Below are 53230 nucleotides of genomic sequence, written 5' to 3' on the forward strand. Positions count from 1 at the left end.
GTTGCTAAAGCTAGAAAATTACTTTTTTAAGGATTTTTTTGTTTTATGAGCTGCCTTTGTTCCCATTTTTAACACCTTTAACTTCTTTACCAAACTTACCCCAACTTTCAAAACCTTGAATGTTGAGAAAATTGGAATTAAAACCAACATTATAATATCAATCCAATATTTTTTTACAAATTTTTTTGGGTCATTGACTTTTCTGTATTTTATTACCAAATCAGATACTAGTAGTACAATTAATGGCCATATCAGAATATCAAAAAATGGCTTCCATTCTTTTGGTAAATCGATTAGTGGTTCTACAAGACTTATTACTTTGTATTCAAATGAAATTATACCAATAAAGAACAACAATACAACTATCATTGTTGCAATGTCTAAGATCTTTAAGACATTCAAGTTAGTTTCATGTTTAGGTTATCGTAACAGTTCCCTGCATCCAAGGATGTAAGGTACAGAAATAATCCAATTCTCCTGGTTTTTCAAACTGATATGACCATGTTTTTCCTGCTTGGATAAACCCTGAATCAAATGAATTTTCCTTGTCAGTTACAGTATGTATAACAAAGTCTTCGTTTGTCCATGTAACAGTTGTTCCTGATTCAATTTCTATTGCAAGAGGATCATAGGATTCTACAATATCTGGATTCCATGAATCCTTGACAATGTCTACTTTGTCTGTCTTTATTTTAGGAATATCACTAACTTTGGCTTCTCCCAAGTTATCATATGTGATTAGTTTTGGTTGCTCCAATGATCTTATCAAATCTTCTTGCCACTCTATCATGGAATAACTTCCTTTGTTATTACTTGGAGTTTGAATATCAGATAATGATGATGCATCTTCTAACACTTCAATTATTGCCATAGAGCCACGTTCTTCCTGTATTCCATGAACATGAAATAGATATTTTCCTGGAGTGTCCCATGTTGCCTCTATAATTGCAGTATCGCCGTTTCCAATTAGATGAGTTTGTGCAAAGTATGGTTCATTCCATAAAATCCCTGAAGGGTATACTTTCATTATTGTACTATGTACATGGAAGGGAGATTGCAATACCCCGCCAACTCCCATTACATAGAATCGGGTTAATTCTCCTGAAACCACTTGAATTGGATTATCCATGTACTGGTTTGCATATCCATTTACTGGATAAAATTCTGTAAAATATTCTAGTGCATTGTTAGGATCAAACTCACTTAGAGTGAAAAAGTATTCTCGTGCAGGCTCCATTGGACGTATTGCAGGATCAATTATCATTGCACCAAACATTCCCATCCTCACATGTTCAGATGTTGGAAATGCATGGCAATGATACATGAACATGCCAGCTTCATGTGCAACAAAATGATACGTGTATTCTTCACCAGGCATTATCTGTGGAAAAACACCATCATTTGTAGAATCATGAGTTCCATGAAAATGGATTGTGTGTGCATAAGGAGTTTCATTTACAAATTTTACAGTAACGTCATCACCTTCTGAAAATCTCAAAGTTGGTGCAGGAACTGTTCCATTGTACGTCCAGACTTTAGCTTGGACACCAGGAGACACTTCAATTTCAGCATCTTGAGCAATTAACGTATAAGACAATGTCTTAGGATTAGGATTTGTAAATTTTGGATAAATCTCAGATGATTCGGCTGTGGTTGTTTGAATTTCTGGAGATTGGATAAATGCTACAAATGCAATACTGAATCCAATTAGTACTCCCACCACTACAAACATTGTTGTATTTTGTTTCATCCTATTTTTCTCCTATAACACCAAAGATAATACCACTATAGAAACAGCTGCAATGACATAGAATCCATAAAATGCCTTTTTGTGGCGAGGCATGGTAAGTTTTACTTTTTGTTTTAGTTCGAAATTCATTATATTGTCTCCATTAGTGTAAAGCGAGAACATTGTGAAAAAAATTCACAATTACTTTCGTGTCTAGGGAAATGTTGTTCTCGCATAAGATAGACATGATACTCTAGATGATTAATCATAGTAAGCTAAAGAGCTTACCATAATCTATATTCACCTATTGATAACCACAATCATGAAATCACAGAAAAACTCAACTTGGGATAAAATGGTTCATGCCCCTTTCAAAAAGGTTGTAAAATTCGATCTTCTCTGTATCGGAATAGGTATAGTAATAGGAATGGGTGCAGGTGCATATCTTGTTGCTAGCGGATTACTAGGCTAACAATAGTTTTTTTATTTTTAATTAATTCCAAAGATACTTTATATTTGGTAGACCTTAATTTTTACTGTTTGGCAAGTTACAAAGGAGCATATTCAAATGAACAATCATTGAATTTTGTCATCCCCATAATCATAATTCTGTTTTTAGGTATAATCTATATCATGACACAAAGAGCAGATTCGGGTTTTGTTAGTTTTATTCTAATTGGCGCAGCAGCCCTTACAATGTTTTATTGGGCTAGAGTTCTAAAAAGAATGGCAAAGGATCAAAAACCAACATACACACAATCCAGAGAACAAGAAACAAAGAATTGGGTTTATGATTTGATTAAGGGAGAAAATGAATTTGTTTTTGTTGCCGAAGTCCCAGGTCCAGAAGATAAGATTGCAGTTAGATTAGTAGATGGCATATTATACATTAGAGGAACTGCAGGATTTTCAAAAGAAGTTCCCATAGAAGGAGTAAACGAAATGCAAATTTTTGATTTTAAATACAGAAATGGTGTATTAACACTAAGAATAAAGTAACTATAGACTTTTTGCTAGTTCTAATTTTTGTGGTAGATATTTGTCGGTAATATTTGTCAGACCATATTTTGAGAAAGCCTCCAGTTCTGCTTTTCGTTTTAATCTAAGAAATACATCTAATTCTTTTTTCCAAATTCCATCCTGATATCTAGGATCTTTTTGAAGATCATAACATCTCTTAATGTCAGATTCAGTCATAGGAATAGTTGGCAACTTGTATTTTTCAATATCAGTAGCCCATACGCCTACCCATTTTGCATCAGGTACTGTTAGTTCTCTAAGATGAGCAGCATTTGCAGAACCAGATTTGATAACCATTGCAATGTGTTCTCCATACACATCTCCGTCAGTTAAAACAATTACAGGCAACCCCATTTCATCATGTAATCGCTTTAACAGAGTTCGAGTTGAACGTGGTGCTTGTCCACCAGTATTGATGATAATTGATTTGAATTTTTTATCTATTTGTTCTTCAACAAATCTTGTAAAGAGACCACCTTTTTCAATTGCAATAACAATTTCTGCACTTGTATCTACTAATTCAGCAGTAGTCAAACTAGGACCTATTGAATAACCATCAGGATGATTTGACAAATTCATAGTTTTTCCCTCATAGCCAGGAATTGTATATTCTATATTCAAATCACCAAAAATTGAGCTTCTCTCCTCAGGGAATATATGAAAATCTTCTCGTGGTTTAGATGTTACAGCTTCTAAATCCACAATAATATTATCAGATTCGGATTGATCTTCAAATTCAATAGCGAAAGCCTGAGATGAATAATATACATCTCTTAATGTGGATGATTTTTTTTCATGAGTTAGTCTATTTGCAAAAAATGCTAACCACATTAATTGCGTAAAAGATCTTAATTGTGCAGAATTTCTTGAGCTTCTAACAGCTGCATTATTTCCCAGAATATACTGTCGGAGTTTTTTATCATAAACTATGTTACTTACGGATCTACTTGGGATTGAAAATTTAGGAAATTGTCCATTATCCAAGTCATCATATATTTTTGCACCGTGACTTTTGAGCATCTCAAGGATGTTTTTTTGTTTTTCATCAGCTTTTTTGCTTCGTGCATTTATTTTGTTTTGTTGTTTTTTAGTTGTTTTCAATTTCTTTTTCCTCCTCTATTTTTTTAGATTCAACTGCATTTTCTTCTAATAGTTTCTGGTAATTAGGTGCTTTTTTCTTACCAGAAAGTTCTGTACAAAATTCTGCAATAAGCGGAATATATTTTGCATAAAGATTTGCTCTCTTTTTCGCCATATCAGCTTGGCCTCTTTTAGACATGTATGCTGCTAATTTTCTGGATAGGAATTGCAATGCCAATCTTAATTCTCTTTCTATTTCCGGTCGATCAGCAACATTTTCTTTTCCTGCTGTTTTATACGGGATTCTAGTTGAGCATATATGAGATACAATAATGAATGGAGGATCACCTTTTACTTTGTATCGACCCCAATCGGTATCATTAACGACTTTTAAAACTACATCGCTTCCTTCATCATAAAGTAATGGAATTCTGTTGGCATATCGATACACATGTGGTCCTCCAGATTTAATATCTCCACCATATGCAATTCCCATCTCAATAATGAATGGGAAACCAGAATATGCTGATGGTGGACGTTGAACCACTGCAGTAAAATCAGGATTAAAGAACTTTTTAATTCCTTTTTCCAAAGGCTCCTCTCCTAAGGGAGCCAAGCATGTTGAATCAGGAGCCATAAAATCTTCAAATTTTTGAAGTGAATCACTAAGATGCACTAATTCTTGATTGGATAAAGTACCCATTCGTTTTTCGGGTTTGAAACCTGCAAATTCTGCAAATTTCACAGCAGTTGTTGGACCTATCCTTTGAAATCGTTTTGTAAGAAATGTGGTAAGAGGTTCACCTTGAACTGTATTAGTTAGTTGTTTGTAATACTGACTTTCAGGATCCATGTCGATTGATTTTGATTGTGAATCACCAAAATCCCAATAAAATAATTTTTTATTTGGCATGTCAATATCTTCGATTCGTATTTTGTTTAGTTTATCAAAATCCATTTTTAAAAACGACATCAAAGCAATTACAACTCTTACCTGTCGTGGAAGCGTTTTCCATTTTTTCTTTGCTTTATCCATAATTCCTGTGAAACTAAGATTTTTTGCGGATAATCCTAAATCCTTTCTTACTTTTTCAATCATGGCATCATCAATTGTAGGAATTTCAAATTGGGATTCTACAATCATTCTTCTAATTCTTTCTACATCAATTCCATGTGGATGAGGGCGAATTATTGTAGGTGGAGGTGGAATTTCTTTTACAAATCTAGGATGGCTAAATTTTTGCCCTTTTGGATCATCGAAAGTAATAGAGGCATACGGAGTAATCAAAGAAGTTTCATAAACATAATCTCTAATTTTGTTTCCTGCTTTAGAATAATCACCTTCTAAACAAATACTGACGGAAAGTCCTTTTTTTGAAACTTCTTTAGTTATATGTTGTACAATTACGGGTTTATTTTTTTGAATATCAAGTAGCAATTCAAAGATATGTTGAGTTTCACCATCAACAGAACTTTTTACAGTAACAGGTTTGTTAGTTGTAATTTGCCCATAAAGAATTGCCATAGTTGCTCCAAGTCCAAACATACCCCTTGCTTGTTTGAGTCCAAATTTTGAACCATAAAGTACAGTTCCAAAAGCAAGCGGAATGTGTTCTGCATCGATTCCAGGTCCATTATCCTTTACAGTCAAAATGTAGGGTTTAGGATCTGGTTTTTCAGGCTCAACTGCCTTGATTGTTAGATGAACATCAGGAAGAATCCCTTTTTGATCACATGCATCCAATGCATTTTCAACGAATTCCCGAACGGCAGTATAAAGAGATCTTGTAGGATTACTAAATCCAGCTAAATCACGATTACTGTAAAAGAATTCACTCGGAGAAATTTGATTAAACTTTTCCTTAATAGAAGACATCTTGATCTTCCCATAATTGCATTTTTTCTTGTTTGACTTTTCTGTTAGCAGCTTCTAATTTGGTATAAACAGCACCATGCATACTTCCACTAGAGATAGAGGATATTGCATCAACTGCTAAACGTAGTTTACTTGCATCACCAATAATTGAAACAGTTTTTCCATAAACTGAGATATGAGTACCACTAAGATTTTCCATATTTCGTCTTGCTCTACCACCTTCTCCAATAATCCTCCCTTTTATCCTTTCAACATTAGCATTAGATTTTCCTGCAAACTCTCTAAGATCTATTACATGCAATGCATTTTCACCTTTTAACAAAGTCATTGCATTTTCAGGGGAGAACCCTCTACCAATAGCCGTAACAATTTCCATTGCTTTGAACGGTTGGATTTTTTCAACATCTCCTTGAGTTTTTATTAAAACCTCACCTGTTTCACCATCTATGTCTAAAGATACATGGCAAGCTGTTTCAATTTTTGATTTAACATTTCCAGATTTTCCAATTAAAACTGCAATTCGATCATTTGGAATACGGATTAATTTTTCAAAGCTCATTTTACAATATCCTCAAATATTTTTTCTGAATCTTCAACAGCAATTCCTCTTTTTTTAAAGAATCTTCCAATATTATTAATATCTCGTTTAAGGAACTCATGTGCATTTGGATGTCTAAGGTCTACCCCAGAGCCAAGATCAAAAACTACCAAGCCATTTTCGGTTTTAAAAATATTGTATTCTGAAAAATCACCATGAACTAATTTTGCCTTTTTATAAAGATCACTCAAAATTGAAATAGCCTGGGCATAATCATTTTCATCTACTTGTGAAGTTAACAAGGACTTTGCAGGTGTGCCATTATTTCCTATGAATTCCATAGCAAGAACATTATTTGTAACATATAGAGGTCGCGGGACGGGAATTCCAGCCTCATAACATTGAGATAAATTCCGATATTCTTTTTTTGCCCAAAGATAAACTAGGTTTTTTGTTCCTTTTTTTAGATGAGAAAATCTAGGATCACCTGTTATGTATGGCTCACGTTTTTTAAAATTGGAAGTAGTAACCAAGTAAATTTTTAATGCAACACTAACATCATTATCATCAACACCCCAAAAGAGAACAGACTCCTTTCCAGCACTTACAGAGCCATTGACATATGCAATAATATGATCAGTGATCATTTTGTAAAGAGTCATTACAGTAGGTTTATCTAAAACTTCATTGACGACTTTTCCTTTTTTGAAACCATCTTCTAACTGAGTTCTTTTTCGTTTAGAAATTAATTTATTATCTAATTTAGATTCCAATTTTTTGCTAATGGTGTCAGTCATTGTAGAAAGATACTCCTACTAGATAAAAGGGATTACTATTGCAAACAAAAAAACTTTGTAAATTAAAAACCAATTCAAGCAACTTTACATGTTAAAAATGATTAGGAAAGGAACGTCAGAAATAATTTTTACAGCTTTTTCGGAGCCAATACCAAGTTTTAAAGATAATGTAACTGTTTTTTTACCAGCCATGTTTATGATTGAAGAAGTTTTCAATAAAGATTCAGCTTCATCTTTCTCAACAAATCTTTCTCCATAATAATTTTCACTAATGTGCATTGTTAATTCACCTTCGATAATTTTTTTTCCCAAAATATCAGCATCACAAATATTCAACATGGATTGGTTTTGATAATTAGTAGTTCGTACTGAAAATTGCATTACGCGTATTTACCTTTCAAAGTAGATTTTGCTCCACACGCCTCACAAATTAAAAAGGAAATTCTGTTTTCTTTGAGGATCTTTGTATCAGGACTTTTACATGTTGGGCATTCAAGATAGTCCTTAACGTAAATTTGGAATAATCTTGTAAAATCATCAGGAGCTCTTCTACCTACAAACATGGCCTTATCTCCCAATCTCTCTGCTGGAACTGCAAATTCTTTTGAAAGGTATTGAAGAACTTTGTCTGGGTCTCTTCGTAAAACCTTTGGAAATTCTGAAAAGTTTCGTAAGAAAGTCTTTTGGCCTTCCCACATCACATCTACCACAGGAAGCTCAAATCGAGTTTGGGATTCTTTATCAGTATCGCCAAGCTTATCCTGAATACGTTTTAGTAGATTTTCGTAATCTGTTTTAGTCACTAAAAAATAATGCAAGGTAGACCCTATATGGGTTTTGAAAAAGAGAATCGTGTGGACCTTTTGAGGTTATTCCATCTTTCCTATTCGGAAGACGTTTGTACCACATGTTGGACATGTACCTTTTACGGCAGGACGTCCGTTCTTTAGTGTAGTTTCTTTGGGATCTTTAATGTCCCTTTTTGCTCTGCATTTTACGCAATATGCTTGAACCATTATGAAATTTCTCGAACTTGGTGGTATTTAGGCAGAGGCTGTGAAAATTATTTCACTATAGACTAGATGTGCGTAAATTTTTTTAGGCATCAAAAAATCAATTTTGCTTATAATTTCGAAGATTGAAAGAGTTTTTTAAAAAAATATTAACAAGATGCAGAAAAACGATGTTTTTTCAAATATTTGTTTAGAAAATTAGAATTTTATCGATTATTATCAATTATAAACTCCTTATTAGTGAAATAACAAAATGGCATCAAAAAAAGGCATAGCAGTAACAGCTATAATTTTAGCAGTAATTACTGGTGCGAGTTTTTTGCTATACATCATTCCTCAAAATGATCCTACAACCTTCATTGTGTCAGACTATGAAAATTACTTAGACGGTGTAAAAAATATTCATGAAGTTTTACAAGAATCAATTGATCTTGAATATCAAAATATGCAGAATGGAAAAATATCTCCACAAGAGTATATTGCAGTAACTGAAGTAACATCATCTCAAGTAACTGCACAAATTAGTGAATTTGTAACATCAAAACCATCAGAGGAATGGCAAGCAAGTTATATCAACTACATGGATGCTTTGAAATCATTTAACTCATACATTATAGAAACTAAGGTTTTAGCCAACATGATTGAAAATGAGAGCAGTGAAGAAGAAATGAGTGAAATTTTAGAAAAAATAGAATCACTGAAAGCCGAATCTAAAGAATTTGTCAAAATGTCTGATCAAACCAGACCAGGCTAGCCTCAATACCGAATTTTACTATTCATATTGGTTGGAAATCGTTAAAAAGCAATTATGTAATTAAAATTAGAATGTCTCATCAGACGGGAAAAGTTGAAAAAGACGTCAATGCATCTACCGCAAACAAATTGCTAGTAATTTGTATTGATAGAGATAATGATGTAGGCGAAAAAGCAGGGATTATCACACCAGTAATTGGTAGAGATGCATGTATTGAGGCAGCTCAAAGATTAGCTTTAGAAGATCCAGAAGATGCAGATTCAAATTCTATTTTTGCCGCAATTAAAACATATGAAGATTTAATCAGTAAAGGTTACCAAGTGGAAGTAGTAACTGTTGCAGGAGTTAAAGATAGAGGGGTTCAAGCAGATGAAAAAATCCTTGTTGAAACAAGAAAAGTTTTAGAAAAATTTTCTGCGAATGGTGCAGTAATTGTATCAGATGGAGAAGATGATGAAAGTGTTATTCCAGTAATTCAAAATGTACTCCCAGTAGTATCAGTACAAAGAGTGGTGATGAAAGTAAGTAGAAGTGTAGAATATTCTTATGCAGTTTTTGGAAAATATCTGAAAATGCTTGCATATGATTCAAAATATTCAAAATTCTTTTTAGGAGTTCCAGGAATTCTTTTGTTGATTGGGGGAGTAGCCACTGTATTTGGATATACTGCAGAGATCTTTGCAGTACTTGTAAGTATTCTAGGAGGAGCATTTTTGATTAGAGCATTTGACATCGATAGAGCATGGTCAAGTTGGTCAAAACCAACACCCATGGGTTTTATCAGAATGTTTACTATGGTAGCAGGAGTTTTACTGATTCTTTCATCAATACCATCTGGAGTTAGTGCTATTGATACAGAATTAGTTGAAGCAGACACAGAATTCATTGCTAAAATTACAAACAAATTGATTGTCGGACAATTTGTATCTGGAGCATTACCAATTTTATGGATAGGTATGGGAGCAATATTTGCTGGAACATTACTAAGTAACTGGATTGGTGGAATTCCAAGACAAATTACTGACATCTTAAGAATTATTGTTCTTGGTGCTCTTTATCCAACCATATTTCAATTCACAAATATTATGATTAACGATGAGCCTGCACTAACTTTGATTCCGCCACTATTAGGAGGCTTGGCAGCAACATTAATTTCAGCCACAATTCTCTTTAAAAAATACAGAAAACATAAAGATCAAGAGATGATTTCAGACTAATTTTATTCTAGGATAAATCAATTAATCTAATTATTGAAAAACACTGATATCTTCAATCATGTATGAATCATCAAGTGGTGATAAGACATTAGCAAGATCAAAGATTTAGTTTTTCAGCTATCAGGACTCTATAAGATTTATGGAAAAAGATTGGAGAGTGAAATTCGTACTGGAGATATTCCAAATCATGTTGCCCTAATTTTAGACGGTAACAGAAGATGGGCAAAAAGACATCTATCGATGCCAAAAAGTGGGCATTGGAAAGGCGCTGATGCCGTAGAAAACCTTCTTGACTGGTGTGAAGAATTAGATATCAAAATTGTCACACTATATGCACTTTCAGCAGAAAATCTAGATAGAGATGATGAAGAATTAGAATATCTCTATGAGTTAATTCGTATGAGATTAGAGAAATTACTCAAAGATCCTAGAATTCATAGAAGTAAGATGAGAGTGAAGGGAATTGGAAGAATAGAATTACTTCCAGAATCCATCAAAAAAGTTCTAAAACAATTAGATGATGCGACCAAAAACTATGATAATCATTTTCTAAACATTGCACTTGCATATGGTGGACAAAATGAATTAGAAGACGCTGTGAAAAAGATTGGAGAAAAAATCAAAGACGGGTCATTGGATGTAAAAGATATCAACAAAAAAGAAATCGAAGCAAACCTATACACATCACATTTACCACAATCATCTCCAGATATGATCTTAAGAACGTCAGGAGAAAAAAGACTAAGTGGATTTCTCATGTGGCAAAGTGCATATAGTGAATTAGTTTTTATGGATATTTTTTGGCCTGAATTTAGAAAAATAGATTTAATGAGGGCAATTAGGACTTATCAAGAGAGGAAAAGAAGATTAGGGAAATGATTGAAGAGACATCTGCAGGAATTGTATTATTTAGAAAAGAAGGAACGGGGAATTTATTTTTGCTTTTACATTATCCTTCAGGGCATTGGGATTTTGTAAAAGGCAAAATGGAGAATGGGGAATCAATTAAAGAAACAGCAATAAGAGAAACACAAGAAGAGACAGGAATTACAGATATTACATTTTTAGAAAACTTTGAAGAATGGATTGAATATAATTTTCAATATCAAGGAGAACTGGTTCATAAAAAAGTGGTATTTTTCTTAGCTGAAACAAAGGAAACAGATGTCAAAATTTCACATGAGCATCTTGATTACACATGGATGGATTATAACACAGCAATGGAAAAAACTACGTTTGATAATGCAAAGACAGTTTTAACAAAAGCACAGATGTTACTTTCCAAAACTCTGTAACTGCAATTCTTTTGCAGCATCTACAGGGTTTTTAGAGTTCAAAATTGTTCTGCCAACAATCAAGTAATTAGTTCCAGATGAAATTACTTCATTAGCACTACCGCCTTGAGTACCAACACCAGGTGAGAAAATACTCAAATTTTTTCCTGCTTTTTTAGAACAAAATTGAATGATTTTTGGAAATGTAGCCCCTACAACTATTCCATCAACATTTGCAGTAAGTGCCCAATTCAAAAATAGTTGGTACAATTGTTGTTTTTTACCCATTTTGATTTCCATATCATACGATAGCTTAGCCTCAGGCGCACTCATATGACATAATGTGATTACCCCTTTCTCATTTTTGTGAGCAGACTTTACAAGATTTTTTAGACTATCAAGGCCCATTATCGGATTTGCAATTACTGCATCAAACCCCAAATTCCACAAATGCTCTGTGGTTACTCTATTGGTATTTCCAATATCATTTAGTTTGATATCTGCAATTGTTTGTAATCCATACTTATGGGCTGTTTTGTTTATTTTTAGAATTTCCTTTCCACTTAATGGTAAAAGTAAATGAAAGTTTAGTTTAATTCCACATAGGAATGGATGTAATTGTTTGATATTTTGAATTGTTTTTGATTCTAGATTTTTAACAGATAGATCATAATCGTTGGCAAGAATGACTTTGCCATTAGTTTTTGAAATCTGCGAGAGTCTAGTTTTGAAGGTGGCCATAATCTACGAGTGGATGTGTGTCTTTTAATTTTATTATTTTGATATAAGAAAATCCATGTTCATCGGTATTTTCTACAAATGCAGGTTGAGAAGTATTTGAAGTTGTAAATTTCAAAAAGGGTTTTTGCGGATCTGAATCCAAGACAACGTGACAGAAATAAGATGTTCCTTCATCATTGAAATTCATGAAGACACCAATTAGCCATTTATCATTATGTGGGAACAAGAATAGTGGAAATGGAACTTCCTCAATACCCCAAGTAAGTTTTGCAAGACTAGACATATCTTCAAGTTGGATTGGCTGATATCTATCCAAAGTACCATTACCTGGTTGTAGTGTTTTAGGAAGAGATTTTATTCTTACAATAGGGGAATATAGTTTACTTGCATCAGAAGTTGTATCGACGATTTCGGATTTTTCTTTTCCTCCTTTAAAGTCATAGCAAAGATAATGACCGTTATTTTCTAGATGAGTATAGTATACAATAGGTTTTTCTTTTAATACATCCATTTGCACAGATAGAATTTTTTTTCCATCATAATCATGTAAAAATGAAACACGTGGAGCACGTTCTAATGCACAGACGAGCCTAGTAAATTCTAAAGTTGAATGAACTTGAATGTAACGTGGTAATTTATCAACAGTTGGTAACTTGTCCACAGGAATTACCTGTAGATTAACAAATTAAACTTATCCAAAACAAAGGAGCCTAGTTTCTTCTGTCAACAACATCATTGACAGCTGGACCAGTACCAATTATTGTAACAGGCGTGTTTAACTTTTTTTCAATATTTGTAATGAATGCTTTTGCGTCATCAGATAGTTCATCGTAAGAAGTTTTTCCTGCACAGTCTTTGAAAAGTACATCTAATTTAGTAATAGAGATTTGTGTTGCGCCATTAAGCATAATTGCACGCCTAGCTAAATCAAAATCAAAGTCGGCAGCCCTTCTTTGACGACCAGTGACAGTACCAAATTCAGACCAACCTTTTTTTTCTGCATCCTCAAGGGAAAGTTCTTTGTCGAGAGGTCCAGTTCCAACACGTGTGACATATGATTTGAATACAACAATTACTTCATCAACTTTAGTAGGACCAAGACCAATATCAGCACAAATTCCTGAGGCAGTAACATCTTTTGAAGTAACAAATGGATAGGTTCCATGCCATAATGAAAGGAATGTTCCTTGAGTTCCCTCTACTAAGACATTTTCATTTGCATCAAGTGCAGAATTTACTTCTAAAGGAACGTCAATAATTAATGAAGATAAAGAATCAAAATCTTTTGCCATCTTTAAAATTCTCATTGCACGGTCAGCATTTGCAGGACCTGTGCCTGAACCGGTACTTCCAATTTTTTCTTTTAATTCCCCTTTTGAATCTCTATTTAGATGGGTTTCTTCAATAACTCCACATTGTTTATCAATAAATGCACGACCCACAACATCAAAATCTTGAATTTCCTTGTTAAGAACATCAGGATTAATTACGACACCAGGTCCAATCATTACTTTGGCATTTTTATTTAGAAATCCACTTGGGAGCATTCTTACTTTATACACTTTATCTCCATCTCTAATTGTATGACCAGCATTTGGACCAGCGCCACCACGTACAATTATTTTTGGATTATCTTTAATTGCTAAATATGAAATGATCTTTCCTTTACCCTCATCTCCAAAAAATCCGCCAACAACAACAGTGGATGTCATGTTGTTCAGCGTCTATTTCGTTTATTTAAGCTAAAGTGTTTCACATGATTTTATATTCAACAAGGATTCGTTTAGATCGATGGTCGGTGAAAACTTTGCAGGAAATATAATTATTAACTTGGCTAATTTGCCTGATTTTCTAAGAAATCCAATTTTAAAAAAAAGAATGATAGAATTCTTTTCATTATCAGAACCTGAAAAAATGGAAGTTATCAACAATGCATTAGAAGCAGGTCCTACAATTCCTTTTCCTAACTTTTCAAAACTTTTCAAAACATGGCTTAAAATTTTAACAACATTGACTGAAGAACAACGAGAAGGACTTTTTTCAGCTTATATCACAGAGGTTGCACGATCACCACAAAAACTAATCGCTTTCAACATTGATGGAATATTAGAGATATTTTTAACATTAGAAGAAAATGACAGAGAAATTCTTGCAAACACAATTAAAAAAATAATTAATAATTTGGATGAAAATTCAAAAAGACGAATTATGATAGTTGTGCCAGAAAATGCTAAAAAACATTTGAAGTTTTAGGCATTTGTAGGTTCATCAGGTTTTCGGTTATCTTCATTGGTGTAATCAATTACTTCGCCTTCAGGAGACAAAACACCTACAAAGATTTTCTCATGTTTTTTCAATAATTTTCTATGATCTAGCATAGACATGTCTAATTTCATCTCATTCATTACCATAATTTGGTATTCTTTCCATTCAGCCCAACATTTGTTACACGTAGGGTATTTTGCAGCGACAACTCCTAGTTCTTCGCTATCAGGAATAGAATTCTTACATTTGGTACAAATGCGACTCATATAGAAATTATGAATAATGAACTCCTTTTATCTTTTTTTGAATCTAAAACAATAATAATTATCAATGAACTATGGGAGTATGAAGATAAAATGCCCAAAATGTAAAGAAGATGCAGATTTAGCAATGGACTATTCAGTTGTAAAATGTGGCTCTTGCGATTTGGATATGAGTTATGGGGAATACGTAAAATTTGTGGCTCATAATGAATCAAAATATTCAGACATTTTAGGAGATTATGCAAGTAGTACAGAAGGCCATACTTCAGGATCATTAGATGAATGGGATTAACAAAATAGTGTAATCATTCATCAGATTAAAATAATTAGTTGAACAGATTTCTATTCATCATTGGAATTTTTATTAGAAAATATTCTTAATTTGGTAGGGTTTTTGGTTGGACTTGCAATAGGAATAATGTCATATATTGGATTTAGAAACACCGGAAGTCCAACATTATTTCGACTAACCATCGCATTTTTTTCAATCAGTTTAGGATTTTTTGTCATATGGACTGGTTACATGGTAGAGGATTTCTTCATGAAATCAGGAAATGTTGAAAGATGGATTCTGACTTTAGGAATTGCAATACAAACTGTAGGGTATTTTTTTATTGCATTTTCACATAGCATAAAATCATTTTTTCCAAAATCCAGTTATTTTAGATCAGTGGGGATATTTCCTTTATTCTTAGTATCTTCTGTTCAGTTAGAACACATTTTCAGATCTGTTTCGTTTATCTTGTTAGCATACGGTGCTATTGAAACAATGCTGTCATACTTAGAAAATAAGAACAAGGGGGCAATTTCAGTTTCTATAGGTTTGGGTCTTTTAGCATTGGGAGAATTTTTGGGATGGTATTCATTTGTATTCCCAGAATCAATCCTTTATTCGGCATCAATGATTATCAAAATAGGTGGATTGATAGCACTATTCATTCCAGTTAGCAAAGTGCCTTTGACCAAGATAAAATTTGATGAGGATTTCGGAGAGTAAGGCATCAGGCTCAAAATTTAGAGAATTTGAAAATTTGTCAAATTCTTTTGTCTTTTTAGTATATTGGAAAATATCAGCCCCCTCTCATAGAAATTAAAATAATAATTCATAGAGAAAATGGCAGAATATAGAACACATATGAAAATAATTGGAGATATCTTGGCAACAACAAGAGATGATTTGCAAGATGAGGATGGAGCATCAGTCACATATCTAATTAGAAAAGCAAACATTTCACATTCTAGAATTTCAACAATATTGAAGACTTTGGTATCACAGGGCCTATTAGAAAAAGTAGATAATCAAGGATCAAATAAATACAAAATAAGCGAAAATGGAAGAGAGTTCTTACAAGCATATTATGCATTTACAAATTTTGCAGACAATTTTGGATTAAGTATCTGATCAGTTACTTCATCAGGTTCATCTAAATTATCATCAAAATCATCTTCAAAATCAGTATCCTCATAATCAGTTGACGACATATCTCTCAAATTAAATCATGAACTGTTAAAAACGTATTCAAAAGTAAATGATAATTAAAGAAAAAATTCCATAGAATGTATTGAAAGTAAATTGTGATAAAGAAGGAATAAGAACAGCTTCTCAAATAATCACCAAAGGAGGAATTGCAGTATTTCCTACAGATACGGTTTATGGAATAGGCTGTGATCCGTATAATAAAACATCAGTAGAAAAAATCTATGAAATTAAATCTAGAGATATTACAAAATCTCTTCCAGTTTTAACACATTCAAAAGAAACAGCTAAAAAGATTGCTCAGTTTAATACGATTACAGAAAAAATTGCTGATAAATTTTGGCCAGGACCACTAACAATGATTTTAAAAGTTACAGATGATAAAATTAAGGAATCATTAAACTTGAAAGATAAAATTGCAATTAGAGTTCCTAATCAAAAATGTACGTTAGAATTATTACAAAAATGTAATTTTCTTGTTGGAACTAGTGCAAATGTTTCAGGGAATTCATCACATACAAACCCAAAAGACTGCTTGCAGAGTTTAGAAGGATATGATGTGTTTGTTGATGGAGGGATAATTTCAGGGAAAGGTGAATCAACAATAATAGAAATTGAAAATAGCAAGATCAAAATTATCCGGGAAGGTTCTTTAAACAAAGAAGAAATTTTACAGGTATGAATCTAATAGTTACATGCCCTAGGCACCTAGAGCCAGAAACTGAGGAGGAATTAATGAGTATTTTAGGAGAATTTGGAGATTCAGACGTTAAGGTTTCAATCACAAATATGTCAGGAATTTTAACAGCAGAAACACAACTTGATCCTATAGAGGTTGTAAAAAAAATCAAAGATATGCTTCTTGATGAACCATGGAGTGTCAGATACTGTAAAAGAATCATACCAATACAGAAAGTCATCGAATCAAACATTGATGAAATAGAAAAAAGTGTAGTAGAATTATCTAGTCAAATTTTGGAAGACGAAACATACAGAATATCAATTGAGAAAAGAAATTCAGATTTGTCAAGTAAAGAAATAATCACAAAAATTGCAGATAAAATCAAAAATAAAGTATCTCTGGAATTTCCAGATAAAATTTTATTAGTAGAAATTTTGGGGAATGAGACAGGAGTTTCTGTACTGAAAAAATCAGATATCCTAAGTACTGAAAAAACTAAACGAAGTATGTCAGAATAATACTGCAGCTTTCTCGACTAAAATATCAGCTAATGGATTTTTTGAATAAATTGAATCAATGTGTTTTTTTGTTATTTTGAAGTGTTTTTTGAGATGGCCTTCATTGTTTTTTGAGAATAAATTTACAGAAATTGGGGTTAATTCACGATATAAATAATTTAGAGTTTTTTTATTTCCTATAGATATTAAAATGAAATTAGATTTTGGTCTAATTCCAACATTTTTTATTGCATCAGAGATTTGAGTAGTTAAAGCAAATCTCATTAGAATATCAGTTTCAATTTTATTTGAAAGCAAAACATTATTTTTTTTAGATTCAATAGACAATGAAATAATTTTTTTTAAATGATATGAATCCAAAATGAAATCACAAGATACAGCTTGAAGTAAAAGTTTAGGGTATTTTTCTCTAAGATGATCAATAAATTTTACATCGATTGATTTTTGGCCTTTAATTTCTATGATCTGTATTTGTTTTTTAGAGTATTCAAAAGTAAATTTTTTTAATGTACCACCATGTATGATTGGAATTATGCTAATAACATCATTGTCTTTAATTTTTGTTGATTTTCCATCCATTGCAGAAGAGTCAGCACCATTGATTGCGATTAATACATTGTCTGTATCAAGTTCAGGTGCATCTTTAGGTTTTAGTTCTGGTAGTAAATTGATTAATTCTTGAATAGTGATACCAGATTTGTCAATTTTCAAATATTCTGCAGGAAAAGATTTTTTTGCTCCACCTACAAATTTTACAGTAAACATATCTATCTAATTTAGAACGTAGAAATAATATTTAATTTATTATTCAGTTGATTCTTCTACAATCTCTGAAGGTGTTTCTTCAGAAGTTGCTTCAACATTCTCAGGAGTATCAACAACTTCGGTTGTTTCTTCAATTACAGCATCTTCAGTAGTTTCTATTTCAGATGGTTCTGCGACTTGTTGTTCAGCTTTTGAAGCTGCAATACGTGCTTGCTTAGATTTTTCTTCACGAACCTCTTTTTTGATAAATTTTGTAATATATCCTGCAATCTCATTTTTCAATCCTTTAGAACGAACTATGGAAATTTGATCTAATACTTTTTTGTTTCCAGCAAAATCTTCACCAAATTTGGATTTGTGTCCATCTAGAACTTCATATGAAAGTCGCTTTATTCTATCCACTAAATGTCAAAATGCAGGGGGGTATTTTATACCTATATTCCAAGAAATGAATTTGAATTCTTTTCAAGCAATAAAGTCATCTCATCGAAGGATTTGCCTAAAATTTTTGAAGCACAGAAAATCACACTTGGAATGAAGCTAATTTGCCCGGATTTCATTTCAAAGCACCTTGAAAACCTTACAGGTCCATCAGTTTCAACAAGGATTTGAGATTCATCAGTTTTAGACAATAATGTTTGCTTATCATTTGCATAAATCATCACAGGCCCATATGATACAAAAAAACCCATATCCATGGCTCTTTGAAGTTGTTTTTTGCTTCCATCAAACCAATGAAGCAACGCATGTTTTGTATTGTATGATGTCATAATTTGGAAGACATCATCTAGGCTTTTTCTAGAGTGAATTGAAACAGGTTTGTGGAATTTTTCAGCAAGTGACAGCAGTGTTTCAAATACTTGATTCTGTTTTTTTGTATCATCACTTTGATTAGCATATGTTGGGTCTAATCCAATTTCACCTATTCCTGATATATGATTATAATTATCCTCAATCAATTTTGAAATATTTTCAATTCCTTCATTTGCACATTCTGGATGAATTCCAATGAAAGGCAATACCAAGTCACTTTTTTTTGCAAGTTCTAGAGTTTGTAATGAATTATCATAATCCATGGACACACAACATGCTTTGATTTTCAAACATTCCATTTGTTTTAATGTAAATTCCATATCAGAAACATATGCATGATCAGATAAATGGATGTGAGAATCAAAATACCAAGTCATTTCTTTACCAATTGTTAAAAGAGTCTGTATAAATCGATTCCTTAGTGATATTTTTTCACTCATTATCTTTTTTCGGAAAAAACTAAAACAAAGTTCATGAAATCATCTGAATTAGGATTATCTGCAATGTATAGAATTCTCAAGAAAGCAGGGGCAGAAAGAGTCAGCGATGAATCAGCAGACGAGTTAAGAAGAATTATTGAACAGATAGCAGATAGTATTGCTAAAAGTGCAGTAGATATGGCCACTCATGCTAGCAGAAAGACTGTGAAAGGTGAGGATGTAAAGTTGGCTTCAAAGCCATTTAACAAATTCTAATCTAAAGAGTTTAATTATTCACTTTATGTTTTTTAAAACGGTACTCTGGCAGAACGGTTATGCGTGAGCCTGCAAAGCTTATACAAGGGGGTTCGACTCCCTCGGGTACCTTATTCTACTATAACCTGACCTTTCATCCAAGGATGAAGAGTACAAAAATAATCATATGTGCCAATTTCATCAAAATTAAGAGTGTAAGATTCAAACGGATCTAAATGCCCACTATCGAATAATTCTGTTGGCTCACCGTAAAAACCTGAAGTGACACTATGAAATGCTGAATCTTGATTTACCCATGTAACTTGTTTTCCAGAATCAATTACAATAACAGATGGAATGTAACATCTATCAATTTCTTCGCAACCAGGACGAGAGACTTTTGTAGGCATAATGACATCACCTTCTACAATCAATTCTGGCTCTTGGGAGGTTGTTTCAACAGATTGGTTAGAAAAGATCAATCCAATCATTACCAGAAATATAACAGTAATAGTTCCAATAGTTGTTAATTTTTTTATCAAATCACATTACATCCTTAACAGAGTTATTACATAATTACCAAATTCTCTAAATATATAACATATTAGAAGACGCAAATGTCTCAAAATGGAAATGGGTTACTAGAATACATACCAGGTTCACATACATTATTAGTTCAAAAAAATTCCAGTCAGCCCTTAGAAGGGTTTACAGAAAATATTCGAGAAAGTATTCAAGAATATGCTGAAAATTCAAAAAGTGAAGTAGAAAAAGGCAATAATTTTCTTCAGTGGATTTTAACAAGAGTTTTTGAGGCTACAGAAGATGATGCAGCAGATGCAATTGTTGATGGAGCAAATGATCTAGGGATTGATGCATATCTCCCAGTAGATTTTTCAGACAATACGATTAGACTATTTCAATCAAAATATGGAACATCCCATTCATTAGAAGCAATAGCGAAATTCAAAGAAGATGCCAAGAGGTTGCTTGCAAAAGATGTTGTAAAAATGAGACCCGAGCTTGCACAGCTTGTTACAAAAATTAAAGAAAAAAATCTCAAAATAAAATGTTGTTATGTAACAGATCAAGAAGTAGACTACCATGATGATATAGTAGAAATCATAGATCAAAAAGTAATAATTCAAAAATTATGGGATAGAATAAAAAAACCTGCAGAAGGGAAAAAATCATCAATAAAATTAGAGCGAATGTTAAGACACGAGAATACAATTTTAGGGATTTTAAAGTTACGTGAGCTAACTGAATTTGTAAGTAAGAATAGAGATTATGTTTTTGAATCAAATATCAGACAATGGATGCAATTTAAGACTACAGTTAACAAGGGGTTAAGAGAAACATTACAGAGCAACCCAGGTAAATTTTTCTTTTACAATAACGGGATAACTATTGTTGTTAGTGATTTTTCCGAATTGGGAGAAAACATAATTGAACTTCATGCACCACAAATTGTTAATGGTGCACAAACATCAAACTCTATTCTTGATCATTCAAAGAGAACAAAGAACATGGATGGTTCAATGACCGTAACAATAATCAAAGCAGATGATGAACAAGAACAAAACAATATTACAAAATATAGAAATTCTCAAAATTCGGTTAGAGGAAAAGATTTAGTTTCATTAATGGATTTTCATAAATCGATTAAATCTCAATTGAAAAGTTGTGGTTATTTTTATGAGATTCAAGCAGGTTCTTTTGATACAAAAACTAAATCAAAACAATCTGAATATGATGGAGATTCAATATACAATAATTATCTTCCAGACAATCACAAGAAAGTTATTGTTGCTAAAGATGCAATACAATCACTAGTTGCAGGAATTGAACAAAGACCAACTGAAGCATATAGTTCACCAGCACAATTTCTTCCAAGAGGAAGCAAGTATGACGATGTATTCAATGACAATCTAAAGGATGATTACAGAATTTTACTATACCCATATCTTGTAAAAGAATTTGCAAAAAAATCATTGAAATATGGGAAACAAGGAGGTCATAAAACAAAAAGATACGCCACATTGTTTTTTGTTGCAGTTTATTTTAGAATTCTTCATAAAAAAATTCTTGAATCAAAGGGAGACTTTAAAGGAGACGTGAGAAAATTAGAGCCCATATTTCGCAGTTTCAAACTAAATTCTAGAATTTTAAAGATAACAGATGTGGTTGTGACTAAATTTCTTGAAGACACCGTTGTTGATGATGAAATAGAATTAGCAAATACCAAACACAATTTCTTCTCTCAGCATGTTTGGAATGATTCAATGCTTAGAGTAATTGATAAGAAAATTAGACAGGAAGAGGATGAGATTTTAGCATTGAAAAAACTTGTAACCAGTTTATTTTAATTTCAAAGGTAGTAGTCCAACCAAGTAAAAATCTTGCAGGAGGTTTACATTGGTCAGACTGCCTACCTAAATTCAGTATAAACCAGTAATATTTAACATAATTTTTCTAAGCATGATCTATTCTAGAATGTTTTTTATATCGATTAAAAAGAGCTAAAGCACTTTGGGTAAGAAAGAGAAATGTGTCATTTGTAGTGAAATTGTAGGATTTCGTTTTAAGGCAATGGAAGAATGGGGAATAGAGGGCACATTATGTGGTAAATGTTATTCGAAAAAAATTGATGAACATTATCCTGGTGATCATGTTAGAGTAAACAAACATTTAGATTAATTTTGTTTTGTTTTTGAAAATTTATTTGCATTAATACAATTCCAGACAAGGGGATCAGTTTTCATATCTTTTTCTTCTAAAAATTTAATGTCAGTTATTGTTTTTTTCTTTTTTAGTAGATTTACCTGAAAACTAGAGAATTTTTTGCAAGAACATTTGTTAAAGAGACAAACATCTCCATCGCCCTCATCATGATCTTGAGCTTCATGACTGCATTGACATACTGCATCTTTCTTTACATCGCCAAGGGCTTTTTTTGCATATACTCCTAATCTAAGATATGCTTCTCCACCATGACCTTTTTTGAATCGTTCATAGTTTTCAGACTTGGGCAGTTCTTTGAAAAAAGATAGATTCGTATCAGGTTTCTGTGAGTCTGCGCCCATGATGAACCAATATTTGTCATCGATCTCAAAAAAGCGTATTTTGATAGATGGATCCACCCAGGGATGAATAGTATCATGCCAAAGTGAGGCTGCCTCTTTTCGTTCAGTAAATAATGGAACAACATTCATTCTTAGATCATAATATCGGTAAGCGACACCTACAAAGTCATCAAACCATGGAATAGATGATTGTGAAGACATTGCACGAAAATCAGGTTAGAGCTTATTTATCTGATCTGAATTAATGGTAATACCCTTATATCATGGTTGCACGATTAGTTACGTATGGCTTCCTATAGAACCAGTATGCAAATTGTCGCAGACTTACTAACTGCCACTCAACAGTCTGGCCAAGAAGGCATCAAAACAACATCACTTCTTACAAAGGCAAATTTATCACATTCAAGATTATCAAAATTCTTGGAAAATTTGACGGGTGCTGGTCTCATCAACAAAATAGAATTTGATGGTAAGAATACTTTTGTAATCACTTCAAAAGGTAGACAATACTTGGACTCTTACGTAAACTTTTCAAGTATTGCAGAATCATTTGGATTAGAACTCTAAATTTATTTTCTAGATCTTCGTTTTGCATTAGCTGCTTGTCGTTCTTTTCTTTCTTTGTAAGAGCTATAAAGAACAATGATAATTATTCCTGCTATTGCAGCCCACATTAACGGAAATAGGGGAGGATCTCGAAGATCTCCAGTAGAAGGTTCAAAAAATGCTATTGGGATTGTTACAACCATAAAAATCAAAATCACTAGCAAATATTTGTCCATGAATAGATTGTTTTACAAAACCATATATCTTTTTGATTTAAGAAGATGAGCAGATAGAAAAATGGCTAAAATGTTGGAAATACTTGGATTAGTTCTCATAGCAATAATGTCATTGGGGTTTATGGGATTATTACAACCAACTATTGAAGCTGGATTATCACCATTATTCTGGGGTTGTGCGGGAGCAACACTTATGATAATCATTTATAGAAAAATGAAAAACAAGAAAGAAGCAAAAGAGAGTTAGAATTTTTAGAATTTGTCAGTGTTTGATCAATTATCAATCAACCGACAGATCTATAAAGGACAATTTCAGGTAAAGTATGAGGGGAGTATATGACAGATCAAACAAAACAATGGTGGGAAGGTTTAGGAAAAGAACTAGAAACAGACATTGAAACCTTCGATGAATCAAACTAACAATTATCTAAAAATTTTTAAAAATTTAACAGAGCCTTGAACGGGGTACGAACCCGCGACCTAACGCTTACGAGTGGCTCTTTTCATTTCATGAAAATGGCAGTGGCTCCTCTTCGAGGGACACTCGCGTGTTCTATACCCTAATGGCTGAGGCTGTCAAGGATTTGAATTGGGAGGATTATAGGGAATGGCTATTCAACAACAAAAGCCAACTTAATGCAAAATACACATTCAAGGATTCAAAAAAATATCATCACCTTGCATTCAGTGATGAACTAGTATCAATGAAACCCTCAAGAAAGAGGCAGGACATTCTAAAAGGAATTTCAAACATTACAAGGTATCTGGATATCAAAAAAGACACTGACTTTCACGAGTTGTGGCTCAAGTGGCTAAAGAAAAAAGAAATCAGATGGAGAATGAATCCAAAGACCGACACGTATCTTTTGGCTAATCAGATTAGAATGGAGGATGTTTTGAAAAATATTAGAGGCCTCCCAGAAAAATACAAGATATTTGCCACATTTGTTTTGGTTTCAGGATTAAGAACTAGTGAAGCAATTGAGGCATTCAACAATCATGATAAAATTTGTCGTGAAGGAGTAATGGAATTATTCTGGGACAGAGGAACAAAGAAGGCAAATGCAGTATATTGTCATCCTATCTTACATGATAAAATGAAATACAAAACTAGTGCCTCAAGAGTAACTAAAAACCTCCATTCCAAGTATTTGGGATGTGAGGTAAGATATCTCAGAAAATTAAACTATACTTTTAATGCTACTAAGATAGACCCTCTCCTAGCAGAATTTATGCAAGGTAGAAGAGGTAATGTTTCCCAAAGACATTATTTTCTACCTATGATGAGCAATCATAGAAGAAAATGGAAATCAGTGTGGTTAAAGGTTCTAAAAGACCTTGTTTAGATTTGAAGTAATTTTCTGGACAATCGTTCAATAGGGGTTATAGACATGACACAAAACATCTGTTTAGAAATTTTAAAAAAATTACATAACTGAATAAATGCATACATTCATATTAGGTATTCACGTATATTATTAGTAATTTTGAATACTATTTCTACAGAGCAAAAATATATTTGTAAAAAATGTCCTTCTAACAATTGTGATGATTGTGGGCCTTGGGAAGATACGAATTCTGAAACTTTTAAAAGAATAAAACAAATACACAAAGATCATCCAGGTTGGCAACAAGGAGATTTAGAATCTGATTCTTTTGATTCTGCAATTGATTATGTATCAAAAAGCGTAACTGATGCAGAAAAAATTGCAAATAAAAAAAATATTCAACGAGAAAAAGAAATCGGTTCTCCAATAAAGCAAATTGAACACTATCTTAATTCAATTGTAAAAGATGATAAAAAATTGGTAAAAAAATTGTTGCGGGTTAGTCTTTCAGCATATACCAGAGATCCATTAAATCTAGGAATCATGGCACCAACATCAGAAGGGAAAACATATGCTACAGTACAAGTAACAAATCTCTTTCCTAAAGATGATGTAATATTTGTTGGAAGAATGTCACCTACTGCTTTGATTCATCAAAAAGGAATTCTTGTAGATAAGAATGGAGTACAGGTTGACTATAGAATTAGAAAGATTGATGAAGAAATTAAAAATAATCCAGTAAAAAAAGGGGAATTAAAAAAGGAAAAAGATGAAATTCTCAAAGGAGCTAAAAACCTAGTTGATCTTACAGGAAAAATCCTAGTTTTTGTAGAGCCCCCAGACATCAAATTATGGGATATTATCAAACCAATCTTATCTCATGACAAAAATGAATTAGAGTTTAGAACCACACAATCTGATGGTTCTCTGATAGTCAAAGAAACTATAATCAGGGGGTTTCCAGCCGTGATTTTCTGTTCTGCCAAGAATGAGAAAAAGGATAGAATTTGGGATGAAATTGAGACTAGATTTGATATTAGTAGCCCCAACACATCAGTTGAAAAATACAAACAGGCAAATCGGTTTACTGCATTAAAAATGGGCACACCATCACTTGCCAAAGGAATGATTTCAAATGTAGAAGATGAAAAGTTTGCCAGATATCATATTCGTAGAATTAAGGATAGTATGATAAAATTAACTAAAAATAACAAAAATCCTGTTTGGAATTCATTTAATGGAATTATTGGGGAAATTTTTCCAAGTAATGATGGCATATCAATGAGAAATTTGCAGAGACTCATGTCATACGCAAATGTTGAATCGTTGATTAATTCAGATAGAAATCCCAAAATTCAGTTTAAGAGTGGAGACGAATATGAGCAGATTGTTGTAACTACAATTGATGATATTGATTCTGTTGTAGACATTATTGGTGATGTTAGTGAAATCCCCCCAGATAAAATCAATTTTTTTAATGATGTATTTGTTCCAGCTTTGAAAGAAACAGTAGATGAATGGGTGACAACCGATGTTTTATCCGAAAAATACATGCAAGTATATCACAAAGATACAACTCCAAAAAAGATTCTAGAGACATATGTGAAGCCATTGGATGAGGATTATGGAATTCTAGAATCAAAAATCAATCCAGATAATAAAAAACAGTATTTGTACAGGGTTTCGATCAAGCCAAATGTAAATTCGTATAGCTATATTCCAGAGGCAATAATCGAAGAATCGAAGAATCATCCCTCATTCGTAAAAGAAGGAATAGAAGAATTAGAAGAATTTTCGAATGAAGAGTTAGAATTTGATAGTGTGCTTGATAAAGAAGGGGGTCCTCTATCAAAAGATAAACTACAAGAAATTATAACAGAAAGAGAAATTCAATCGAAAGTTTTTGAAAAAACAGAAGAATAACCTCATTCCTGACTAGACATATTCGATTAGTCGATAAGACATTTTCGAATCCATTATTGTCACAGATTAGTATACTTTGTTCCTTAATTGAACATGAAAAACTAAGGATTTACACAAAAAATGAATGGCAGAAATATAATGCGTATGGCCAGATTTGAGATTTATAATTCTCTGATTTTACAGGTTTCCTTTAGAAATACCCACAACAGTGTAACTAGGCACATTTTGTTCTATTTTTAGGCATAAAATTCCCAATTCAGACATTCTTCGCAATGTTGCAGCAATTTGCATATCTGATGATTTTTTTGCAAGCCATGGAACAATTTTTGTTTCTTCATCATCTTCCATTTCATCTTTGTATTTAATTTCAAAATTTTCTAATGAATCTTTGTCGTATAGATTAGCCAAGTAGATTCTTTTTTGCTCTTCAAGAATATCTTGAGCTTCTCCTGCAGTCAACACAGTTCCAGATTCAAGAGAAAGTATAGATTGTACAATTTTTTCTTCTAAAGGGAAAAGAGGTAAAACATTTTCTAAAATGAAATCAACCTCCTCTTTAGAAAAAATATTTTCTACAGTTTTTTGAATTGTATCAGATTGTATGTTATCAATAACAGGATTTTGTAATGAAGCAAATTTTCTTCCATTACTACTCAATGTAATTTTTTTAGAATCTTCTGAAACTAAAAGTAATCCCATTTCAAAACAAGCTCCGGTAAACACTTTTTTGTTATCTTTTTTACCGAATTTTCCTAAGAATTGATCAGCAAATCTTTTTCTGCCAGAATTATATCTAGCAATCAACCAATCTTCTTTATCTTGTTTACGTTTTATTTTTTTCAATGAACGTTTGCCATGTCTTTGAAGAAGTTTTTCTTTTGATACTGGGAATCCGACTGCCAGATTTAGTTCATTATTTTTTACATGAACATGTTGAAGTGTTTCACCAATTGGAATTGCAAAGTCTGAAATATCATCTTTAAACTGTTCCAAATCAATCCATTTCGAATCTCCTTGGGAAATTTGTCGTAATAATTCAAAAACGATAACTTTTACAGGAAAAAATCTATTTTGAAAAACCCATATCAAACCTGCAGAAGATGGCCCATATAGAACTCCCGGTGGAGATATAGGTAATTTACCATCAATGCTGACATCTATTTGTTCAAAAATTCTGTTGAGTTTTTTTGAAACTTGTTCGAAATCAATTTTTTCTAATTTTTTTGTAACTGATTCATCAAGATTAATCTCAGAATCTATGAGCTCGGTTGAACGTCTGTTCCCCTGAGACAAATATTCTTCCAGTTCATTGTTGATTGCCATTCTAATAAAATCATGTTCGTTTTCAAAATGGCCATCCTCAATGAGTTTTTTGATTTTTTGATGAACGTTTGATTCAAGGTTCAATCTGACAAGCATTTACAATCATTCTGTATTTGATATAACTAATAAACTGTAATAAAGCGATCAGAATAAGTGGTTTATTCAATAAAACGGTGGGTATAAATAATAGTATGTATATCACTTTATTGAATAAAGTGTTACAAATGAACAAACAAACTGATAAAAACATAGGATTGATTCCAGATACAAATTGGATCATCAATATTGTTGAGAATCAGGGTCCACTAAGCAGAACTATCAACAAATTCCGTAAATCAAAATTAAAAATCATTATTCCAAAATTTGTCTTACATGAAACAAAAAAGATCAGAGGATATTCAGAGTTAGAGACAATTAACAAATTACAGAGTTGCCTACCTGGAAAGATCAATGTTGTAACAATCAATCAGGACGTTATGGAATCTGCAAAAGAATTAGAAGAGAAATACGCTAGACTCCATTTTCCAGATTCAATCATTCTTGCTTATGGACGAATGTGTGCATATACTATTTTGAGTTATGATCATGGATTGTTAGATTCAGCAATTAAAGAAGGGGTCCAAACTTTTACTCCAAAAAAAGGAGGGTTGGGATAATGCCTCCATATTATTTTGACATTGAAACAACCGGATTGGATACTCAAAATGATCAAATAATCACAATTCAGTATCAAAAAATCGGTTTGGCATCTGGAAGAGTAGAAGGACCATTAATCATTTTAAAATCCTGGAAAGATCCTAAAGGAGAGAAGGGAATAATTGAAAAGATCATTCCGTTAATCATGTCATCAAACCCTTTTGCATTTGTTCCAATTGGAAATAATCTAAATTTTGAATTCAATTTTCTATCAAATAAAATCAATCAGTATAAAGATTTAGAAATTAATCCAGTCTATTTTCATAATCGACCTCATATCGACCTAAAGCCAATAATGGTATTACTCAATGGTGGAAGATTCAAAGGGTATCATCAAATTCTCAACAAGGCCAATTCAGGTGCAATGGTACCAGAATGGTACAGAAACAATGAATTTGAAAAGATCATAGAATATATTTTAGATGAAACATTATGTTTTACATCATTTTACACAAAACTAAATCATTTGATGTTCAATGAGGAACTAAAACAAATTACTTTCAAACCAAACAAGAGGATTGATGATTTTGTCTAAACAGGACTATAGTTACATCAAAAAGAAGAATATTTTGAGAATTCCTTTTTCACAAATGCGTGAAATTATCAAATCTGAGGCTAAAATTGAGCAAATTATAGCAAAAAATGCTGCAAAATACTCAAGGAGGGATTATTATGAATAACAAAAGTCACAGGTTTACTTTTCATCGTAATATCATCAAGGGAAAGCTAGCTGAAACTATTGCCAAACAAGATTACAAAGAACATGGATTTGAAATTAAAGAAACAGGAATAGGGAGTGATTTCATAGTTAGAAAGAAAAGAAATGGGACAACCTATGAAGAATATGTAGATGTAAAATCAGGAAATGCAAAACTAACAAAAAAACAAAAGATCACTCGTGGTTTACTCAAAAAAAACAATATCAGTTATTCTATTTACAGGGTAACAGATGAACATTTAAAATTTCAAATTTGCAATAATCCTGAATTACAGCAACTATGTTTTCAGATGGGCTTTGACATATCTCAGTTTGCAGGAATTTTTCTAATCGAAGATCCTACTAATTGTCCTAATTGCAAATTAGGAGCAACAGGTATGCAAAATATCTTGACACGATTTGGACTCAGAAACATGGGTGACGGAACAGTTAGAGTTCAGTCATGGTGTAGAAATTGCAGGGATTTTTCCAGGAGAGGCATAAAATGAGATGCAAGTTGTGTAGTGTACCACATAGAAATACTTCAAGGTATCAGTCTTGGGTTGAACATCAAGTCTGTCGTACATGTTATTTTATTTTGGATGTTTTTTCATGGAATTCTAACAACCTGAAAGACTATTGGGAGATAAACCATGCACAATGATTTGATTCCTAATATTTCTAGGCATTTCCTTTATTCCATTTTGGAACACAATCATGAAAACAAGATGGCAATAATAGAAAATGTGGCAGAGTCAAAATCTAGCGAAATATGCGAATTTTTGTTCTCTTTTGAAAATTGTATTGCAACATATTTGTTACAACTGGAAGTAGGATTGGAAGGTTACGACAGTATTAGAATCCAAACACTGAATGAGCTAAAAAACCCTCACGAAGAGAACTGGGAGAGGTTGAATTGAGTAAAATTTCCCATATTAGATATGCATATGAAGATCATATTTTTACATATAGGATTTATGAGTTAAATGTTGAAGGAATTGAATTATGACTGGTCCTAAAGGATTTGATCCGGATTCTAGAAGATCCATGGTGATGAATGTCACACAGCTGGTAAGACAACTACTTGATGGTTATGAACAAAGAGAAGAAGCAAAAAGTCATTGGTTACAAAAAGATGGGATTCAAAATTGTTGGGATGCAAGAAAAGATGCCAAAAAAGGTAACAAATGGAAATGTGTAATAGAACTAATTGAAGAAAATGGAAAAAGTTTTCTGACAATCACGGATTATGGAACATGGGGACTAACAGGAAAAAGACTATCTCAAAAAGAATTAGAAACAGAAGATCAACCAGTTCATGAGAGATGGTCTAGATTTGAAAATCTTGCTTTTGCAAATGATGATATCCCAGATAAAGAACTGTTAGGATCAAGAGGCAGAGGAAAATTTATTTTTATAGGAATTTCGTTGTCTAATCAAACATTTTATGAAACTTTACGTGATGATGGAGTGTACAGACTTGGAAATAGAATACTAGAAAAAACAGATTCTCCAACAGTTGCAGAAGAAGGAGAGAAGGCAAGAGAGATTCTAAAACAAAACACAGGCGGGTTATTAAAACCACTCAATCATGTTGGTACAAGAATAATTATTCCTGATCCTGATCCAGAAGTTGTAAAGGATTTCAAAGATGGCCACATGGAAGAATTCATTGGAGATACATGGTGGGAAATTATAGAAAAATTCAATGCAGAAATAATTTTAAAAGATGGAAAAAATGAAAGAAAGGTAAATTCATTCTTTTCAGACATACCAAAAAAACCTAAAAATAAAAATCAAAAAATTCTCATCAAAGAGAACATCATGATCCACCCCTTGGATCTACGCATAAAGAAAATTTTCTTGTTTTATGACAAAGAAAGAACATTTGATGAGAGATACAGAGGAATAGCTGTCCAAAGAGCTGGAATGAACATATGTAGACTTTCATTAGAGGAATTAGGACCAAATCTCAGCACTCATATCACAGGATATGTTACTTGTGAGAGAAATTTTGATCATGAGATGAGGAGGTGTGAAGGACAAGAACATTATGATTTCATGTGGAACAGAATTCCTGCAAGATATCTCAAAGCTTTACTGATTCAGGAATATAGAAAATTTGCAGAGGAACAATTGGGATGGAGGGCACTTAAGGCACAAAAAGCACAGCAAGGACAAAAGAACGCTGAAAGCCGTGCTCTTAGAGCAGCAAACAGAGTTGCAAAGGATATTGGTTTTGGAAGAGGGGGAACCAAGGTAAAAAAGCCACAACCACCCGGACCTCCTAGACCTAAACCTCACAAAGAAATCCAGATTCAATTGGACAATCCTGTTTTCCCAGATAGCGACACCATGAGAGTCAATTATGATCAATCATTAAAGAGTATCAAAGCAAGGATCAGCAATAATTCCAAACACGATATTCAAGTAAAAGCAAGAATTGTAATCAAGTCAGTAGAAAGAGGGGACGTTATAGAACATATTTACAAATCAGATATTGATGTTAAATCAAATACAACATCGGAGTATTTTGGAAAAGATGTTTTAAAAATTACAAAACAAGATTACTCTCCAGGTCACTACAAAATTTCAGCAGATATTGTCCTATTAACACCATTTGAAAAACTACGAAAGGGATACAAACTTGATAAATCAGAAATCTCATTTTATGTTGAACAAGATCCTCCAGAAGGTGGAGTTTTTGAAGAATTCGTACGAGTTGTAGATTTTGATTATCTTCCAGAACCTAAAGACAAGCTCAGATGTGTTCATGTTATGGGTTCCAAACCAAATACCTACAAACTTGAATACAACGGTAATCATAATGATTGTGAGGAATATGGGAAAGAGGAAGATACTCTTTCACAGTATTTGTACAGGCTATCACTTCCAGAATTGTGCTCTATAGATATTGAAAATGAGTGGAAGTTATTGTTCAAAGATTCTGACATTATCGAACCCATACGTGTAATTGAAAGAACAAATGAAATAATCGGGGAATTCACTACAAGCACATGGATGGCTAAAATCTAATGGCAGTGTTAATTAGAGAACAGGTTAACGGGAAAGAAAAGAAAATCTACAAAACTAATTTGGAAAAAGTAACAACGTCTATTGCAAAGAAGGCAGATGAACTAGATGATAAAATTAAGAAAAAAATTGAACAGATTGAAAAAGAAGCTGAATCAAATGGTCTAATAGAACTAAAATCTAAAAAAGGAAATGTTGTTAAACTTTATCATTTTGTTGGAAATGAACTAAAACCTTTTGTAGATAACCTAAAACTTTCCAAAGGAGATAAACCATATATCTGGCAGGCAATCAACTATCACTCAAAATTTCTAAAGATTAGTGAATCAGCATCAGGCAGACTGAAGAGAGATCCTGTAACCAGTACTTGGACATATTGTTATAATTTAGGGGAATACGATACAGCACAAGTACAGGAATATGATTGGACACAGTGGGTGGAAATTTTTGATTCGTCCATTACGACAAAAGATAAAAGAGTTGTCCCTTGGTTAATTAAAAAGAAAAAAGAATCATTTTCAGATGGTTCATTACAGAATTGGTTTCGTGCTCTGATGAGAGAGATCAGAAATCATCTAAAAGACTACGACACAACTGTTTTGTCAGATAAAGAATTAGAAGAAGAATTAAAAATAGCATTTGAGAAATTTTCACAAACATACACAGAAAATTAAAAAATTAATCTAGTTCAGGATAAGGATTTGAATCAGGAGCTTGGAGAACATATGAGTTATTCTTTTTCTTTGTAACAATAATTCTATCACCCTCAAGGAACCTATACTTTTCATACAGCTGTCCTGTCATTATATCGTCCTTGTGATTTACTTTTAGTTCGTAGGTCTTGTTGTCAAGCATAAGCTTAAACACTACACCAGATTCAGGAAAAAAATCCCTATCAGCTTTTTGTATGTGCCAGTAACGATGTCGGGCTTCCGGTTTCTTTAGAGGTCTTGAATATTCATCCAACAGCATCACTTTCTACAAATCATTGGAGTCAAAAGTTTTTTCTGTACGGGAAGGTTTCGAATTATTTCTTTTGCAATCACCTTAACGACTGGAACAACTACAGAGTTTCCAAACTGTCTGTATGCATGATTGTCGGATTCATGTTTCTGGAAGTTCTTTGGAAATCCCATCAATTTTGCACACTCGTTAGGAGTAAGCCTTCTTGGATTTCTTGTTTGTCCACGGGATATGAGAATCTGAGCACCGTCCTTGTAGTATCTTGCACTCAAGGTATTTGCAACTTTTTTCTTATCTGCAATTGTATATCCGAACCCGTTTCCTTTCTTTCGATGTCTTTCCAGATGACGCTTAAGTGCATTCCAAGTTCCGTCAGTAAGGACATATTTCTTGTCCACTTTCTTTTCAAGAATGTCAGACAGTTTGATATTCTTGTTTGGAATTTTTGGAAATTTGAAATTACGTGGCGTGATAAAGCCAGCAATAAACAATCTCTCACGATGTTGTGGAACCACATTGACTGCATCAAGCACTTCATAATGTACATCGTATCCAAGTTCATCCTCCAGAACTCGCAAAATAGTTTTCAGAGTATTGCCTTTGTCATGACTTTTTAAGTTTTTTACATTCTCCAGCAAGAAGGCACTAGGTTTTTTTGCTTTAAGTATTCGTGCAATATCAAAGAACAAAGTTCCTTGGGTCAGATCCTTAAATCCGACAGGATGTCCGTGAAATTTTTTTACTGGAATGCCAGCTAAAGAGAAAGGCTGGCACGGAAATCCTGCCACCAGAACATCATGATCAGGAATGTCATTTTCATCAATCTTAGTAATATCACCAAATGGAACTTCCCCAAAGTTTTTTTCGTATGTCTCTTGTGCATATTTATTCCATTCTGAAGAGAATACACATTTGCCACCTGCACCCTCAAAGGCTATTCTCATACCTCCAATTCCCGCAAAAAGATCTATGAATTTAAAATTAGTATTTTTTTCCAATCTAACAACAAAAGGTTCAGTTCATTTTATTTAATTATTGACATGTATTGATCCACAATAAGGTCAAATATGAAAAATCTTTACGCATGTCTGTTGATGAAAAATAATGACCGATATTTTTACTCCTGAAAAAAGATCGTGGGTGATGTCCAGGATTAGAGGGACCAACACGAAAATTGATCTCAAAATGAAAAAGATCCTTACGGACACAGGATACAGACATGAAATGTATCCAAAGATGTATGGGAATCCAGACTTTGTAATAAGACGAAAGAAAATCATCATATATTGTGACGGGGATTTTTGGCATGGATATAGATACAGTAAAAAAAAGAAACTACCAAAAAAATTCTGGCGAGAGAAGATTGAAAACAACATGAGAAGAGATAGAAAATACTCTAGAAGGCTAAGAAAAGAGGGATGGTCAGTCTTACGCTTTTGGGAGCATGACATAGAGAAGAAGACAGAGAAATGCAAAAGGAGAATCATTTCCAAATACAAATCAAAGTAAAAATGAAAAACATTTTCACAGTGTATAGGATTACACGCATATCATGTTAGATGAATATGCAGAAAATCTGTGATTTGTAAAATATACCGTAACCTAATGTAAAACTAATACGTACATCATGTTTAGATAAATTGAAATGAAAATATCAGATACTCACATCAAACCCACGCTACCGCCAGTGTATTCCTAACGGAAACTGTCAGTCGAGGGAATGTGATATCTGACAGTATACATACGTATTACTAAGATAAAAAGAATTCTAAAGAATTAGCCTTAATCAAATTAACAGATCAGATTTCATTTTGTTCTCCAATATATTTTCAATATCGATTTTTATGGTACCGGGGGGAGAAAAACCCAATTTGCAAAAAAAAGCCAGTGCGTCAGCTAGCTGAAAAGATTTGCCATTATTTTTAGCAAATTTAAATTTCCAATTTTGTAGAGCGGGAATCATATCAGAATCACATTGGAAAACTAAATCATTGAAAGTTACATCAAATTTTGATAAGAACGGTTCGATCCTAGGACGGATTTCCTGCAGTAGTAAATGATCAAAATAAGCATAAATTGCACCTATAGAAGCAAACCTTTCTTTTGTTTTATGATTTTCATGAATGTCATGAACAATTCTATTTTTTCCTGCAATAACAGATAAGGCAAGAATACGGTCGGAACTAAAGTCTAAATTTTTTTTAATTTTATTACGTTTTGCTTTTGAAATATTTACCATGTGAAGGTTCTTTCTACCAAGGTTGTTATGAGTTTCATTAATAGTGTCATCGGCACCGAAAACAATAGCTATAACTTTATGTTGACCTCTATCATCATCAAACCCAGAAACATCAGTACCAACAAGAACCATGAGATATGAAAATATGAGCTATTTAAAAAGAAATGTTATTGTAAAACATCAACTCCCAACAGAATCAATTTTTAAAAAATATATCCAAAACAAGGAAAGTTTTAAGATCTAGTAGAAGTAAATAATGTAATGTTTAGCAAAACAGAACGAAGTTATTTATCAGGAAATTACCAACCAAGCATTACACACAGAAGGGTACTCAATCATAGAATTAAAAACAAAATCAAAGAATATCATATACTAGAACTTCCTATCATACAAAGCATTACTGAATTTAGTAACATAATTACTGAATTTACTAACAATGTAAACAATGATTCATCAAAAACAGGAAGCCTTGGGCGAGATTCGATCTCGCGACCTAACGCTTACGAGGCGTTCGCTCTACCAGGCTGAGCTACCAAGGCACGTTTGGATAAATCCATCAGAGTTAATAAAAAGCCTTTCCGAAACTGACTAAATGAAAAAAACAATTTCTGGAATCAGAGGAATATTTGGAGAAGATCTCAACCTAAAAGATGTATTAGAATTTTGTAATAATTTTTCATCGTTAATAAAAACAAAGAAATGCGTTATCGGAAAGGATACAAGACCATCAGGCCAAATGTTAAAAGACACTGCAAGTGCTACATTATTGAAAAATGGAATAGATGTTTTTGATTTGCATACAGCACCGACCCCAGTAGTTTTTCGAGAATCAAGGAAATATGGTGCTGGATTAGTAATTTCTTCATCACATAATCCATTAGAATGGAATGGAATGAAATTCATTGTTGAAGGAAGAGGTATTAACGAACAAGAACTACCTCAAATAATTCAACATCAAGACATTTTAAAAACAAAGGTGGGAGTTGAGTCTGATCTGGCAACATCATATGTTGAAGATGCAAAAAAAATCATAGGAAATATAGAAAATAGTCCAAAAATTGTTGTAGATATTGGAGGCGGGGCTGCCAAGGGATTTGCCCCAGAATTGTTGAAAAAAATAGGATGTAGTGTTGAAATACTAAACGAGAATCTTTCTGGATGTACCAGAGGACCTGATCCAACATCAGATAATTTATCAGGTTTGATTTCCTCAAGCAGCGAAAGAGATATTGGATTTGCGTTTGATTTGGATGGAGATCGGTTAGTTGTTGTAAGAAATGGTAAAAAGCAAACACCAGATGTTACACTTGGTTTAGGTGTAGCAAAATCATTAGAGTTAGGTTACAAAAAATTTGTGCTAAGTATTGACACAAGTATTTCAGTTGAAAAATTCATCAAAGAGAAAGGAGGGACTGTTCAAAGATCCAAAGTCGGTGAAGCAAATGTAATAGATCTCATGTTGAAAAATGATGCACAAGCCGGAGGTGAAGGAAGTAGTGGGGGTTTTATTTTACCAGAATTCAATTATTGCAGAGATGGAATTCTAACTAGCGGTTTGATTGCATCAATGTTAGGAACTTCAGAATTTGATGAAGTGCTAAATTACATGGAAAGTTATCACCAGATAAGAGACAAGATAAAAATTAATTCAGATTTTCATGACAAAGTCATCGATGAAATAAAATCAAAATTTTCTAAAGAATATTCTGAAATGATTTCATTAGATGGAATCAAAGGAATTATTGATGATGATAGTTGGGTATTAATCAGAAAATCAAACACAGAAGATATCATCAGGGTTTCAGCAGAATCAAATAATGTAGAAAAGTGTAAGAAAATTGTTAAAGATACAGTGGAGTTAGTGAATCAAAGTTATGAAGAAATTAGATGAGTCTGAAATAATTAAAATTTTTCAGACAGGTTTTGGTAAAAAAAATGTTGGATCAGAGGATGTAGAAATTTTTAATTTAGGCAAAAATAAAATCGTAGCAAAAACAGATACTCTTGTAGAGAGTACAGATATTCCATCCAAAATGAAATTATCTGATGCTGCAAGGAAAAGTATTGTAGCATGTGTAAGTGATTTTGCTGCAAAAGGTGTCAAACCCAAATATGGAATGATTTCAGTTAATCTACCAAAAACAATTTCACGCTCAAAAATCAATGAAATCGTTTTAGGTTTTAAAAAAGCATGTAGAGAATTTGATATTTCAATCATTGGGGGGGATACTAACGGGGGTAAGGAAATCGTGTTCAACGTGTGTCTTTTTGGAATAACGGACAAACTTGTCACCAGAAAGAATTCTAAGAAAGGGGATCTGATATTCGTGACTGGACCATTTGGATATACATCTGCAGGATTAACTATGCTGCTTGATAAGAAAAAAGGAAACAAAACTTTTGTTAAAAAAGCGATTAAATCAGTAATTAAGCCAAATCCAAGACTCAGTTTTGGAATAAAAAATAAAAAATATTTTTCGTCATCAATGGATTCAAGTGATGGTTTATCCACAACATTAAATGAAATGTCAAAACAGAGTAAAAACAAATTCATTATAAACAAAGTTCCATTCTTGAAAGATTTGGAAGATTATGTAAAACATTACAAATTGAATTTGCACAACTTGGTGTTTAATGGAGGGGAAGAATACGAATTCGTATTTACAACATCTCCTAAAAATAGAAAAATCATTGAGAGAAATGCAGTGTTATCCAAAACAAAAATCATGGAAATTGGTCACGTTACTTCTGGCAAAGGAGTATATGTTGAAAAAAATAACAATCTAACTCTCTTAAAAGATGCAGGTTGGAAGCATTTTTGAAAACTATTCACCAGAAGAAAAGTCTCTTTCAACATTATTTACAATGTTAAAAATAGATTCAGCAGACAATGCATTAACACATTGTGTAATCCATAATTCATCAAGATACATCAAGCGTTTAAAATCGTCATTAGGAAGTTCATCTGGATTTGAATCAGGATACATCGCATGAATTCTATATCCTTCATTAGCAATTTGTTGGCAGTCTTTTTCTAATGGAGACAAGCCAGAATCGGCGATCGGTGTCAGAAACTGAATTGCTACTGAGGCTACTAAGGCAGTAGCAACTGCAATCCCAATTGCCAAGAACAGAATCGATGCCATTTAATGCAAAAAGAGGGAATACAGTATATGAATAGTCATTATTTTACAGCCAAGTGCCCAAAACAAGGCAAGTTTTGAAAATCAATGTATTTTAAACCCTTTAAGGCGTGAATATTCATTGTCAGAAATCGAAGCTGAGGTAAAAGAAACAGCTGTTGAAGAGACTCAAGCAACAGTCGAAGTAGAATCACAAGCTGTTGAAGAATCAAAACCTCAACCTGAAACAAAGAAAGAAGGGCCTGAAAAATGGGGAATTGCCCATATTTACAGTAGTTACAATAATACAATTATTCACATGACCGACCTTACAGGTGGAGAGACAGTTTCCATCAGCTCAGGTGGAATTCACGTTAATGCCGATAGATATGAATCATCACCATTTGCTGCAATGAAAGCTGCAAACGCAGTGATAGAATCTGCAAAAACTAAAGGATTTACAGGATTCCACATCAGAGTTCGCGCTGTTGGTGGAGTTGGTTCCAGAGTACCTGGTCCAGGTGCACAAGCAGCAATCAGAGCATTAGCAAGAGGCGGATTCAAAATTGGAAGAATTGATGATGTAACACCTATTCCTCATGACACCACCAGAAAGAAAGGTGGAAAAAGAGGAAGAAGAGTCTAGTCAGATATTTTTATTTTAACTTCACAGCCTTTAGAAATAAAATAATCTTCAATAAATTTTGCAAATTTTTCTGCTTGATCATTTGCCTGGTATTTTATTATCATATCAGAAAACTTTTCTTCTATACCATTTTGTAAATTTGGTTTAAAGGCCATTTTAAAAAAGGTCCATCCAAATTTTGATGAGGGTTCACTTAGAACATATCCGTTGTAACCACCAACAAGGCTTTCCATATGAGACATTGCTTTTTTAATCAAAAGTAAATCATCGCCATAATTTTTTGTCCCTATTTCTAAAACAAGATCCATTACTCATCACCATCATCAGATGATTGATTACTAAGTTTATCACTTAGAGATACAAATTTTCCATCTTGTTCAACATTGATTTTTGTTGCCATTCTTATATTCAATCCAACTGATCTAAATAATGTCAATAATTTTCCGCCATCAATGCTTTCATTAATTTCCCCAGTTTTAATCAATTCAGATAATTTTTCTACAATCATTTTAGTTTCACTAGGAAATTGAGATTCTGCATTTTCTAAAACTTCTAGGCCCCTGTATCCAAGTATTTTGATTAGGGAATCTCGCGGATTTTCAGAAACTTTTTCTTTTTTGGTTCTGAGTGAGATTCAATTTCTTTTGTAGAAATATTTTTCTGCATTTCAGCTAGTCTTTTTGCCTTTAATCTTTCAAGTTCAGAATCTTCTTCGCTCAACCTTTTATCACACCAATAGGCACTAATTTTGCAACTTTTGTGGCAATTCCCAGATTATGAGATACGTTAACTACAGAATCGACATCTTTGTAGGCTTGAGGGGTTTCTTCCACAACCCCATCTCGGGTTAATGCTTTGATAAATATGCCCTTCTCATTGAGGGATTTTTTTACATTGTCTTCGGTAAAGTTTTTTCTAGCCTTAGATCTGGACATGGTTCTACCAGCACCATGAGCAGTTGAGCCGAAACTCAAATTCATGGAATTTGGCTGTCCAAGTAAAATCCAGCTTGCTGTTCCCATAGAACCAGGAACCAATACAGGCTGACCTAAATCTCGATATTTCAAAGGAATTTCACTACGATTTGCAGGAAATGCTCTTGTTGCTCCTTTTCTGTGAACAACCAAGTTACGATCTTTTCCATCAACTTTGTGTTTTTCTACTTTGGCAATATTGTGAGCAACATCATAAACTAATTTCATCTCAAGATCAGATTCAGATTGATTAAACACACGTTGAAATGAATTCCTAGTCCAGTGAGTTAGCATTTGTCTATTACTCCATGCAAAATTTAATGCTGAAAACATTGCTTTTCTATAAGATTCTCCTTCTTCAGAGTTATTTGGAACACATGCAAGTTCTCTATCTGGTAAATTGATACCATATTTTTCCATTGCTTGCTCTGATACTCTAAGATAATCACTGCATACTTGATGACCAAATCCTCTAGAACCACAATGAATTAAAGTTGTGATTGTTCCTTCTTCAATCCCCATTCTCTTTGCTGCTTCCTCATCATGTATCTCTGAAACTTTTTGTACCTCAAGAAAATGATTTCCAGAACCTAAACTTCCAAGCTGAGGTGCACCTCTTTTTCTTGCTTTATCAGAAACTTTGTTAGGATCAGCATTTTGAATCTGTCCGTTTTCTTCACAAACATCAGCGTCATCAGATGAACCATAACCGTGATCAATTGCCCAATTAACTCCTTTTACTAAAACTTCATCTAGTTCTGAATGAGTTAGTTTAACTGCGCCTTTAGAACCAACACCTGAAGGAATAGAGCTGAAAAGATCAGTGACAAGTTCTTTTAGTTTTGAACGAACTATATCTTCTGTTAAATTTGAACGGAGTAATCGAACTCCACAATTAATATCATATCCAACACCTCCAGGACTAATCATTCCCTCTTCAGCATCCATTGCAGCTACCCCACCTACAGGAAAACCATAACCCTCATGCCCATCAGGTAAAACAACACTATGACCAACAATACCAGGTATGGAAGCCACATTTCGTGCCTGCATGATTGTTCTATCAGATAACATTTTTTGCATCAATGCCTCATCAGCATAAATTCTCACAGGAACTTTCATTCCAAGATTAGAATCAGCATCGATTTGATATTGATTTTCTCCAATTTTTCTTGGCACAGCAGAAGACACGAGTATCGGTAAAAATTCCTTTCAATCCAATTTAAATCATCAGAAGAATTGTAAAAATAATTTTAAATCAAATAGAATTTTATAAAAAATATGCTAGATGAAGCAACAATTACACAAAAAGCTAATCAATTACTTGCAGAACTAAGAGCAAATCCAGATTGGGCAATTGATGAGAAAAATTTCAAACAAGGTTATTTCAAAGCCTTGGAGTGGGTTTTACAAGATACGGGAATCATCGAGAGGTAATGTAAAAAACTGTTACCAACCATGAAATTGATGATCTAATTTATCTATGATTGAATTATTTCACTATTTGTGGTAAGAAAACAATTAACAGAAAAAGAAATAGAGAAGCAAAAAGAAGAGCAGAAATTAAGAGCAAAAGCTTCTCGTGCTGCTAGAAGAAGCGGTAAAAGCATGAAAACCGAAGGTAAAGTAAGTAAAGCAAGTGCAAAGACAAGAGAAGTTAGATCATCTAAAAAGGTCGCAGCTGTTAAGAAGCAAACTAGACGATAGATAAAAAATACATCTAGATTTTAACGCATTAGAGTTCGTTTGTACATTTTTCTGCTCATAAAGACAATGAATACACCTATTCCAATTTCAACGAGTGCAATCAATAGTGTTGCAGAGAAAATATCCATCATTGCAGTCATCAATACATTAGCAGAACTGTTCGTCAGTTCTTGAATTTCACTTCCAGAATACTGAAAAACAAATGAATTCATTCCAATAATTGTATCAATGTATGACATTGTTGTTACATCTACGGGTCCAAGATCTATAGGCATTGGAATTCCAGCACCACCTACCCCACCCAAACTGTTCATCACACCTGCCATTAGTAAATAGGAGACAGAAGAAGCAAAAATTATTGCAAAAACGATCAAGAAAATTCCAAATAGCATTGGTAAAATGTAAACAATTTTTGCTTTAGTTTGGTAAGATTTTTCTTTTTTAAATTTTAATATTTTTGACTTGTCTTTTTTTAGTTTGTCTTTCCATAGGTTCAGGAATCACATGTCTACTTTTCTTCCAATTACATTGAGGACAATAGCTATCATCATCTGAAAGAGGGCCCTTACATCTTTGACATTGTTGAATCCTCATTATATTCATCTCAAAATTATCTTAAATCAATGCCAGTATGTAATATTGTTTAATGACGAATAGTTGAGGCTGAATCTAAAAAATTATTCTTGGAAATAAAATACGTCATATTTTTTATGTAGTGATCGTACAAGTTCACGACATTTAATCCAGAACTGACGGTATTCATGATCAGTCATAGAGCGTCCATACTCTGAATAAAACCATGAAACAAAATCATCTTCTAATTTTCCAAAGACAAACCCAAGATGAAAATCCTCAGATATTTTTACATTGAAATCTTTTCGTGGTTGAAGTTCATTCCACCTGTTAGATAGACCATCAAAGGAATCTTGAGTTTTTTCAAGTAATTTTTGCAGGTATTCTAAAGATTTTGTTTCCAAATCAATCAAATCATTTCACAACCAATACAGGTTTCTTTGATTTGTGAAGCACGTAGTTCGATGTGCTTCCTAAGAAGAGTTCTTTTGCAGCACCCATTCCCCTAGAACCAATAACAATAAGATCAAAATTATGTTTATCTGCAACTTCAACAATTCTTTTTCCATCATCTCCATAAGATACTCTATCAAAGAACAGAATTCCTTTTTGTGCAGCCTTTAGCTTTGCTTTTTTCATGATCTTTTGTGCGTGCCCTAACAAAATTTTCTCCAAAGAAGTTATTGGATCATTTGTTTTAGGCTTTACAATTCCTGCGACGTAAAGACCCGTAACGGTAGCATGGGATTCTCTTGCCATTTGAATTGCAACATCTAATCCCCTAAAGGAATTGGAAGATCCGTCTAAAGGTACAAGGATTTTTTTAATTTGAATTGCCATGATAGATCAAATCAATTGTTTAATTTAAAGCCGATTGAGGTTATCTCATATGATTTTCAGTTTTGATATTCTAGAAGACTATAAAATATAGAATTAGCCATAAAAAATTAGTAAGATGACTGATGCTAAAACAATCACTATTGGAGATATAATGACAAAATCTGTGATTTCTGTAGATTCAGCATTGACAATTAATGAAACTGCAAAGATGATGGAAGATGGAAAAGTTGGAGCAGTTATTGTAATGGAAAATAATGTTCCTGTAGGAATTGTTACAGACAGAGACTTTTCAGTCAAAGTTGCAGCCCACGCATATCAAATTACAGAACCAGTGAAGCAAATCATGTCATCTCCATTATTTTCAGTCAACTCTGATGAACCAGTAAGAATTGCAGCAGATTTGATGCATGAAAGGAAGATTAGAAAATTACCAGTAATCGATGATGGGAAAGTAGTAGGAATAATTACTGCAACTGACATTGTTAGCTTATTAGCAGTATCAGTTGAAGAAGATATGAGGGACATGTATTTTCATTCAGTAGCAAAAATTTATTCAAATTATAGTCCATATAATTAAAAATCATGGTACTACCAATTATTGTTCTAATAGCAATACCTGTATTTCTTGGAATTGTATACATGCCTCCATTTGATATGCCAGTAGAGGAAGAACCTAAAGAAATCCCAGAGGAACCTGATGTGAGTGTTTTGTATTATATTTTAATGGGAATCTGGACATTGTATTTGATTAAAATTCTTCTTCAAGTGAAAAGAAGAACATTCAGAGTAACACAAAGGTACTAAAATGAATACTGCACCTTATTGGAGAAAAAGTGTTTGTTCTGATTGTAAAAGAATGAAATGCCAAAAAGGATGTCTTTGTGATTGTCATCTATTAAGAGACAGAGCAGATTAAATTCAGATTTGAGGAGTAGATTTATTTTCGATGTATAACGACTAGAAACATTGGCAATTCTACCTATCGATAATGGTCGTTACGGCACAAAAGAAATGATGGATATTTTCAGTGAGCAAAAGAAAGTAGACTATCAATTAGAAATCGAAGGAGCTGCTGCCATTTCCCAAAGCGAGATAGGAATGATATCAAAAAGCATAGGTAAAGAAATTCACAGAGCAGCAATGTCAGGAAAAATTACTGCAAAAAGAATCAAGCAGTTGGAGGCAAAAAGTGATCACGATACTGCAGCATTAGTAGAATCACTCAGTGAGAAATGTAGTAAAAATGCAAGACCTTGGATTCACTATGGTCTTACAAGTAACGATTTAGTTGATACTAGTAATTCAATGCAGATGAGAGATGCATTACAAATTATCGAACCCAAAGTTGCAAAGATGGCATCAATTCTTGCAAAAAAAGCAGTAAAGCATGCAAAGATTCCAGCAGTGGGTAGAACACATGGTCAGCATGCAAGCATCATTTCATTTGGATTAAAGTTTGCAAATTGGGCTGCAGAGATGGCAAAACACGTGGAACGAATTGAGGAAATTAAGAAGAGAATTTTGATTTGCAAGACATTAGGTGTTGTTGGTACAGGATCACTAATGGGTGCAAAATCACTTGAAGTGCAAAGAAGAGCTGCAAAGCGATTAAAATTATTCCCAGCTGAAGTTACAACACAAGTTGTCCCCAGAGAAAGATATGCAGAATATGTCTTTGAATTGGCATTAATTGGTGCCACTTTAGAAAAAATTGCAATAGAAATTAGAAATTTGCAGAGAACCGAAATTGGTGAAGTTGCAGAGCAATTCAAGAAAGGTCAGATGGGAAGCAGTGCTGTTCCGGTAAAAAGAAATCCAATAAAGAGTGAACGTGTATCATCATTATCAAAATTAGTTAGAAGTCAAGTTGCAGTTGCATTTGAAAACATTCCATTATGGCATGAACGAGATCTTTCAAACTCAGCAAATGAGAGATTTGTAATCCCAACAGTATCCATCCTAGTTGACGAGATGTTAGAAACTATGACTAGAATTGTTTCTAACTTGATGGTAAATGAAAAAAGAATTGTAGATAATCTATACATCACAAAAGGCCAAATCTTTGCAGAATTTGTTTTAGAAGCCCTAATCAAAAAAGGAATTCCAAGATTTGTTGCATATAGAGATGTTCAGAGAGTTGCATTTGAGGCAAATGACAAGGGAATGTTCTACAAAGATGCAATCAAAAAGGACAAAGCATTTTCTTCAAAACTTACTGACAAAGAAATCGATGCAATATTTTCACCAGAAAAACACCTTGGTGCATCACCTGCAATCATTAGCAATGTAGAGAAATCAGTCAAGAAAACAATTCAGAAATTTATCTAGTTTTAAGTAAAGATTTGTGAATTTTAGTTCCGTATTGCAATGCCTTTTTTCGTTTAGTGTAAGAAAGTTCTGGTACACCGACTTCGCTGGCTAGTTTTCGTATAATGTGCTTGCGGTATAGATCATCTGAATCGTGAATTTTTTCATACATAGGAACAGTATTTGCATATTCAATGAATTTTGGGGATAGTAATGGCTGGAATATTTTTACTCCAAATTCAGATGCAACTAGATTGACTGCTTTCATCATTTTTAGTTCGTTATCTAATTTAGCAGCCATTACTTCGTTGATTTTTGATTCTCCTCCAGAGAATGCTTCTCTGTATGCATTGTAACCACAAAACAATTCATCTATTCCATTTGCAGTAATTACAGTATCAAGATCTAAAGAGTTTGCAAGTTTTGAAACATAATGAAAAGCAATACAATTTTCATTCCAAGATAGATTCTCAGTATTTATTATTTGATTAATTTTTGTAGAAATCGATGGAAAAGTATCTGGATCAATTTCTAGAACATGATGAGGATATTTTAGAAATTCATTGACATGCTTTGCGAATAAAATATCATGCGATTCTGAAAATCCAATTGTAAGTAATGTGACATCAAAATTCATGTCTGAGCAAATTTTTGAAATTAACGTGCTATCAACTCCACCCGAAAAAGCAATTCCAATTTTCTTTACTTTAACAGTTTCAGAAATAGAATTCTTGATATTATCGAGTAATTTTTTGTTCATTTCATCCATTATTGATCACACTACATATTCCATAAAAGGTAATGAATCAATCTTTTAATTTAACATTAAATGTAATACAGCATGATACGATTATCCCAACTAGACATCGAGGAAGAACTAAAGAATCTCCCAGGATGGAGTGTTGTTAAAGAAAAACTGCACAAGGAATTTGAATTTGCTAGTTTCAATGAGGCATTTGGTTTTATGACCAGAGCAGCTATGGAAATTGAAAAAATGAATCATCATCCAGAGTGGTTTAACGTATACAATAGAATCACAGTGGAATTGACTACTCATGATGCTGGAGGTATCACAAAAAATGATGTCAATCTAGCCAAAATTCTAAATTCTTTAGCATAGTAATTTTGAAGAATTTCAGGCACGTTCATTACAGAATTTATATTATATCCATAGTCAGTTGACTTCACATGGCTTCAAGTCCTACAATTTTAGATTCAGATTTTAGATATATCGATAAAAAGGGGAATTTACTCAAAACGAGAACAGAATTAACAGTAGCTCAAATGCTTACATTTCTTGATCAGGATTACGAATACAATCACAAGGTCACCCTAAAGAACGGAACTGAAGTGATAGTTGATTTCAAAACAGAAAAAGGATTGATCGAAGTTATTGATACTGATGAAGATATTGAAAAATACAAACAGGTCAAAGAAGACTTTCCTGAAAACAAGATTATGGCAATCGGACATGCAAAATATGTTGCACAGATCAAAGAGTTGCAAGACATTGTCTTTTATGATAAAACACCACAAACAGGATCCATATTTTTAGAAGATGCATCATTCTCATTTGATTATGCACATATACTTCCATTAGTTGAAAAATGCTCAATCTTACATGGACATACATCTTCTGTAATGGTAGAGTTGGTGGGACAAATGAAAGATAATCTTCTTTTAGATTTTGGAGAAGCCAAAAAAATTATCAAAGAGGTGGTAAATGTATTTGATCATAAATTCTTCATCAATAGAAAGTATTTGCAAAAAGAAGATGATTCACATTATCAAATTCAATTTGAAGGGCCTAAAGGTATGTTTGACTTGCAAGTTCCCAAAAACACCACATATCTTTTAGAGGGAGAAGCTACAGTTGAGAATCTTTCAAGTGAAATTATCAAATTACTAGTACCAAAAATGCCATCAAATGTAGAGGCAGTGGGTGTTTACATCTATGAAGGTTACAATAAAGGATCTCATATTATTTCAAACATAGAAAGATAGCTAGAAAATGGAACCTAAAATATCAGAAAAAGCATGGAACCCAGAGTTAGAGAAGAAAATTCTTCAACAATGGGAGGAAGAAAAGATTTACGACTTTACACCACAAGATGACAACTATACCATAGATACTCCTCCACCATATCCTTCAGGCAGACCTTGGCACATAGGTGCTGCAGCGCATTATTCGCAGATTGATATGATTGCACGTACTGCAAGAATGGCAGGAAAAAATGTCTATTTTCCAATAGGAATAGACAGGAATGGACTTCCTGTAGAACTGTACACTGAAAAAAAACACAAAATCAGAATGAGGGAAACAGAAAGGGGTGAATTTCTCAATCTATGTAGAGATGCACTAGATGATTTAGAAGCTGAAATGCTTCTCATCATGAAGAGTTTGGGGATCAGTGGTGATTTTGCAAACTATTACAGAACAGACTCAAAAGAATACAGAGCACTTACACAATCAACATTTATCGAGTTATGGAAAAAAGGACAAGTGTATCTAGCAAACAGACCTAACAATTACGATTGGGTATCAGGTACAACAATTGCTGATGCAGAAATAATGTATGAAGACTTGGCTACAAAACTAGTTTACATGAAATTCAAGATCAAAGATACCGACCAAGAGATAATCATTGCAAGTACAAGACCGGAATTGCTTTGTGCATGCAGGACAATCATTGTGAATCCAGATGATGAGAGATATTCACAATACATTGGAAAAAAAATAATCGTTCCAATAACTAATGCTGAAGTAGAATTAAGAACACATCATTCTGCTCAACAAGAATTTGGTTCAGGTGCCGTTATGGTATGTAGTTATGGTGATCAAAACGATGTGGCATTATTTAGAGAATTAGAGTTAGAGGAGATCGTAGCAATTGGATTGGATGGACGAATGACAGAAGTTGCAGGAGAATATACAGGATTAAAACCAAAGCAAGCAAGAACCAAAATCATAGAAGATTTAGAGACAAAAGGATTATTGGATAAAGTTGAAGACATTGTCCATAGAACCCCAGTATCAGAGAGAAGTAAAACTCCAATTGAAATCATTCCAATGGAAGAATATTATCTAAAACAAAAAGATGCAGTTGAAAAAATCAAAAAACTAGGCCAAGAAATTACATTCCACCCACCAATGCACAAACAAATTCTCATGAATTGGCTTGAATCCATCAACATTGACTGGCCAATATCTAGAAGAAGATACTATGGTACTGAAATTCCTATCTGGTATTGCAAAAGCTGCTCAGAGCCCCATGTTCCAGAGCCTGGAAAGTATTACAGACCTTGGGAAGAAAAATGCCCAATCAGTAATTGTACTAAATGTGATTCCACTGAATTTGTAGGAGAAGAGCGAACGTTTGACACATGGATGGATTCCAGCGTATCTCCACTTTTCATTAGCAAATTTAACAGAGATGATGAGTTTTTCAAAAAAGTATACCCTGCATCAATTAGACCTCAGGCAAAAGATATTGTCAGAACATGGTTGTACTATACACTTCTTAGATGTGAGCAGTTGACTGGGGAAAAACCATGGTCTGAAGCTTGGGTTATGGGATATGGTCTAGATGAGAAAGGAATGAAGATGAGTAAGAGTAAAGGAAATGCAATAGATCCTTTACCAGTAATTGAAAAATTAGGTGCAGACACTTTTAGATTTTGGAGTGCAAGTGAAATTAATCATGGATATGATTTTAGATGTAATGAGCAAAAAATTGAATCAACAAAAAAATTTCTCAGTAAATTATGGAATGTGTCAAGATTTTTGTCTAGTTTCCCGATAATTAAATCAGGAAAACTTTCAGCATCTGACAAATGGATTTTAGCAGAATTAGACAATCTAGTAAAAGAATGCAAGAAAGGATATGAAGTATACAACTTTTTCATTCCAGCAATTGCAATTAGGGAATTTACATGGAATGTGTTTGCTGCACACTATATTGAAATGGTTAAAGCACGAGCATATGGGATTGAGTTTTCTGACGAAGAAAGAGATGGTGCAATTTTTACACTACACAAAACATTGTCAACTATTTTGAAATTACTAGCACCGATTACACCATTTATCACAGAACACCTTTGGAAAGAATTGTACTCAAAGGATAGTATTCATAAAGAAAAACAAGTTATGCCTGAAAATATAGAGGATCAGAGCGAAATAACAAAAGAAATTGCAGAATTTAATTCCAAAGTATGGAATGAGAAAAAGTCTCAGAATTTATCATTAAAAGATTCAATCAAAATAGAAATCCCTGAATCTCTAGAACCATTCAAAAAAGATTTGAAATCAATGCATAATTTAGAATAAATTTTTCAAAAATCAGGAGGCAATGGTTCAACTCCACGGGAATTCAGATACCATTTTGGGGATAAAATTTGGTTCAGAGTTGTTATAGTAGATTATGTCTAGTGCTCAATTTAATTATCAATTAGCACTAGACATAATTTAATCAATTCTTTAAATTTCAAAAACACAAAATATTTTTGATGATGTTCAAAAAGGTGTACAAAATTTTTCGGAAAATAAGTAAAGTCGATGGATTTGTTATTGCAACGTTTAGTGCATTGTTTGTATCTATTGCATTTATCATATTTTTTGCAAACATATAATCAAATTTAATTTAAGAAATCAAACCTTCAAAAGGAATTGCTGTTTTAATTAAGCCCAAATTTTGATATAGATAGACATGAGTTATCTATAATCAATTTTGGGTTTGTTAGCACTAGAAATTTAAAATCTTTTTTTATAAATAATAAAAAACCATACACATCATAATGAGTACTATAATTCAAGATATAATTCAAAACCAAATGCAAAATTTGTGCGATAAAATACTTGATTTACAACACGTTAGATTTGCAGGTTTAATTAGTGATAATGGAAATTTGTATGCTGGAGGATTCAAGAAAAACACTGCTCCAATGGTAAGTGAGAAAAATAGACAAATGATGTATATGCGATTTGCACTAGAATCTAGTTTTAGAAAGGATTTTGATGATTCATTTGGTGCATTTAGATGCTCTACAATTCAAAGAGAGAAGATATCCATCATAACAATCAATATTTGCAATTATATTCTTCTTGTATTCACAGAACCAAGAATTGATCTTCAAACAAAGGTTAAAGAAATTCAAAATATAATAGATGATGATAAAAGAAATTTTTTGAATAATTTATTTGAAAAAAATGACATGTAAAACAAGAATTATCAAAACAAAAAAATAAGAAAAATTGAGTCTACATAGATTCATTTACCAAATTGGAGATGAAAATGGACGCAGATGAGCCTAAATACAAAATTTAAAAAAATAAAAAAATCCAACTGAAGTTGGAGTTAGTTCATTCGTACAATATCGATTTTAACTACAGGATTACTCCAAGCATGAACATTTCTTTGTAGATCTTTACCACCCATAATTCCTGGATGTGGAATCACTACCCCATCTTCTGAAATTGCAGGGTTACTTGCACCTGTTCCTTCATCATCAGAAGTGATACCGATTGCACCCTGACATGGTGGAACAATATCTACAAAGTCTTCTGTGTTCATTTCAGTTCTTGCATCAAATGCTGATGCATAAACGGTTTTTTGCTTGTAGAATGGGAGCTTTACTAAATCAATTCCAGCAAAACCATCATTTGTACAAACTAACATACTTGCAAAGGACAGATATCTCATTTTACCTTGAGCAGATACAGTGAATGTTTCAGAGTATCCTAATCCTGTATCACCAGGATCATTTGCAGGAACTAAAGGAGTAGTTCCTTGAACAATATCCAAAACACCCATTTTTCCTTGTAACATCTCAACTAGAGGTTCAGCATTTCCATTTTCTGCTAATTGCTGAAGCTCATCAGATGCCATTTCACCTGGAGCAAAAAATCCTGCTTCAGCTGAATGAGTTACTAAGAGTGGAGGTGTGATTGGTTGTCCAGGTGTAAGATTAGTTATTGTAACTTCATACATCTGTGACTTTGCTGCGTCAGATTCAGGAATTCCAACACTTGCAATAGTAATCATTGTTACTATTGCAGTCATTGCCAAAATTCCTGTTGTTTTTGATTTCATTAAACAAGTAATTTGAAAAAATCACCTTAAGCATTTATCCACTTTAGACCCCAATCTTTTTAGAATTATCTTCTAGTTATCCAAACAAGTACAGATAATCCAATAGTCTGAATTATATTAATTGCAAACAAATAATGTGAAACCATATCAGCTGACATCATCAATGCCTTATCATCCATGTAGAGAGTAGACCAGAATAACACAATCACAATATTTTGAATCATCAACAAGGCTGCAACCAAAACTAATCCTGATGTATAGTAAGATCTAATCACTCTCATGTTTTGAACATAGGTTGTAATTGTGACTAGTAGCAATGCAATGTTGAGAAATGCAGATACAACTGCAGCTAGCATAAAATCTATCATGATATATCACTCCAAAAATTTCTTAATCTACTTTGTTCCAATTTTTTGCATAATCTCCTCTAACGCACTTTGATTTTCTTTCATAATTTGTGTTAATTGATATTCTGCTCCATAGTCTTTTTCTGCTTTTACAACTAGATTATTTTTTGAAAGAATTTTTACATGATGTAATATTGTTTTGTAATCCAAATTCATCACGGTTGCAATCTTATTTGCATTCATGGGGGTAGTTTTAATCAAATTAAGGATTTTTGCTCTGTTTATGCCTCCTCTTGTGCCTGCAATGATAAACCAAAGTATCATTTTGAATCTAGGATCTGGTCCTGATTGTCCACCATCCGATCCTGAAAATGAAAATAATCCTCGTGGAAAAATTTCTGAAAATGAAAAAACTGGAACAACTGTTGTAAGCAATAATTGCTCATGATAGATATTAGATATAAAAAATTGCTTTTGAGGATTACTAAGTTGATAATTGTGCACTGCCAAACAAAACACCAAATGCTTTACACCAGATCAAAACTTTATCATATTTAGTCAAATCAGCATCATCTGGGATTTCATAATTTTGATTACCTTTGTTTGCTTTTAGTTCACCTAGATTGATGAATTCTGAGGCCCTATCATCTGTTGCCAGATATACAAACAAATCAGGGCCGTTAGTAGATTCAAAATTCTCTAGTCTTAGTACATTACTTCCATCCTCAAGTGGAATTGTGTATACATCGCCTTGTGCATCATGGATTCCATCTCCAACTCCAATAAATGTTCCAGAATAAGACATTGGGATTGTTTATCATCCATCATTGGTTGAACGATAATTCCTACAGGTAATTCCTCATCTATAGTAGATTCGGTAAAGTAGGGAGAGATTGCAAATGCAGATGTAACACCAACTATTGCTATTGCAATAATGGCTATCATTGATTTGTTCATTGATATTATCAGATATTTTTGATATAAAGCACATTTTCCACTTTTGACCCCAATCTTTAGGAACAAAAATGGGTCCACGGGGATTCAGATACTGTTTTAGGG

The 53230-nt window shown here is 33.1% G+C and carries 78 protein-coding genes and 1 tRNA gene; 39 read left to right on the forward strand and 40 right to left on the reverse strand.

Annotation, left to right across the window (positions count from 1 at the left end):
• Nucleotides 1-18: 18 nt before the first annotated feature.
• Both NSED_RS07745 and NSED_RS07750 read right to left on the reverse strand, forming a co-directional pair.
• Nucleotides 19-402, reverse strand: a complete 384-nt coding sequence (locus tag NSED_RS07745) for a hypothetical protein (protein WP_014965705.1) — start codon at nucleotides 400-402, stop codon at nucleotides 19-21.
• A gap of 13 nt (nucleotides 403-415) precedes the next feature.
• Nucleotides 416-1750, reverse strand: coding sequence for a multicopper oxidase domain-containing protein (locus tag NSED_RS07750; protein ID WP_014965706.1), 1335 nt, complete (start codon nucleotides 1748-1750; stop codon nucleotides 416-418).
• A gap of 301 nt (nucleotides 1751-2051) precedes the next feature.
• Here NSED_RS07750 and NSED_RS10585 point away from each other — a divergent pair, with 301 nt between their 5' ends.
• Both NSED_RS10585 and NSED_RS07755 read left to right on the forward strand, forming a co-directional pair.
• Nucleotides 2052-2201, forward strand: coding sequence for a hypothetical protein (locus NSED_RS10585; RefSeq protein WP_016940217.1), 150 nt, complete (start codon nucleotides 2052-2054; stop codon nucleotides 2199-2201).
• 68 nt (nucleotides 2202-2269) lie between these two features.
• Nucleotides 2270-2728 carry an Hsp20/alpha crystallin family protein gene (locus NSED_RS07755; RefSeq protein WP_014965707.1) on the forward strand — a complete coding sequence of 153 codons (459 nt, stop codon included), beginning with the start codon at nucleotides 2270-2272 and terminating at the stop codon, nucleotides 2726-2728.
• On the opposite strand, the gene NSED_RS07760 is transcribed toward NSED_RS07755, so the two are convergent.
• The 7 genes from NSED_RS07760 to NSED_RS10590 all read right to left on the reverse strand — a co-directional run bounded on the left by NSED_RS07760 (nucleotide 2729) and on the right by NSED_RS10590 (nucleotide 8056).
• Entirely contained in the window at nucleotides 2729-3850 is a 1122-nt protein-coding gene (locus NSED_RS07760; RefSeq protein ID WP_014965708.1) for a DNA topoisomerase IV subunit A, read from the reverse strand.
• The gene (locus NSED_RS07765) at nucleotides 3837-5705 is read right to left on the reverse strand and encodes a DNA topoisomerase VI subunit B (RefSeq protein ID WP_014965709.1); all 1869 of its coding nucleotides are present in this window, start codon (nucleotides 5703-5705) and stop codon (nucleotides 3837-3839) included. Before NSED_RS07765 ends, NSED_RS07760 begins: the two co-directional genes overlap by 14 nt.
• Nucleotides 5692-6264 (reverse strand): KH domain-containing protein, encoded by a 573-nt coding sequence (locus NSED_RS07770; RefSeq protein ID WP_014965710.1) that lies wholly within the window; start codon nucleotides 6262-6264, stop codon nucleotides 5692-5694. Before NSED_RS07770 ends, NSED_RS07765 begins: the two co-directional genes overlap by 14 nt.
• On the reverse strand, nucleotides 6261-7040 hold the full coding sequence (locus NSED_RS07775) for a serine protein kinase RIO (RefSeq protein ID WP_014965711.1): 780 nt from the start codon (nucleotides 7038-7040) through the stop codon (nucleotides 6261-6263). Before NSED_RS07775 ends, NSED_RS07770 begins: the two co-directional genes overlap by 4 nt.
• 84 nt (nucleotides 7041-7124) lie before the next feature.
• Nucleotides 7125-7421: a DUF424 domain-containing protein gene (locus NSED_RS07780; RefSeq protein WP_014965712.1), complete on the reverse strand. Its 297-nt coding sequence runs from the start codon at nucleotides 7419-7421 to the stop codon at nucleotides 7125-7127.
• Nucleotides 7421-7843 carry a translation initiation factor IF-2 subunit beta gene (locus tag NSED_RS07785; RefSeq protein WP_016940216.1) on the reverse strand — a complete coding sequence of 141 codons (423 nt, stop codon included), beginning with the start codon at nucleotides 7841-7843 and terminating at the stop codon, nucleotides 7421-7423. Before NSED_RS07785 ends, NSED_RS07780 begins: the two co-directional genes overlap by 1 nt.
• A 66-nt stretch (nucleotides 7844-7909) precedes the next feature.
• Nucleotides 7910-8056 carry a DUF5679 domain-containing protein gene (locus NSED_RS10590; RefSeq protein ID WP_014965714.1) on the reverse strand — a complete coding sequence of 49 codons (147 nt, stop codon included), beginning with the start codon at nucleotides 8054-8056 and terminating at the stop codon, nucleotides 7910-7912.
• A gap of 250 nt (nucleotides 8057-8306) precedes the next feature.
• On the opposite strand from NSED_RS10590, the gene NSED_RS07795 reads away from it, so the two are divergent.
• From NSED_RS07795 to NSED_RS07810, 4 genes are all read left to right on the forward strand, one after another.
• A complete protein-coding gene (locus tag NSED_RS07795; protein WP_014965715.1) occupies nucleotides 8307-8807 on the forward strand; it encodes a hypothetical protein in 501 nt (166 codons plus the stop codon).
• Between the two features lie 71 nt (nucleotides 8808-8878).
• The gene (locus NSED_RS07800) at nucleotides 8879-10024 is read left to right on the forward strand and encodes a DUF373 family protein (RefSeq protein ID WP_014965716.1); all 1146 of its coding nucleotides are present in this window, start codon (nucleotides 8879-8881) and stop codon (nucleotides 10022-10024) included.
• A gap of 150 nt (nucleotides 10025-10174) precedes the next feature.
• Complete coding sequence (gene uppS / locus NSED_RS07805; protein ID WP_014965717.1) at nucleotides 10175-10903, forward strand: polyprenyl diphosphate synthase; 729 nt, start codon at nucleotides 10175-10177, stop codon at nucleotides 10901-10903.
• Nucleotides 10900-11319, forward strand: coding sequence for a bis(5'-nucleosyl)-tetraphosphatase (locus NSED_RS07810; protein ID WP_014965718.1), 420 nt, complete (start codon nucleotides 10900-10902; stop codon nucleotides 11317-11319). Before uppS ends, NSED_RS07810 begins: the two co-directional genes overlap by 4 nt.
• On the opposite strand, the gene NSED_RS07815 is transcribed toward NSED_RS07810, so the two are convergent.
• The 3 genes from NSED_RS07815 to NSED_RS07825 are packed head-to-tail and all read right to left on the reverse strand — an operon-like array spanning nucleotide 11299 to nucleotide 13751.
• Nucleotides 11299-12039: an orotidine 5'-phosphate decarboxylase gene (locus NSED_RS07815; protein ID WP_014965719.1), complete on the reverse strand. Its 741-nt coding sequence runs from the start codon at nucleotides 12037-12039 to the stop codon at nucleotides 11299-11301. The genes NSED_RS07810 and NSED_RS07815 overlap by 21 nt on opposite strands.
• Nucleotides 12020-12700 (reverse strand): hypothetical protein, encoded by a 681-nt coding sequence (locus tag NSED_RS07820; RefSeq protein WP_014965720.1) that lies wholly within the window; start codon nucleotides 12698-12700, stop codon nucleotides 12020-12022. Before NSED_RS07820 ends, NSED_RS07815 begins: the two co-directional genes overlap by 20 nt.
• 49 nt (nucleotides 12701-12749) lie before the next feature.
• Entirely contained in the window at nucleotides 12750-13751 is a 1002-nt protein-coding gene (locus NSED_RS07825; protein WP_014965721.1) for an adenylosuccinate synthetase, read from the reverse strand.
• A gap of 79 nt (nucleotides 13752-13830) precedes the next feature.
• Between NSED_RS07825 and NSED_RS07830 the strand changes: the two genes are divergently transcribed.
• A complete protein-coding gene (locus NSED_RS07830) occupies nucleotides 13831-14292 on the forward strand; it encodes a hypothetical protein (RefSeq protein ID WP_014965722.1) in 462 nt (153 codons plus the stop codon).
• Here the strand turns inward: NSED_RS07830 and NSED_RS07835 are convergent.
• Nucleotides 14289-14570: a Fe(2+)-trafficking protein gene (locus tag NSED_RS07835; RefSeq protein ID WP_014965723.1), complete on the reverse strand. Its 282-nt coding sequence runs from the start codon at nucleotides 14568-14570 to the stop codon at nucleotides 14289-14291. The genes NSED_RS07830 and NSED_RS07835 overlap by 4 nt on opposite strands.
• Before the next feature lie 79 nt (nucleotides 14571-14649).
• On the opposite strand from NSED_RS07835, the gene NSED_RS07840 reads away from it, so the two are divergent.
• From NSED_RS07840 to NSED_RS07850, 3 genes are all read left to right on the forward strand, one after another.
• The gene (locus tag NSED_RS07840) at nucleotides 14650-14859 is read left to right on the forward strand and encodes a hypothetical protein (protein ID WP_014965724.1); all 210 of its coding nucleotides are present in this window, start codon (nucleotides 14650-14652) and stop codon (nucleotides 14857-14859) included.
• Nucleotides 14860-14919: 60 nt separating this feature from the next.
• On the forward strand, nucleotides 14920-15564 hold the full coding sequence (locus tag NSED_RS07845) for a hypothetical protein (RefSeq protein ID WP_014965725.1): 645 nt from the start codon (nucleotides 14920-14922) through the stop codon (nucleotides 15562-15564).
• A gap of 117 nt (nucleotides 15565-15681) precedes the next feature.
• The gene (locus NSED_RS07850; protein ID WP_014965726.1) at nucleotides 15682-15969 is read left to right on the forward strand and encodes a winged helix-turn-helix domain-containing protein; all 288 of its coding nucleotides are present in this window, start codon (nucleotides 15682-15684) and stop codon (nucleotides 15967-15969) included.
• Here the strand turns inward: NSED_RS07850 and NSED_RS11015 are convergent.
• Nucleotides 15924-16049 carry a hypothetical protein gene (locus NSED_RS11015; RefSeq protein WP_016940214.1) on the reverse strand — a complete coding sequence of 42 codons (126 nt, stop codon included), beginning with the start codon at nucleotides 16047-16049 and terminating at the stop codon, nucleotides 15924-15926. The genes NSED_RS07850 and NSED_RS11015 overlap by 46 nt on opposite strands.
• A gap of 80 nt (nucleotides 16050-16129) precedes the next feature.
• Between NSED_RS11015 and NSED_RS07855 the strand changes: the two genes are divergently transcribed.
• Both NSED_RS07855 and NSED_RS07860 read left to right on the forward strand, forming a co-directional pair.
• The gene (locus tag NSED_RS07855) at nucleotides 16130-16726 is read left to right on the forward strand and encodes an L-threonylcarbamoyladenylate synthase (RefSeq protein ID WP_014965727.1); all 597 of its coding nucleotides are present in this window, start codon (nucleotides 16130-16132) and stop codon (nucleotides 16724-16726) included.
• On the forward strand, nucleotides 16723-17244 hold the full coding sequence (locus NSED_RS07860; RefSeq protein WP_014965728.1) for a THUMP domain-containing protein: 522 nt from the start codon (nucleotides 16723-16725) through the stop codon (nucleotides 17242-17244). The genes NSED_RS07855 and NSED_RS07860 overlap by 4 nt, the downstream gene beginning before the upstream one ends.
• Here NSED_RS07860 and cgi121 read toward each other — a convergent pair.
• The 3 genes from cgi121 to NSED_RS07875 are packed head-to-tail and all read right to left on the reverse strand — an operon-like array spanning nucleotide 17236 to nucleotide 19262.
• Nucleotides 17236-18009 carry a KEOPS complex subunit Cgi121 gene (cgi121, locus tag NSED_RS07865; RefSeq protein WP_014965729.1) on the reverse strand — a complete coding sequence of 258 codons (774 nt, stop codon included), beginning with the start codon at nucleotides 18007-18009 and terminating at the stop codon, nucleotides 17236-17238. The genes NSED_RS07860 and cgi121 overlap by 9 nt on opposite strands.
• Before the next feature lie 39 nt (nucleotides 18010-18048).
• Nucleotides 18049-18411 carry a hypothetical protein gene (locus tag NSED_RS07870; RefSeq protein WP_014965730.1) on the reverse strand — a complete coding sequence of 121 codons (363 nt, stop codon included), beginning with the start codon at nucleotides 18409-18411 and terminating at the stop codon, nucleotides 18049-18051.
• Between the two features lie 32 nt (nucleotides 18412-18443).
• On the reverse strand, nucleotides 18444-19262 hold the full coding sequence (locus tag NSED_RS07875) for a TatD family hydrolase (RefSeq protein WP_014965731.1): 819 nt from the start codon (nucleotides 19260-19262) through the stop codon (nucleotides 18444-18446).
• 33 nt (nucleotides 19263-19295) lie between these two features.
• On the opposite strand from NSED_RS07875, the gene NSED_RS07880 reads away from it, so the two are divergent.
• Nucleotides 19296-19517 (forward strand): histone family protein, encoded by a 222-nt coding sequence (locus NSED_RS07880; RefSeq protein WP_014965732.1) that lies wholly within the window; start codon nucleotides 19296-19298, stop codon nucleotides 19515-19517.
• 110 nt (nucleotides 19518-19627) lie between these two features.
• Here NSED_RS07880 and NSED_RS07885 read toward each other — a convergent pair whose 3' ends face one another.
• Nucleotides 19628-20038: a cupredoxin domain-containing protein gene (locus NSED_RS07885; protein WP_014965733.1), complete on the reverse strand. Its 411-nt coding sequence runs from the start codon at nucleotides 20036-20038 to the stop codon at nucleotides 19628-19630.
• A gap of 75 nt (nucleotides 20039-20113) precedes the next feature.
• Between NSED_RS07885 and NSED_RS07890 the strand changes: the two genes are divergently transcribed.
• Together NSED_RS07890 and NSED_RS10595 are read left to right on the forward strand one after the other, a co-directional pair.
• Nucleotides 20114-21865, forward strand: coding sequence for an AIPR family protein (locus NSED_RS07890; RefSeq protein ID WP_014965734.1), 1752 nt, complete (start codon nucleotides 20114-20116; stop codon nucleotides 21863-21865).
• A 163-nt stretch (nucleotides 21866-22028) separates the two neighbouring features.
• Nucleotides 22029-22196, forward strand: a complete 168-nt coding sequence (locus NSED_RS10595; RefSeq protein ID WP_014965735.1) for a hypothetical protein — start codon at nucleotides 22029-22031, stop codon at nucleotides 22194-22196.
• On the opposite strand, the gene NSED_RS07895 is transcribed toward NSED_RS10595, so the two are convergent.
• Nucleotides 22193-22783 carry a hypothetical protein gene (locus NSED_RS07895; RefSeq protein ID WP_014965736.1) on the reverse strand — a complete coding sequence of 197 codons (591 nt, stop codon included), beginning with the start codon at nucleotides 22781-22783 and terminating at the stop codon, nucleotides 22193-22195. The genes NSED_RS10595 and NSED_RS07895 overlap by 4 nt on opposite strands.
• Nucleotides 22784-22888: 105 nt before the next feature.
• Between NSED_RS07895 and NSED_RS07900 the strand changes: the two genes are divergently transcribed.
• Nucleotides 22889-23149: a winged helix-turn-helix domain-containing protein gene (locus tag NSED_RS07900; RefSeq protein WP_014965737.1), complete on the forward strand. Its 261-nt coding sequence runs from the start codon at nucleotides 22889-22891 to the stop codon at nucleotides 23147-23149.
• A 2-nt stretch (nucleotides 23150-23151) separates the two neighbouring features.
• Here NSED_RS07900 and NSED_RS07905 read toward each other — a convergent pair whose 3' ends face one another.
• On the reverse strand, nucleotides 23152-23364 hold the full coding sequence (locus NSED_RS07905) for a hypothetical protein (protein ID WP_014965738.1): 213 nt from the start codon (nucleotides 23362-23364) through the stop codon (nucleotides 23152-23154).
• A 61-nt stretch (nucleotides 23365-23425) separates the two neighbouring features.
• Between NSED_RS07905 and NSED_RS07910 the strand changes: the two genes are divergently transcribed.
• The 3 genes from NSED_RS07910 (at nucleotide 23426) to NSED_RS07920 (ending at nucleotide 26615) form a co-directional block, all read left to right on the forward strand.
• The gene (locus NSED_RS07910) at nucleotides 23426-23611 is read left to right on the forward strand and encodes a hypothetical protein (protein WP_014965739.1); all 186 of its coding nucleotides are present in this window, start codon (nucleotides 23426-23428) and stop codon (nucleotides 23609-23611) included.
• Nucleotides 23612-23912: 301 nt separating this feature from the next.
• Nucleotides 23913-24710: an integrase gene (locus NSED_RS07915; RefSeq protein WP_016940213.1), complete on the forward strand. Its 798-nt coding sequence runs from the start codon at nucleotides 23913-23915 to the stop codon at nucleotides 24708-24710.
• A gap of 141 nt (nucleotides 24711-24851) precedes the next feature.
• On the forward strand, nucleotides 24852-26615 hold the full coding sequence (locus NSED_RS07920) for a hypothetical protein (protein WP_014965741.1): 1764 nt from the start codon (nucleotides 24852-24854) through the stop codon (nucleotides 26613-26615).
• Nucleotides 26616-26792: 177 nt separating this feature from the next.
• On the opposite strand, the gene NSED_RS07925 is transcribed toward NSED_RS07920, so the two are convergent.
• The gene (locus NSED_RS07925) at nucleotides 26793-28034 is read right to left on the reverse strand and encodes a hypothetical protein (RefSeq protein ID WP_014965742.1); all 1242 of its coding nucleotides are present in this window, start codon (nucleotides 28032-28034) and stop codon (nucleotides 26793-26795) included.
• 128 nt (nucleotides 28035-28162) lie between these two features.
• On the opposite strand from NSED_RS07925, the gene NSED_RS07930 reads away from it, so the two are divergent.
• From NSED_RS07930 to NSED_RS07955, 7 genes are all read left to right on the forward strand, one after another.
• Nucleotides 28163-28594 carry a PIN domain-containing protein gene (locus NSED_RS07930; protein ID WP_014965743.1) on the forward strand — a complete coding sequence of 144 codons (432 nt, stop codon included), beginning with the start codon at nucleotides 28163-28165 and terminating at the stop codon, nucleotides 28592-28594.
• Nucleotides 28594-29169, forward strand: coding sequence for a ribonuclease H-like domain-containing protein (locus tag NSED_RS07935; RefSeq protein ID WP_014965744.1), 576 nt, complete (start codon nucleotides 28594-28596; stop codon nucleotides 29167-29169). The genes NSED_RS07930 and NSED_RS07935 overlap by 1 nt, the downstream gene beginning before the upstream one ends.
• Nucleotides 29156-29314, forward strand: a complete 159-nt coding sequence (locus NSED_RS10350; protein ID WP_016940212.1) for a hypothetical protein — start codon at nucleotides 29156-29158, stop codon at nucleotides 29312-29314. Before NSED_RS07935 ends, NSED_RS10350 begins: the two co-directional genes overlap by 14 nt.
• Entirely contained in the window at nucleotides 29307-29840 is a 534-nt protein-coding gene (locus tag NSED_RS07940) for a hypothetical protein (protein WP_014965745.1), read from the forward strand. The genes NSED_RS10350 and NSED_RS07940 overlap by 8 nt, the downstream gene beginning before the upstream one ends.
• Before the next feature lie 144 nt (nucleotides 29841-29984).
• Nucleotides 29985-30251, forward strand: coding sequence for a hypothetical protein (locus NSED_RS07945; protein WP_014965746.1), 267 nt, complete (start codon nucleotides 29985-29987; stop codon nucleotides 30249-30251).
• A gap of 85 nt (nucleotides 30252-30336) precedes the next feature.
• Nucleotides 30337-32367 carry a hypothetical protein gene (locus tag NSED_RS07950; RefSeq protein WP_014965747.1) on the forward strand — a complete coding sequence of 677 codons (2031 nt, stop codon included), beginning with the start codon at nucleotides 30337-30339 and terminating at the stop codon, nucleotides 32365-32367.
• A complete protein-coding gene (locus NSED_RS07955; RefSeq protein ID WP_014965748.1) occupies nucleotides 32367-33038 on the forward strand; it encodes a hypothetical protein in 672 nt (223 codons plus the stop codon). The genes NSED_RS07950 and NSED_RS07955 overlap by 1 nt, the downstream gene beginning before the upstream one ends.
• 4 nt (nucleotides 33039-33042) lie before the next feature.
• Here NSED_RS07955 and NSED_RS07960 read toward each other — a convergent pair whose 3' ends face one another.
• Complete coding sequence (locus NSED_RS07960; protein WP_014965749.1) at nucleotides 33043-33336, reverse strand: hypothetical protein; 294 nt, start codon at nucleotides 33334-33336, stop codon at nucleotides 33043-33045.
• Entirely contained in the window at nucleotides 33336-34325 is a 990-nt protein-coding gene (gene dcm, locus NSED_RS07965; protein WP_014965750.1) for a DNA (cytosine-5-)-methyltransferase, read from the reverse strand. Before dcm ends, NSED_RS07960 begins: the two co-directional genes overlap by 1 nt.
• A 106-nt stretch (nucleotides 34326-34431) precedes the next feature.
• On the opposite strand from dcm, the gene NSED_RS07970 reads away from it, so the two are divergent.
• Entirely contained in the window at nucleotides 34432-34836 is a 405-nt protein-coding gene (locus NSED_RS07970; RefSeq protein ID WP_014965751.1) for a very short patch repair endonuclease, read from the forward strand.
• Nucleotides 34837-35113: 277 nt separating this feature from the next.
• Here NSED_RS07970 and NSED_RS07975 read toward each other — a convergent pair whose 3' ends face one another.
• Complete coding sequence (locus NSED_RS07975; RefSeq protein ID WP_014965752.1) at nucleotides 35114-35698, reverse strand: hypothetical protein; 585 nt, start codon at nucleotides 35696-35698, stop codon at nucleotides 35114-35116.
• A 333-nt stretch (nucleotides 35699-36031) separates the two neighbouring features.
• Nucleotides 36032-36105, reverse strand: a tRNA-Thr gene (locus tag NSED_RS07980).
• A 53-nt stretch (nucleotides 36106-36158) separates the two neighbouring features.
• Here NSED_RS07980 and NSED_RS07985 point away from each other — a divergent pair.
• Both NSED_RS07985 and thiL read left to right on the forward strand, forming a co-directional pair.
• On the forward strand, nucleotides 36159-37457 hold the full coding sequence (locus NSED_RS07985) for a phosphomannomutase (protein ID WP_014965753.1): 1299 nt from the start codon (nucleotides 36159-36161) through the stop codon (nucleotides 37455-37457).
• On the forward strand, nucleotides 37441-38388 hold the full coding sequence (thiL, locus tag NSED_RS07990; protein WP_014965754.1) for a thiamine-phosphate kinase: 948 nt from the start codon (nucleotides 37441-37443) through the stop codon (nucleotides 38386-38388). The genes NSED_RS07985 and thiL overlap by 17 nt, the downstream gene beginning before the upstream one ends.
• Before the next feature lie 3 nt (nucleotides 38389-38391).
• Here thiL and NSED_RS07995 read toward each other — a convergent pair whose 3' ends face one another.
• Nucleotides 38392-38712 carry a hypothetical protein gene (locus NSED_RS07995; RefSeq protein WP_014965755.1) on the reverse strand — a complete coding sequence of 107 codons (321 nt, stop codon included), beginning with the start codon at nucleotides 38710-38712 and terminating at the stop codon, nucleotides 38392-38394.
• A 118-nt stretch (nucleotides 38713-38830) separates the two neighbouring features.
• Here NSED_RS07995 and NSED_RS08000 point away from each other — a divergent pair, with 118 nt between their 5' ends.
• Nucleotides 38831-39334 (forward strand): 30S ribosomal protein S11, encoded by a 504-nt coding sequence (locus tag NSED_RS08000; RefSeq protein WP_014965756.1) that lies wholly within the window; start codon nucleotides 38831-38833, stop codon nucleotides 39332-39334.
• Here NSED_RS08000 and NSED_RS08005 read toward each other — a convergent pair.
• The 4 genes from NSED_RS08005 to NSED_RS08015 are packed head-to-tail and all read right to left on the reverse strand — an operon-like array spanning nucleotide 39331 to nucleotide 41499.
• The gene (locus tag NSED_RS08005; RefSeq protein WP_014965757.1) at nucleotides 39331-39642 is read right to left on the reverse strand and encodes a hypothetical protein; all 312 of its coding nucleotides are present in this window, start codon (nucleotides 39640-39642) and stop codon (nucleotides 39331-39333) included. The genes NSED_RS08000 and NSED_RS08005 overlap by 4 nt on opposite strands.
• Nucleotides 39642-39968: a DNA-binding protein gene (locus NSED_RS10795; RefSeq protein ID WP_338031858.1), complete on the reverse strand. Its 327-nt coding sequence runs from the start codon at nucleotides 39966-39968 to the stop codon at nucleotides 39642-39644. The genes NSED_RS08005 and NSED_RS10795 overlap by 1 nt, the downstream gene beginning before the upstream one ends.
• On the reverse strand, nucleotides 39914-40054 hold the full coding sequence (locus tag NSED_RS10800) for a hypothetical protein (protein WP_232212360.1): 141 nt from the start codon (nucleotides 40052-40054) through the stop codon (nucleotides 39914-39916). Before NSED_RS10800 ends, NSED_RS10795 begins: the two co-directional genes overlap by 55 nt.
• Nucleotides 40051-41499 carry an RtcB family protein gene (locus NSED_RS08015; protein ID WP_014965759.1) on the reverse strand — a complete coding sequence of 483 codons (1449 nt, stop codon included), beginning with the start codon at nucleotides 41497-41499 and terminating at the stop codon, nucleotides 40051-40053. The genes NSED_RS10800 and NSED_RS08015 overlap by 4 nt, the downstream gene beginning before the upstream one ends.
• A 90-nt stretch (nucleotides 41500-41589) precedes the next feature.
• Here NSED_RS08015 and NSED_RS10600 point away from each other — a divergent pair, with 90 nt between their 5' ends.
• Complete coding sequence (locus NSED_RS10600) at nucleotides 41590-41745, forward strand: hypothetical protein (protein ID WP_016940209.1); 156 nt, start codon at nucleotides 41590-41592, stop codon at nucleotides 41743-41745.
• A gap of 69 nt (nucleotides 41746-41814) precedes the next feature.
• Nucleotides 41815-42015, forward strand: coding sequence for a hypothetical protein (locus NSED_RS08020; protein ID WP_014965760.1), 201 nt, complete (start codon nucleotides 41815-41817; stop codon nucleotides 42013-42015).
• 20 nt (nucleotides 42016-42035) lie between these two features.
• Here NSED_RS08020 and NSED_RS08025 read toward each other — a convergent pair whose 3' ends face one another.
• The 4 genes from NSED_RS08025 to NSED_RS08035 form a co-directional block, all read right to left on the reverse strand.
• Nucleotides 42036-42329 carry a hypothetical protein gene (locus tag NSED_RS08025; protein WP_157861917.1) on the reverse strand — a complete coding sequence of 98 codons (294 nt, stop codon included), beginning with the start codon at nucleotides 42327-42329 and terminating at the stop codon, nucleotides 42036-42038.
• Nucleotides 42330-42456: 127 nt separating this feature from the next.
• Nucleotides 42457-42609, reverse strand: coding sequence for a hypothetical protein (locus NSED_RS10355; protein WP_157861919.1), 153 nt, complete (start codon nucleotides 42607-42609; stop codon nucleotides 42457-42459).
• Between the two features lie 83 nt (nucleotides 42610-42692).
• Nucleotides 42693-42992 carry a hypothetical protein gene (locus NSED_RS08030; protein ID WP_237737685.1) on the reverse strand — a complete coding sequence of 100 codons (300 nt, stop codon included), beginning with the start codon at nucleotides 42990-42992 and terminating at the stop codon, nucleotides 42693-42695.
• Between the two features lie 10 nt (nucleotides 42993-43002).
• Nucleotides 43003-43428 (reverse strand): universal stress protein, encoded by a 426-nt coding sequence (locus NSED_RS08035; protein ID WP_014965763.1) that lies wholly within the window; start codon nucleotides 43426-43428, stop codon nucleotides 43003-43005.
• Between the two features lie 115 nt (nucleotides 43429-43543).
• Here NSED_RS08035 and NSED_RS08040 point away from each other — a divergent pair, with 115 nt between their 5' ends.
• The 3 genes from NSED_RS08040 (at nucleotide 43544) to purB (ending at nucleotide 45756) form a co-directional block, all read left to right on the forward strand.
• Nucleotides 43544-44005 carry a CBS domain-containing protein gene (locus NSED_RS08040; protein ID WP_014965764.1) on the forward strand — a complete coding sequence of 154 codons (462 nt, stop codon included), beginning with the start codon at nucleotides 43544-43546 and terminating at the stop codon, nucleotides 44003-44005.
• A 5-nt stretch (nucleotides 44006-44010) separates the two neighbouring features.
• Complete coding sequence (locus NSED_RS08045; protein ID WP_014965765.1) at nucleotides 44011-44232, forward strand: hypothetical protein; 222 nt, start codon at nucleotides 44011-44013, stop codon at nucleotides 44230-44232.
• Nucleotides 44233-44394: 162 nt separating this feature from the next.
• Entirely contained in the window at nucleotides 44395-45756 is a 1362-nt protein-coding gene (gene purB / locus NSED_RS08050) for an adenylosuccinate lyase (protein ID WP_014965766.1), read from the forward strand.
• Here the strand turns inward: purB and NSED_RS08055 are convergent.
• Entirely contained in the window at nucleotides 45749-46504 is a 756-nt protein-coding gene (locus NSED_RS08055; protein WP_014965767.1) for an asparagine synthase C-terminal domain-containing protein, read from the reverse strand. The genes purB and NSED_RS08055 overlap by 8 nt on opposite strands.
• 72 nt (nucleotides 46505-46576) lie before the next feature.
• Here NSED_RS08055 and NSED_RS08060 point away from each other — a divergent pair, with 72 nt between their 5' ends.
• From NSED_RS08060 to NSED_RS08075, 4 genes are all read left to right on the forward strand, one after another.
• Nucleotides 46577-46855 carry a 4a-hydroxytetrahydrobiopterin dehydratase gene (locus NSED_RS08060; protein WP_014965768.1) on the forward strand — a complete coding sequence of 93 codons (279 nt, stop codon included), beginning with the start codon at nucleotides 46577-46579 and terminating at the stop codon, nucleotides 46853-46855.
• 68 nt (nucleotides 46856-46923) lie between these two features.
• Nucleotides 46924-47739 (forward strand): 6-pyruvoyl trahydropterin synthase family protein, encoded by an 816-nt coding sequence (locus NSED_RS08065; protein WP_014965769.1) that lies wholly within the window; start codon nucleotides 46924-46926, stop codon nucleotides 47737-47739.
• Between the two features lie 7 nt (nucleotides 47740-47746).
• Nucleotides 47747-50062: a valine--tRNA ligase gene (locus NSED_RS08070; protein ID WP_014965770.1), complete on the forward strand. Its 2316-nt coding sequence runs from the start codon at nucleotides 47747-47749 to the stop codon at nucleotides 50060-50062.
• Nucleotides 50063-50529: 467 nt separating this feature from the next.
• On the forward strand, nucleotides 50530-50952 hold the full coding sequence (locus tag NSED_RS08075; protein ID WP_232212358.1) for a DUF6659 family protein: 423 nt from the start codon (nucleotides 50530-50532) through the stop codon (nucleotides 50950-50952).
• Nucleotides 50953-51089: 137 nt separating this feature from the next.
• Here the strand turns inward: NSED_RS08075 and NSED_RS08080 are convergent, their stop codons facing one another.
• From NSED_RS08080 to NSED_RS10805, 5 genes are all read right to left on the reverse strand, one after another.
• Entirely contained in the window at nucleotides 51090-51824 is a 735-nt protein-coding gene (locus NSED_RS08080; protein ID WP_014965772.1) for a spondin domain-containing protein, read from the reverse strand.
• Between the two features lie 65 nt (nucleotides 51825-51889).
• Nucleotides 51890-52192: a DUF8036 family membrane protein gene (locus NSED_RS08085; RefSeq protein WP_014965773.1), complete on the reverse strand. Its 303-nt coding sequence runs from the start codon at nucleotides 52190-52192 to the stop codon at nucleotides 51890-51892.
• A gap of 27 nt (nucleotides 52193-52219) precedes the next feature.
• Nucleotides 52220-52606: a winged helix-turn-helix domain-containing protein gene (locus tag NSED_RS08090; RefSeq protein ID WP_014965774.1), complete on the reverse strand. Its 387-nt coding sequence runs from the start codon at nucleotides 52604-52606 to the stop codon at nucleotides 52220-52222.
• A 49-nt stretch (nucleotides 52607-52655) separates the two neighbouring features.
• On the reverse strand, nucleotides 52656-52976 hold the full coding sequence (locus NSED_RS08095) for a DM13 domain-containing protein (RefSeq protein ID WP_014965775.1): 321 nt from the start codon (nucleotides 52974-52976) through the stop codon (nucleotides 52656-52658).
• Nucleotides 52877-53194 (reverse strand): hypothetical protein, encoded by a 318-nt coding sequence (locus NSED_RS10805; protein WP_237737686.1) that lies wholly within the window; start codon nucleotides 53192-53194, stop codon nucleotides 52877-52879. Before NSED_RS10805 ends, NSED_RS08095 begins: the two co-directional genes overlap by 100 nt.
• Nucleotides 53195-53230: the final 36 nt, after the last annotated feature.

This window comes from Candidatus Nitrosopumilus sediminis (assembly GCF_000299395.1).
GTDB classification, from domain to species: domain Archaea; phylum Thermoproteota; class Nitrososphaeria; order Nitrososphaerales; family Nitrosopumilaceae; genus Nitrosopumilus; species Nitrosopumilus sediminis.

What these genes read in the sequence shown, in the direction of transcription:
- NSED_RS07750 (WP_014965706.1), bottom strand. Translation starts at nt 1,750, where the DNA reads ATGAAACAAAATACAACAATGTTTGTAGTGGTGGGAGTACTAATTGGA.
- NSED_RS10585 (WP_016940217.1), top strand. Translation starts at nt 2,052, where the DNA reads ATGAAATCACAGAAAAACTCAACTTGGGATAAAATGGTTCATGCCCCT.
- NSED_RS07765 (WP_014965709.1), bottom strand. Translation starts at nt 5,705, where the DNA reads ATGTCTTCTATTAAGGAAAAGTTTAATCAAATTTCTCCGAGTGAATTC.
- NSED_RS07770 (WP_014965710.1), bottom strand. Translation starts at nt 6,264, where the DNA reads ATGAGCTTTGAAAAATTAATCCGTATTCCAAATGATCGAATTGCAGTT.
- NSED_RS07775 (WP_014965711.1), bottom strand. Translation starts at nt 7,040, where the DNA reads ATGACTGACACCATTAGCAAAAAATTGGAATCTAAATTAGATAATAAA.
- NSED_RS07780 (WP_014965712.1), bottom strand. Translation starts at nt 7,421, where the DNA reads ATGCAATTTTCAGTACGAACTACTAATTATCAAAACCAATCCATGTTG.
- NSED_RS10590 (WP_014965714.1), bottom strand. Translation starts at nt 8,056, where the DNA reads ATGGTTCAAGCATATTGCGTAAAATGCAGAGCAAAAAGGGACATTAAA.
- NSED_RS07795 (WP_014965715.1), top strand. Translation starts at nt 8,307, where the DNA reads ATGGCATCAAAAAAAGGCATAGCAGTAACAGCTATAATTTTAGCAGTA.
- NSED_RS07800 (WP_014965716.1), top strand. Translation starts at nt 8,879, where the DNA reads ATGTCTCATCAGACGGGAAAAGTTGAAAAAGACGTCAATGCATCTACC.
- NSED_RS07810 (WP_014965718.1), top strand. Translation starts at nt 10,900, where the DNA reads ATGATTGAAGAGACATCTGCAGGAATTGTATTATTTAGAAAAGAAGGA.
- NSED_RS07815 (WP_014965719.1), bottom strand. Translation starts at nt 12,039, where the DNA reads ATGGCCACCTTCAAAACTAGACTCTCGCAGATTTCAAAAACTAATGGC.
- NSED_RS07825 (WP_014965721.1), bottom strand. Translation starts at nt 13,751, where the DNA reads ATGACATCCACTGTTGTTGTTGGCGGATTTTTTGGAGATGAGGGTAAA.
- NSED_RS07830 (WP_014965722.1), top strand. Translation starts at nt 13,831, where the DNA reads ATGGTCGGTGAAAACTTTGCAGGAAATATAATTATTAACTTGGCTAAT.
- NSED_RS07835 (WP_014965723.1), bottom strand. Translation starts at nt 14,570, where the DNA reads ATGAGTCGCATTTGTACCAAATGTAAGAATTCTATTCCTGATAGCGAA.
- NSED_RS07840 (WP_014965724.1), top strand. Translation starts at nt 14,650, where the DNA reads ATGAAGATAAAATGCCCAAAATGTAAAGAAGATGCAGATTTAGCAATG.
- NSED_RS07850 (WP_014965726.1), top strand. Translation starts at nt 15,682, where the DNA reads ATGGCAGAATATAGAACACATATGAAAATAATTGGAGATATCTTGGCA.
- NSED_RS11015 (WP_016940214.1), bottom strand. Translation starts at nt 16,049, where the DNA reads ATGTCGTCAACTGATTATGAGGATACTGATTTTGAAGATGATTTTGAT.
- NSED_RS07860 (WP_014965728.1), top strand. Translation starts at nt 16,723, where the DNA reads ATGAATCTAATAGTTACATGCCCTAGGCACCTAGAGCCAGAAACTGAG.
- cgi121 (WP_014965729.1), bottom strand. Translation starts at nt 18,009, where the DNA reads ATGTTTACTGTAAAATTTGTAGGTGGAGCAAAAAAATCTTTTCCTGCA.
- NSED_RS07875 (WP_014965731.1), bottom strand. Translation starts at nt 19,262, where the DNA reads ATGAGTGAAAAAATATCACTAAGGAATCGATTTATACAGACTCTTTTA.
- NSED_RS07880 (WP_014965732.1), top strand. Translation starts at nt 19,296, where the DNA reads ATGAAATCATCTGAATTAGGATTATCTGCAATGTATAGAATTCTCAAG.
- NSED_RS07890 (WP_014965734.1), top strand. Translation starts at nt 20,114, where the DNA reads ATGTCTCAAAATGGAAATGGGTTACTAGAATACATACCAGGTTCACAT.
- NSED_RS07895 (WP_014965736.1), bottom strand. Translation starts at nt 22,783, where the DNA reads ATGTCTTCACAATCATCTATTCCATGGTTTGATGACTTTGTAGGTGTC.
- NSED_RS07900 (WP_014965737.1), top strand. Translation starts at nt 22,889, where the DNA reads ATGCAAATTGTCGCAGACTTACTAACTGCCACTCAACAGTCTGGCCAA.
- NSED_RS07905 (WP_014965738.1), bottom strand. Translation starts at nt 23,364, where the DNA reads ATGGACAAATATTTGCTAGTGATTTTGATTTTTATGGTTGTAACAATC.
- NSED_RS07910 (WP_014965739.1), top strand. Translation starts at nt 23,426, where the DNA reads ATGGCTAAAATGTTGGAAATACTTGGATTAGTTCTCATAGCAATAATG.
- NSED_RS07925 (WP_014965742.1), bottom strand. Translation starts at nt 28,034, where the DNA reads ATGCTTGTCAGATTGAACCTTGAATCAAACGTTCATCAAAAAATCAAA.
- NSED_RS07930 (WP_014965743.1), top strand. Translation starts at nt 28,163, where the DNA reads ATGAACAAACAAACTGATAAAAACATAGGATTGATTCCAGATACAAAT.
- NSED_RS07935 (WP_014965744.1), top strand. Translation starts at nt 28,594, where the DNA reads ATGCCTCCATATTATTTTGACATTGAAACAACCGGATTGGATACTCAA.
- NSED_RS10350 (WP_016940212.1), top strand. Translation starts at nt 29,156, where the DNA reads ATGATTTTGTCTAAACAGGACTATAGTTACATCAAAAAGAAGAATATT.
- NSED_RS07940 (WP_014965745.1), top strand. Translation starts at nt 29,307, where the DNA reads ATGAATAACAAAAGTCACAGGTTTACTTTTCATCGTAATATCATCAAG.
- NSED_RS07945 (WP_014965746.1), top strand. Translation starts at nt 29,985, where the DNA reads ATGCACAATGATTTGATTCCTAATATTTCTAGGCATTTCCTTTATTCC.
- NSED_RS07950 (WP_014965747.1), top strand. Translation starts at nt 30,337, where the DNA reads ATGACTGGTCCTAAAGGATTTGATCCGGATTCTAGAAGATCCATGGTG.
- NSED_RS07955 (WP_014965748.1), top strand. Translation starts at nt 32,367, where the DNA reads ATGGCAGTGTTAATTAGAGAACAGGTTAACGGGAAAGAAAAGAAAATC.
- NSED_RS07960 (WP_014965749.1), bottom strand. Translation starts at nt 33,336, where the DNA reads ATGCTGTTGGATGAATATTCAAGACCTCTAAAGAAACCGGAAGCCCGA.
- NSED_RS07970 (WP_014965751.1), top strand. Translation starts at nt 34,432, where the DNA reads ATGACCGATATTTTTACTCCTGAAAAAAGATCGTGGGTGATGTCCAGG.
- NSED_RS07975 (WP_014965752.1), bottom strand. Translation starts at nt 35,698, where the DNA reads ATGGTTCTTGTTGGTACTGATGTTTCTGGGTTTGATGATGATAGAGGT.
- NSED_RS07985 (WP_014965753.1), top strand. Translation starts at nt 36,159, where the DNA reads ATGAAAAAAACAATTTCTGGAATCAGAGGAATATTTGGAGAAGATCTC.
- thiL (WP_014965754.1), top strand. Translation starts at nt 37,441, where the DNA reads ATGAAGAAATTAGATGAGTCTGAAATAATTAAAATTTTTCAGACAGGT.
- NSED_RS07995 (WP_014965755.1), bottom strand. Translation starts at nt 38,712, where the DNA reads ATGGCATCGATTCTGTTCTTGGCAATTGGGATTGCAGTTGCTACTGCC.
- NSED_RS08005 (WP_014965757.1), bottom strand. Translation starts at nt 39,642, where the DNA reads ATGGATCTTGTTTTAGAAATAGGGACAAAAAATTATGGCGATGATTTA.
- NSED_RS10600 (WP_016940209.1), top strand. Translation starts at nt 41,590, where the DNA reads ATGCTAGATGAAGCAACAATTACACAAAAAGCTAATCAATTACTTGCA.
- NSED_RS08025 (WP_157861917.1), bottom strand. Translation starts at nt 42,329, where the DNA reads ATGAACAGTTTGGGTGGGGTAGGTGGTGCTGGAATTCCAATGCCTATA.
- NSED_RS10355 (WP_157861919.1), bottom strand. Translation starts at nt 42,609, where the DNA reads ATGAGGATTCAACAATGTCAAAGATGTAAGGGCCCTCTTTCAGATGAT.
- NSED_RS08035 (WP_014965763.1), bottom strand. Translation starts at nt 43,428, where the DNA reads ATGGCAATTCAAATTAAAAAAATCCTTGTACCTTTAGACGGATCTTCC.
- NSED_RS08040 (WP_014965764.1), top strand. Translation starts at nt 43,544, where the DNA reads ATGACTGATGCTAAAACAATCACTATTGGAGATATAATGACAAAATCT.
- NSED_RS08045 (WP_014965765.1), top strand. Translation starts at nt 44,011, where the DNA reads ATGGTACTACCAATTATTGTTCTAATAGCAATACCTGTATTTCTTGGA.
- NSED_RS08055 (WP_014965767.1), bottom strand. Translation starts at nt 46,504, where the DNA reads ATGGATGAAATGAACAAAAAATTACTCGATAATATCAAGAATTCTATT.
- NSED_RS08060 (WP_014965768.1), top strand. Translation starts at nt 46,577, where the DNA reads ATGATACGATTATCCCAACTAGACATCGAGGAAGAACTAAAGAATCTC.
- NSED_RS08065 (WP_014965769.1), top strand. Translation starts at nt 46,924, where the DNA reads ATGGCTTCAAGTCCTACAATTTTAGATTCAGATTTTAGATATATCGAT.
- NSED_RS08070 (WP_014965770.1), top strand. Translation starts at nt 47,747, where the DNA reads ATGGAACCTAAAATATCAGAAAAAGCATGGAACCCAGAGTTAGAGAAG.
- NSED_RS08075 (WP_232212358.1), top strand. Translation starts at nt 50,530, where the DNA reads ATGAGTACTATAATTCAAGATATAATTCAAAACCAAATGCAAAATTTG.
- NSED_RS08080 (WP_014965772.1), bottom strand. Translation starts at nt 51,824, where the DNA reads ATGAAATCAAAAACAACAGGAATTTTGGCAATGACTGCAATAGTAACA.
- NSED_RS08085 (WP_014965773.1), bottom strand. Translation starts at nt 52,192, where the DNA reads ATGATAGATTTTATGCTAGCTGCAGTTGTATCTGCATTTCTCAACATT.
- NSED_RS08095 (WP_014965775.1), bottom strand. Translation starts at nt 52,976, where the DNA reads ATGTCTTATTCTGGAACATTTATTGGAGTTGGAGATGGAATCCATGAT.